Annotated in this window: 59 protein-coding genes and 2 riboswitches (2 of these 61 only partly in view); of the genes, 22 read left to right on the top strand and 37 right to left on the bottom strand. The window is 45.7% G+C overall.

Translation table 11 applies throughout. From position 1 onward, the window contains the following. From J4760_RS10430 to J4760_RS10470, 9 genes are all read right to left on the bottom strand, one after another. Nucleotides 1-684, bottom strand: the 5' portion of a protein-coding gene (locus tag J4760_RS10430) for a Gfo/Idh/MocA family protein (RefSeq protein ID WP_145287903.1). 348 nt of this gene lie to the left of the window's left edge; only the first 684 of its 1032 coding nucleotides appear in the window; it begins with the start codon at nucleotides 682-684; the stop codon falls past the left edge of the window. Nucleotides 685-693: 9 nt separating this feature from the next. Further along, entirely contained in the window at nucleotides 694-1725 is a 1032-nt protein-coding gene (locus tag J4760_RS10435) for a Gfo/Idh/MocA family protein (protein ID WP_237605767.1), read from the bottom strand. Beyond that, nucleotides 1719-2435: a ThuA domain-containing protein gene (locus J4760_RS10440; protein ID WP_237605646.1), complete on the bottom strand. Its 717-nt coding sequence runs from the start codon at nucleotides 2433-2435 to the stop codon at nucleotides 1719-1721. Before J4760_RS10440 ends, J4760_RS10435 begins: the two co-directional genes overlap by 7 nt. Next, a complete protein-coding gene (locus J4760_RS10445; protein ID WP_237605647.1) occupies nucleotides 2432-3451 on the bottom strand; it encodes a LacI family DNA-binding transcriptional regulator in 1020 nt (339 codons plus the stop codon). The genes J4760_RS10440 and J4760_RS10445 overlap by 4 nt, the downstream gene beginning before the upstream one ends. A gap of 19 nt (nucleotides 3452-3470) precedes the next feature. Beyond that, nucleotides 3471-4292, bottom strand: a complete 822-nt coding sequence (locus J4760_RS10450) for a carbohydrate ABC transporter permease (protein WP_145287899.1) — start codon at nucleotides 4290-4292, stop codon at nucleotides 3471-3473. Beyond that, nucleotides 4292-5158 carry a carbohydrate ABC transporter permease gene (locus tag J4760_RS10455; RefSeq protein ID WP_145287896.1) on the bottom strand — a complete coding sequence of 289 codons (867 nt, stop codon included), beginning with the start codon at nucleotides 5156-5158 and terminating at the stop codon, nucleotides 4292-4294. Before J4760_RS10455 ends, J4760_RS10450 begins: the two co-directional genes overlap by 1 nt. Before the next feature lie 57 nt (nucleotides 5159-5215). Then, entirely contained in the window at nucleotides 5216-6520 is a 1305-nt protein-coding gene (locus tag J4760_RS10460; protein ID WP_237605648.1) for an ABC transporter substrate-binding protein, read from the bottom strand. Between the two features lie 214 nt (nucleotides 6521-6734). Further along, nucleotides 6735-7781 carry a GTPase domain-containing protein gene (locus tag J4760_RS10465; protein ID WP_237605649.1) on the bottom strand — a complete coding sequence of 349 codons (1047 nt, stop codon included), beginning with the start codon at nucleotides 7779-7781 and terminating at the stop codon, nucleotides 6735-6737. After that, nucleotides 7778-8608, bottom strand: coding sequence for a DUF368 domain-containing protein (locus tag J4760_RS10470; RefSeq protein WP_237605650.1), 831 nt, complete (start codon nucleotides 8606-8608; stop codon nucleotides 7778-7780). The genes J4760_RS10465 and J4760_RS10470 overlap by 4 nt, the downstream gene beginning before the upstream one ends. 160 nt (nucleotides 8609-8768) lie before the next feature. Here J4760_RS10470 and J4760_RS13325 point away from each other — a divergent pair, with 160 nt between their 5' ends. The 3 genes from J4760_RS13325 to serA all read left to right on the top strand — a co-directional run bounded on the left by J4760_RS13325 (nucleotide 8769) and on the right by serA (nucleotide 12690). After that, on the top strand, nucleotides 8769-9845 hold the full coding sequence (locus J4760_RS13325) for an AAA family ATPase (protein WP_237605651.1): 1077 nt from the start codon (nucleotides 8769-8771) through the stop codon (nucleotides 9843-9845). Between the two features lie 117 nt (nucleotides 9846-9962). After that, nucleotides 9963-11105 carry a pyridoxal-phosphate-dependent aminotransferase family protein gene (locus J4760_RS10480; protein WP_237605652.1) on the top strand — a complete coding sequence of 381 codons (1143 nt, stop codon included), beginning with the start codon at nucleotides 9963-9965 and terminating at the stop codon, nucleotides 11103-11105. Next, the gene (gene serA / locus J4760_RS10485; RefSeq protein ID WP_237605653.1) at nucleotides 11098-12690 is read left to right on the top strand and encodes a phosphoglycerate dehydrogenase; all 1593 of its coding nucleotides are present in this window, start codon (nucleotides 11098-11100) and stop codon (nucleotides 12688-12690) included. The genes J4760_RS10480 and serA overlap by 8 nt, the downstream gene beginning before the upstream one ends. Nucleotides 12691-12708: 18 nt before the next feature. Here the strand turns inward: serA and J4760_RS10490 are convergent, their stop codons facing one another. Continuing rightward, complete coding sequence (locus J4760_RS10490) at nucleotides 12709-13818, bottom strand: HAD family hydrolase (protein ID WP_237605654.1); 1110 nt, start codon at nucleotides 13816-13818, stop codon at nucleotides 12709-12711. Nucleotides 13819-14178: 360 nt separating this feature from the next. Here J4760_RS10490 and J4760_RS10495 point away from each other — a divergent pair, with 360 nt between their 5' ends. Continuing rightward, nucleotides 14179-15846 (top strand): Na/Pi cotransporter family protein, encoded by a 1668-nt coding sequence (locus J4760_RS10495; protein WP_145287878.1) that lies wholly within the window; start codon nucleotides 14179-14181, stop codon nucleotides 15844-15846. Between the two features lie 32 nt (nucleotides 15847-15878). On the opposite strand, the gene J4760_RS10500 is transcribed toward J4760_RS10495, so the two are convergent. Beyond that, entirely contained in the window at nucleotides 15879-17063 is a 1185-nt protein-coding gene (locus J4760_RS10500) for an NAD(P)/FAD-dependent oxidoreductase (RefSeq protein ID WP_237605655.1), read from the bottom strand. A 121-nt stretch (nucleotides 17064-17184) separates the two neighbouring features. On the opposite strand from J4760_RS10500, the gene J4760_RS10505 reads away from it, so the two are divergent. The 3 genes from J4760_RS10505 to J4760_RS10515 are packed head-to-tail and all read left to right on the top strand — an operon-like array spanning nucleotide 17185 to nucleotide 20525. Next, the gene (locus tag J4760_RS10505; protein WP_237605656.1) at nucleotides 17185-18144 is read left to right on the top strand and encodes an AAA family ATPase; all 960 of its coding nucleotides are present in this window, start codon (nucleotides 17185-17187) and stop codon (nucleotides 18142-18144) included. Further along, entirely contained in the window at nucleotides 18134-19342 is a 1209-nt protein-coding gene (locus J4760_RS10510) for a DUF58 domain-containing protein (RefSeq protein WP_237605657.1), read from the top strand. The genes J4760_RS10505 and J4760_RS10510 overlap by 11 nt, the downstream gene beginning before the upstream one ends. Next, a complete protein-coding gene (locus J4760_RS10515) occupies nucleotides 19329-20525 on the top strand; it encodes a hypothetical protein (protein WP_237605658.1) in 1197 nt (398 codons plus the stop codon). Before J4760_RS10510 ends, J4760_RS10515 begins: the two co-directional genes overlap by 14 nt. Before the next feature lie 31 nt (nucleotides 20526-20556). Here the strand turns inward: J4760_RS10515 and glnA are convergent, their stop codons facing one another. From glnA to J4760_RS10530, 3 genes are all read right to left on the bottom strand, one after another. After that, nucleotides 20557-21891 carry a type I glutamate--ammonia ligase gene (glnA, locus tag J4760_RS10520; RefSeq protein WP_237605659.1) on the bottom strand — a complete coding sequence of 445 codons (1335 nt, stop codon included), beginning with the start codon at nucleotides 21889-21891 and terminating at the stop codon, nucleotides 20557-20559. Nucleotides 21892-21909: 18 nt separating this feature from the next. Beyond that, on the bottom strand, nucleotides 21910-22242 hold the full coding sequence (locus tag J4760_RS10525; protein ID WP_255695413.1) for a MerR family transcriptional regulator: 333 nt from the start codon (nucleotides 22240-22242) through the stop codon (nucleotides 21910-21912). Nucleotides 22243-22470: 228 nt separating this feature from the next. After that, nucleotides 22471-23811, bottom strand: coding sequence for a sodium-dependent transporter (locus J4760_RS10530; protein WP_237605661.1), 1341 nt, complete (start codon nucleotides 23809-23811; stop codon nucleotides 22471-22473). A gap of 291 nt (nucleotides 23812-24102) precedes the next feature. On the opposite strand from J4760_RS10530, the gene fdhD reads away from it, so the two are divergent. Continuing rightward, the gene (gene fdhD, locus J4760_RS10535) at nucleotides 24103-24870 is read left to right on the top strand and encodes a formate dehydrogenase accessory sulfurtransferase FdhD (protein ID WP_255695430.1); all 768 of its coding nucleotides are present in this window, start codon (nucleotides 24103-24105) and stop codon (nucleotides 24868-24870) included. Nucleotides 24871-25262: 392 nt separating this feature from the next. Here the strand turns inward: fdhD and J4760_RS10540 are convergent, their stop codons facing one another. The 3 genes from J4760_RS10540 to J4760_RS10550 all read right to left on the bottom strand — a co-directional run bounded on the left by J4760_RS10540 (nucleotide 25263) and on the right by J4760_RS10550 (nucleotide 26933). Further along, nucleotides 25263-26042, bottom strand: coding sequence for an N-acetylglucosaminidase (locus J4760_RS10540; protein WP_145287855.1), 780 nt, complete (start codon nucleotides 26040-26042; stop codon nucleotides 25263-25265). Between the two features lie 55 nt (nucleotides 26043-26097). After that, the gene (locus tag J4760_RS10545) at nucleotides 26098-26631 is read right to left on the bottom strand and encodes an NADPH-dependent FMN reductase (protein WP_237605663.1); all 534 of its coding nucleotides are present in this window, start codon (nucleotides 26629-26631) and stop codon (nucleotides 26098-26100) included. A gap of 119 nt (nucleotides 26632-26750) precedes the next feature. Beyond that, a complete protein-coding gene (locus J4760_RS10550) occupies nucleotides 26751-26933 on the bottom strand; it encodes a hypothetical protein (RefSeq protein WP_237605664.1) in 183 nt (60 codons plus the stop codon). Nucleotides 26934-27147: 214 nt separating this feature from the next. Here J4760_RS10550 and J4760_RS10555 point away from each other — a divergent pair, with 214 nt between their 5' ends. After that, nucleotides 27148-28512 carry an aldehyde dehydrogenase gene (locus J4760_RS10555; protein WP_237605665.1) on the top strand — a complete coding sequence of 455 codons (1365 nt, stop codon included), beginning with the start codon at nucleotides 27148-27150 and terminating at the stop codon, nucleotides 28510-28512. Between the two features lie 45 nt (nucleotides 28513-28557). Here the strand turns inward: J4760_RS10555 and J4760_RS10560 are convergent, their stop codons facing one another. The 3 genes from J4760_RS10560 to J4760_RS10570 are packed head-to-tail and all read right to left on the bottom strand — an operon-like array spanning nucleotide 28558 to nucleotide 32214. Further along, complete coding sequence (locus tag J4760_RS10560; protein WP_237605666.1) at nucleotides 28558-29442, bottom strand: SDR family oxidoreductase; 885 nt, start codon at nucleotides 29440-29442, stop codon at nucleotides 28558-28560. A 33-nt stretch (nucleotides 29443-29475) separates the two neighbouring features. Next, complete coding sequence (locus J4760_RS10565; protein ID WP_145287839.1) at nucleotides 29476-30846, bottom strand: MATE family efflux transporter; 1371 nt, start codon at nucleotides 30844-30846, stop codon at nucleotides 29476-29478. 57 nt (nucleotides 30847-30903) lie between these two features. Continuing rightward, nucleotides 30904-32214, bottom strand: a complete 1311-nt coding sequence (locus tag J4760_RS10570; protein ID WP_237605667.1) for a Na+/H+ antiporter family protein — start codon at nucleotides 32212-32214, stop codon at nucleotides 30904-30906. A 141-nt stretch (nucleotides 32215-32355) separates the two neighbouring features. On the opposite strand from J4760_RS10570, the gene J4760_RS10575 reads away from it, so the two are divergent. Beyond that, nucleotides 32356-32706: a YflT domain-containing protein gene (locus J4760_RS10575; protein WP_145287833.1), complete on the top strand. Its 351-nt coding sequence runs from the start codon at nucleotides 32356-32358 to the stop codon at nucleotides 32704-32706. Between the two features lie 28 nt (nucleotides 32707-32734). Here J4760_RS10575 and J4760_RS10580 read toward each other — a convergent pair whose 3' ends face one another. Further along, nucleotides 32735-33724 (bottom strand): YeiH family protein, encoded by a 990-nt coding sequence (locus J4760_RS10580; protein ID WP_237605668.1) that lies wholly within the window; start codon nucleotides 33722-33724, stop codon nucleotides 32735-32737. A 99-nt stretch (nucleotides 33725-33823) separates the two neighbouring features. On the opposite strand from J4760_RS10580, the gene J4760_RS10585 reads away from it, so the two are divergent. After that, on the top strand, nucleotides 33824-34714 hold the full coding sequence (locus J4760_RS10585) for a LysR family transcriptional regulator (RefSeq protein WP_145287828.1): 891 nt from the start codon (nucleotides 33824-33826) through the stop codon (nucleotides 34712-34714). Between the two features lie 5 nt (nucleotides 34715-34719). On the opposite strand, the gene J4760_RS10590 is transcribed toward J4760_RS10585, so the two are convergent. Together J4760_RS10590 and J4760_RS10595 are read right to left on the bottom strand one after the other, a co-directional pair. Then, on the bottom strand, nucleotides 34720-35034 hold the full coding sequence (locus tag J4760_RS10590; protein WP_304621259.1) for a DMT family transporter: 315 nt from the start codon (nucleotides 35032-35034) through the stop codon (nucleotides 34720-34722). Then, a complete protein-coding gene (locus tag J4760_RS10595) occupies nucleotides 35034-35372 on the bottom strand; it encodes a DMT family transporter (protein ID WP_237605670.1) in 339 nt (112 codons plus the stop codon). The genes J4760_RS10590 and J4760_RS10595 overlap by 1 nt, the downstream gene beginning before the upstream one ends. A 45-nt stretch (nucleotides 35373-35417) precedes the next feature. Next, a riboswitch (guanidine-I (ykkC/yxkD leader) is annotated at nucleotides 35418-35518 on the bottom strand. Between the two features lie 123 nt (nucleotides 35519-35641). On the opposite strand from J4760_RS10595, the gene J4760_RS10600 reads away from it, so the two are divergent. Next, nucleotides 35642-36175, top strand: a complete 534-nt coding sequence (locus tag J4760_RS10600; RefSeq protein WP_145287819.1) for a cysteine hydrolase family protein — start codon at nucleotides 35642-35644, stop codon at nucleotides 36173-36175. Between the two features lie 12 nt (nucleotides 36176-36187). Here J4760_RS10600 and J4760_RS10605 read toward each other — a convergent pair whose 3' ends face one another. Together J4760_RS10605 and J4760_RS10610 are read right to left on the bottom strand one after the other, a co-directional pair. After that, on the bottom strand, nucleotides 36188-37249 hold the full coding sequence (locus J4760_RS10605; RefSeq protein WP_237605671.1) for a YkvI family membrane protein: 1062 nt from the start codon (nucleotides 37247-37249) through the stop codon (nucleotides 36188-36190). A 122-nt stretch (nucleotides 37250-37371) separates the two neighbouring features. Next, complete coding sequence (locus J4760_RS10610; RefSeq protein ID WP_237605672.1) at nucleotides 37372-37623, bottom strand: hypothetical protein; 252 nt, start codon at nucleotides 37621-37623, stop codon at nucleotides 37372-37374. Between the two features lie 91 nt (nucleotides 37624-37714). Continuing rightward, nucleotides 37715-37811, top strand: a riboswitch (SAM riboswitch). A gap of 69 nt (nucleotides 37812-37880) precedes the next feature. On the opposite strand from J4760_RS10610, the gene J4760_RS10615 reads away from it, so the two are divergent. Together J4760_RS10615 and J4760_RS10620 are read left to right on the top strand one after the other, a co-directional pair. Next, nucleotides 37881-39158: an O-acetylhomoserine aminocarboxypropyltransferase/cysteine synthase family protein gene (locus J4760_RS10615; protein WP_237605673.1), complete on the top strand. Its 1278-nt coding sequence runs from the start codon at nucleotides 37881-37883 to the stop codon at nucleotides 39156-39158. Continuing rightward, nucleotides 39158-40072, top strand: coding sequence for a homoserine O-succinyltransferase (locus J4760_RS10620; protein ID WP_237605674.1), 915 nt, complete (start codon nucleotides 39158-39160; stop codon nucleotides 40070-40072). The genes J4760_RS10615 and J4760_RS10620 overlap by 1 nt, the downstream gene beginning before the upstream one ends. Nucleotides 40073-40098: 26 nt before the next feature. Here J4760_RS10620 and J4760_RS10625 read toward each other — a convergent pair whose 3' ends face one another. Both J4760_RS10625 and aroF read right to left on the bottom strand, forming a co-directional pair. Continuing rightward, nucleotides 40099-40392: a chorismate mutase gene (locus J4760_RS10625; RefSeq protein WP_145287805.1), complete on the bottom strand. Its 294-nt coding sequence runs from the start codon at nucleotides 40390-40392 to the stop codon at nucleotides 40099-40101. A gap of 16 nt (nucleotides 40393-40408) precedes the next feature. Continuing rightward, nucleotides 40409-41446, bottom strand: a complete 1038-nt coding sequence (gene aroF, locus J4760_RS10630) for a 3-deoxy-7-phosphoheptulonate synthase (protein ID WP_145287803.1) — start codon at nucleotides 41444-41446, stop codon at nucleotides 40409-40411. Nucleotides 41447-41856: 410 nt separating this feature from the next. Between aroF and J4760_RS10635 the strand changes: the two genes are divergently transcribed. Continuing rightward, on the top strand, nucleotides 41857-42723 hold the full coding sequence (locus J4760_RS10635) for a prephenate dehydrogenase (RefSeq protein WP_237605675.1): 867 nt from the start codon (nucleotides 41857-41859) through the stop codon (nucleotides 42721-42723). 45 nt (nucleotides 42724-42768) lie between these two features. On the opposite strand, the gene guaC is transcribed toward J4760_RS10635, so the two are convergent. Then, complete coding sequence (gene guaC / locus J4760_RS10640) at nucleotides 42769-43752, bottom strand: GMP reductase (RefSeq protein WP_255695414.1); 984 nt, start codon at nucleotides 43750-43752, stop codon at nucleotides 42769-42771. 219 nt (nucleotides 43753-43971) lie between these two features. Between guaC and argF the strand changes: the two genes are divergently transcribed. Genes argF through J4760_RS10655 form a run of 3 tightly spaced genes read left to right on the top strand, consistent with a single transcriptional unit; the run spans nucleotide 43972 to nucleotide 47027 of the window. Next, the gene (gene argF, locus J4760_RS10645) at nucleotides 43972-44991 is read left to right on the top strand and encodes an ornithine carbamoyltransferase (RefSeq protein ID WP_237605676.1); all 1020 of its coding nucleotides are present in this window, start codon (nucleotides 43972-43974) and stop codon (nucleotides 44989-44991) included. Nucleotides 44992-45051: 60 nt separating this feature from the next. Continuing rightward, nucleotides 45052-45639 (top strand): DsrE/DsrF/DrsH-like family protein, encoded by a 588-nt coding sequence (locus J4760_RS10650; protein ID WP_237605677.1) that lies wholly within the window; start codon nucleotides 45052-45054, stop codon nucleotides 45637-45639. A 26-nt stretch (nucleotides 45640-45665) separates the two neighbouring features. Then, the gene (locus tag J4760_RS10655; protein WP_237605678.1) at nucleotides 45666-47027 is read left to right on the top strand and encodes an MBL fold metallo-hydrolase; all 1362 of its coding nucleotides are present in this window, start codon (nucleotides 45666-45668) and stop codon (nucleotides 47025-47027) included. A gap of 72 nt (nucleotides 47028-47099) precedes the next feature. Here J4760_RS10655 and J4760_RS10660 read toward each other — a convergent pair whose 3' ends face one another. The 4 genes from J4760_RS10660 to J4760_RS10675 all read right to left on the bottom strand — a co-directional run bounded on the left by J4760_RS10660 (nucleotide 47100) and on the right by J4760_RS10675 (nucleotide 49983). Next, nucleotides 47100-47645, bottom strand: a complete 546-nt coding sequence (locus tag J4760_RS10660) for a redoxin domain-containing protein (RefSeq protein ID WP_237605679.1) — start codon at nucleotides 47643-47645, stop codon at nucleotides 47100-47102. After that, nucleotides 47638-48261 (bottom strand): hypothetical protein, encoded by a 624-nt coding sequence (locus tag J4760_RS10665; protein WP_237605680.1) that lies wholly within the window; start codon nucleotides 48259-48261, stop codon nucleotides 47638-47640. Before J4760_RS10665 ends, J4760_RS10660 begins: the two co-directional genes overlap by 8 nt. Nucleotides 48262-48351: 90 nt before the next feature. Then, entirely contained in the window at nucleotides 48352-49185 is an 834-nt protein-coding gene (locus J4760_RS10670; RefSeq protein WP_237605681.1) for an SDR family NAD(P)-dependent oxidoreductase, read from the bottom strand. Between the two features lie 30 nt (nucleotides 49186-49215). After that, nucleotides 49216-49983 (bottom strand): hypothetical protein, encoded by a 768-nt coding sequence (locus tag J4760_RS10675; RefSeq protein ID WP_237605682.1) that lies wholly within the window; start codon nucleotides 49981-49983, stop codon nucleotides 49216-49218. A gap of 569 nt (nucleotides 49984-50552) precedes the next feature. Here J4760_RS10675 and J4760_RS10680 point away from each other — a divergent pair. Together J4760_RS10680 and J4760_RS10685 are read left to right on the top strand one after the other, a co-directional pair. Further along, nucleotides 50553-51647: a PLP-dependent transferase gene (locus J4760_RS10680; RefSeq protein WP_145287781.1), complete on the top strand. Its 1095-nt coding sequence runs from the start codon at nucleotides 50553-50555 to the stop codon at nucleotides 51645-51647. Between the two features lie 76 nt (nucleotides 51648-51723). Beyond that, nucleotides 51724-51924 carry a PLP-dependent transferase gene (locus J4760_RS10685; protein WP_237605683.1) on the top strand — a complete coding sequence of 67 codons (201 nt, stop codon included), beginning with the start codon at nucleotides 51724-51726 and terminating at the stop codon, nucleotides 51922-51924. Nucleotides 51925-52198: 274 nt separating this feature from the next. On the opposite strand, the gene J4760_RS10690 is transcribed toward J4760_RS10685, so the two are convergent. Both J4760_RS10690 and proC read right to left on the bottom strand, forming a co-directional pair. Continuing rightward, complete coding sequence (locus J4760_RS10690) at nucleotides 52199-52468, bottom strand: glutaredoxin family protein (RefSeq protein WP_145287773.1); 270 nt, start codon at nucleotides 52466-52468, stop codon at nucleotides 52199-52201. 249 nt (nucleotides 52469-52717) lie between these two features. Next, entirely contained in the window at nucleotides 52718-53506 is a 789-nt protein-coding gene (gene proC, locus J4760_RS10695; RefSeq protein ID WP_237605684.1) for a pyrroline-5-carboxylate reductase, read from the bottom strand. 343 nt (nucleotides 53507-53849) lie between these two features. Between proC and J4760_RS10700 the strand changes: the two genes are divergently transcribed. Next, the gene (locus J4760_RS10700; RefSeq protein WP_237605685.1) at nucleotides 53850-54542 is read left to right on the top strand and encodes a DUF1048 domain-containing protein; all 693 of its coding nucleotides are present in this window, start codon (nucleotides 53850-53852) and stop codon (nucleotides 54540-54542) included. Between the two features lie 98 nt (nucleotides 54543-54640). Here J4760_RS10700 and mqo read toward each other — a convergent pair whose 3' ends face one another. Further along, nucleotides 54641-56149, bottom strand: coding sequence for a malate dehydrogenase (quinone) (gene mqo / locus J4760_RS10705; RefSeq protein ID WP_237605686.1), 1509 nt, complete (start codon nucleotides 56147-56149; stop codon nucleotides 54641-54643). A 255-nt stretch (nucleotides 56150-56404) separates the two neighbouring features. Between mqo and J4760_RS10710 the strand changes: the two genes are divergently transcribed. Next, a complete protein-coding gene (locus J4760_RS10710) occupies nucleotides 56405-56587 on the top strand; it encodes a hypothetical protein (protein ID WP_145287761.1) in 183 nt (60 codons plus the stop codon). Between the two features lie 20 nt (nucleotides 56588-56607). On the opposite strand, the gene J4760_RS10715 is transcribed toward J4760_RS10710, so the two are convergent. Beyond that, nucleotides 56608-56937, bottom strand: coding sequence for a hypothetical protein (locus J4760_RS10715; protein WP_145287758.1), 330 nt, complete (start codon nucleotides 56935-56937; stop codon nucleotides 56608-56610). A 73-nt stretch (nucleotides 56938-57010) separates the two neighbouring features. Beyond that, nucleotides 57011-57671 carry the 3' portion of an HAD family hydrolase gene (locus J4760_RS10720; RefSeq protein WP_145287755.1) on the bottom strand. It continues 5 nt past the right edge of the window, so only the last 661 of its 666 coding nucleotides appear in the window; its start codon lies beyond the right edge, outside the window; the stop codon is at nucleotides 57011-57013.

Raw genomic sequence — 57671 nt, forward strand, 5'->3', positions numbered from 1 at the left:
ATGGTCCTCCACTTCGAATGCATCACGATTGAACTGGCCCCATTCGTTGACTGTATTCGAACGGCTGAGATGGTTGTACGTCGCGCTCGATACTTCCACCGGTTTTACTTCACCCATCAGATACATTGCCAGATCGAGCAGGTGGCATCCATAATCGATCAGCGCACCACCACCTTGAAGCTCCTGATTGATGAACACACCCCAGCCGGGTACTTTTCGGCGCCTGAGCCCCTTGACCCGAACAACCAATGGTTCACCGATTGTTCCACGTTCAATCACTTTTTTGGCCGCAATCGCTTCCTTCATGAAGCGGTAGTGATAGGCGATGTGCAGTTTCACACCATTCTCCTCTTCGGCTTCAATCATCGCGTTGCATTCCTCTGTCGTCATCGCCATCGGCTTCTCGCAAAGCACATGCTTGCCGTGGTTCATGGCATCAATGGCGATGGGGGCGTGATATTTGTTCGGCGTGGAGACAACCACCGCATCCACGTAGGGATACATATCTTCAATTTCGGAAAACACTTCAGGGATGCCAAGTTCATTGGCCACCTTCATCGCGCGCTCCTGATTGATGTCCTGGACCGCCATGATCTCCACTTCGTCAAAAGTTCTGAAAGTGGGGATATGGCGACCGGTCGCTATTCCACCGACACCTATGAAACCTAGTCTGATTTTGGACATTTGCAACACCTATTCTTCAGTAATGATCTTATTTGTTCTATCCGATTCGAAAGCATTCAGTATGATTTCGACGGATTTTTTTGCGTCCTCCGCCGTTACAGGGACACGCTCGTCTTTGACAAGCGCATCGATGAACGCTTCCATAACAAAGGATTTCTTGCTCTGCCCTTCGTCGTCATTCGTCTGGATGCCGCCATAGTTTTCGCGGACCACTTCTCCTGTACTGCTGGTGAAAATAAACGAATGTTCCGGGTCATCGAGAAGATTGAGCACACCCTTGTCGCCATATATGACCGTCGAATTGTCCTCTTCCCCGTAGAACGCCCAGCTCGCCTGCAGCGTACCAATTACATTCGACTCTGTACGCAGGATGCATACCGCATTATCATCCACATCGGAGAATTCCTTTGCTTCCTTTGAAATGAACCCGCCGACATCGACGACCTCTTCATCGAGAATGTAACGGATCAGGTCCGCCTTGTGCACACCGAGATCACCCATGGCACCCATTACTGCCTGATCTTTTTTGAAGAACCAGCTGTCCTTCCCGTCGACACTCCAGCCTTCCGGGCCACCATGACCAAAAGCTGTTCGGAAAGAGTAGATTCTACCGAGTCTGCCTTCGGCTATATAGTCACGTGCCACCTGATGCTCCTTGATCAGCCGCTGGTTATGGCCGACCATCAGCTGCTTGCCTGATTTCTTTTCGGCCTCGATCATACGGTCCATCTCGTCCAGAGTGATACCCATCGGTTTCTCGCACAGTACATGCTTGCCCGCTTCAAGCGCTGCAATTGAAATTTCTGCATGCTTATAGTTCGGTGTACAGACACTGACTGCTTCTACGGACTCATCAGCCAACAGCTCGGTGTAATCCTCGTAGACTTTTCCCCCGTAGATTTCCTGCTGGGCTTCAGCGCGTTCTTTCACCAGATCGCAGAATGCGACCAGTTCCACATTTTCGAGTTTGCTATATTCGGCAATATGACGTTTGACTCCAATGCTGCCGCATCCGATAATACCAACCTTGATCATTATGATTTCTCCTTTATCTGTTCCAATGGTTCGTGGTTTCCGTAGAAATGCTTCTTGCCGCGGCCACTGCCTACCCAGTCGACACCATTTCTGATGACTGTCTGGACGTTTGCATCGTAGTATGTCGGATGGGTTTCATGTCCCGGGCGGAAGTAGAAGATCTTGCCGTTTCCACGCTTGAATGTACATGCACTTCTGAAGACTTCGCCGCCTTCGAACCAGCTGAGCATGATCAGTTCATCCGGAACCGGGATATCGAAGTGCTCGCCGTACATCTCTTCCTGCGGCAGCTCGAAATATTCTCCGAGTCCGTCCACAATCGGATGTGTTGGATCCACGACCCACAGACGCTCCTTCTCCTGTGCCTCGCGCCACTTGAGATCGCATGACGTCCCCATGAGCAGTTTGAATGGTTTTGAAAAGTGTGCGGAATGGAGAACGACCAGTCCCATGCCATCCCATACACGCTGCTGTACCTTCTCGGCGATCTCATCAGATACTTCATCATGGGCCTTATGGCCCCACCAGATGAGCACATCCGTATCATCCAGCACTTCGTCGGTCAGACCATGCTCAGGCTCGTCGAGTGTCGCAGTCGTCACTTCATGCCCCTCGAGGAAGCTTGCAATCTGGGCGTGGATGCCTTCCGGATATATATTGCCTACCTCTTCATTTTCCTTCTCGTGTCTGTATTCGTTCCAAACCGTCACTTTCATTCATCTTCCTCCTTATGTGTGGATTGCCGCTCTATGATGCGTGTCGGCACTGTGATGTCCTTCTTCGGCCTGTCCGGATTCCTTACCAGTGTGATGATCTCCTTGCCCGCTTCCCTGCCCAGCTCCTGCGGAAAAATATCCACTGTTGTCTGAGGAGGAGAAGCAAGCTTGGTCAGCAGCGAATCACTGAAAGTTGCGGTCGCAACATCTTCCGGAATGCGGATTCCCAACTGATAGAGATGGGAAATGATTCTGGAGTTCAGCACCCCATCCAAAGTCAGCAGGGCGTGCGGCCGGCTGCTGCTGAAAAGAGAGTCCAGCATGCGTCGGATTGAACCGTCTTCATTTTCACATTTGATTACACTGCCCGTTCCGGGCAGAGCAGATGCATCCATAGCTATTTCAAATCCTTTTATCCTGTCCTTCGCAACTGCGAAAATATCATTATCGACAACCATTACAATTTCACTATACCCTTTTTTGAGCAATAATTCAGTGATTGCAAATGCCGCCTGTACATTATCATTATCCACATAGGCTGCTTCACAGTTTTTAAATATATTTTTCCCTATGACCACGTAGGGAAAACGTGCTGCATGAAGGAAATCCGCTATCGGATCGTCTGCTTTGGAATAAAGAAGGATGAAACCGTCGACCTGTCTGGAACTGATCAGTTCTTTCACTTCCGCCAGCAGGTTCACATCGTCTGCTGCAGAAGTAGTGAGCGTGGAGAAGCCGTTTTCCTTGCACGTTTCGGAAACTCCAAGATTCACTTCAGAATAGAATGGATTGAGGTTCACCTCATGCATACCACTTTTGATGACCAGACCGATTGTATTCGCCTGGTTCGTCACCAGGTTCCGCGCCGAAATATTGGGCGCGTACCCGACCTCCTCCATTATTCTTCTGACTCTCTTTTTTGTAGTACTGCTGATGCCATCATGATCCTTCATCACTCTGGAAACAGTGGAAGGAGAAACCCCTGCAATCTTCGCTACATCTTTTATCGTCACCATTTTAAAATAACCCTCCCGGCTACTTCACTGCGCCATCCGATACCCCTTTGATGATATGCTTCTGAGCAATAAAGTAGCCGATGATGACGGGGATGATGGATATCGTCAGACCTGCAAGTGCAAGTGTCCACTGCTTTGTGTACTGTCCGAAGAATAGGAACAGTTTGAGCGGGATTGTTTCATCCCCCTGTCCAAGCACCAGACTCGGCAGTAGGAAATCGTTCCATATCCAGATGACATTCAGGATTGCCACTGTGATGCCGATCGGTCTCAAAAGTGGGAAGATGACATGCCAGAAAGTCTGCCATTTGGTTGCCCCGTCGATCTTCGCCGCTTCATCGAGAGAAATCGGTATGTTTTTCAGTGCACCATGATAGAGGAAAAGTGAAAGCCCCGAGCCGAAGCCGATATACATGAAGATCAGACCCCACTTGTTCAGACTCTGAAGCTCACTGAAAATCTTGACCAGCGGAATCATCACCGACTGGAATGGTATCAGCATGCTTGCTACAAAAAGGAAGAAGATCACTCCACTGACTTTGCTCTTGTTTCTTGATAGCGCATAGGCTGCCATAGCCGAAAAGAATACGATGCAGATGATGCTGAGTGAAGTGATCAGGAACGAATTGAAGAATGTTCTAAGAAAATCAAGCTCATTAAAGGCCTCCACAAAGTTCTGTACAATAGGTTCGCTCGGCGGTGCAAGTGTGTTTTCAAACAACTCCCTTTTCGTTTTGAAGGCATTGGCCAGCATAATATAGAAAGGGGAGAGCCACAGAAGTGCGAGCAGGATACCGATGATTTCGAGAACAACACGACCGGTCGTCTTTTTCTTCTTCATTACAGCTCCACCTCTTTTTTCTTATTATAATAGACCTGCGTGAGACTGAGGAGGGCAACAATGATGAAGAATATGACGGCCTTGGCCTGGGCAAGCCCCATGGTGTTCATGGCAAATGCCGTATCTACGATATCCATCGCAATCATTTTCGTCGTACCTCCAGGTCCGCCTCCTGTAAGAGAAAGGTTCTGGTCGTATATCTTGAATGCACCGGACAGCGTCAGGAACATGCTTACTGTAAACGCAGGAGCCACCAGCGGCATTACGACATTCTTCAATTTCTGCATATAACTTGCTCCGTCCATATCCGCTGCCTCAAGGAGTTCATCAGGTATGCTCTGCAGATAGGCGATATAGATGATCATGATATATCCGGCCATCTGCCACACATGCAGGATCACAAGTCCCCAGAAGCCCGTCGCCGGAGTTGCCAGCCACCCTTCCAGCATCTCAACCCCGAGTGCCTCGCCTATAGTATTGAAAATGTCCGTAAAGATGAACTGCCAGACAAAACCGAGTATCAGACCACCAATGAGGTTCGGCATGAAAAAGACAGTTCTCAGGAAGTTCTTCGACTTTATGTAGCTGGTCACAATCAGAGCCAGCGAAAAGCCGACGACGTTTATGATGATTACTGTAACAATGGCGTATTTGAAAGTGAACCAGAGTGCCCCGAGAAATGTCGGGTCGGAAAACAAACTCACGTAGTTGCCGAAACCTGTGAATACCGGCGTCTGTGCCATATCCCCGGACCATTCGGTCAAGGAATAGTAGATTCCCCAGACGAATGGGACGACTACAACAATCAAAAGCGCAGCCAGCACTGGGGCGATGAATACCCAGTACATGATATTTTTGGTCTTCATATTAACACCTCATTTAAGAAATAATGGAGCAATGCGATTGCTCCATTATCATCCCTATTATCTATTCTCTTCCCAGTATGCTTTGGAGTTTTCCACGACTTCTTCCCATGTAATGTCTCCGGAGATGTACTGCTGCACATTATTTCCGAATGTTTCTTCAGAGAAGCCGGTTGGATAGCCGAGGAATACCCAGCCGCTTGTATTGCCTTCTTCAGAATACTGGTATATCTCCTGGGACAGCGGATCTGTAATCTGGCTTGCATCATAGCCCTCATATGCCGGAATGAAGTTGAAGTCGTTGATTACTGCTTCCTTGCCTGCATCAGAAGTATACATCCAGTCCAGGAAGTCGACTGCTGCTTCCTGTACATTTTCTTCAGCACCGGAGTTCACGACCCAGTACTGTGGTACACCGACCGGCATTTTGGATTCTCCTGCTACAGGAATCGGAATGATGCCTGAGTTTTCCGCAACTTCAGGTGCGATCTGTTCGATGGATGGATATGCCCAGTTACCCTGCTGGATCATCGCCACTTTCTCCATGGAGTAGAGTGCTTCCACCTGCTGTGAATAGTCGAGACTCAGCACAGGCTGCTCGGAATATTCAACCTGCATATCAATATAGTTTTTAAGCTCTTCGGAAAGTTCAAACTCTACTGTGTCCGATTCAAAAGTTTCCTGGACGCTATTGTTGAACTCAGGTGCGAGGAAAGAACTGCTGGAGTGGTTTCCATAAACCCATCTCTCCTTGCCCGGGAATGCAAAGACAGCTTCTAGTCCAAGCTCTTCCTTCATGCCATCAAGCGTCTCAACTGCCGCCTGCAGATCTTCCATTGTTGTCAGGTCGTCCGGGTTGATACCTGCCTCTTCGAAGATGGACTTATTGTATATCAGCCCATAGCCTTCAAGGTTATATGGCAGACCATAGACCTGATCGTCAACAGTCACTGATTCGAGTGTGCCGTCAAGCGCTGCGTCTGCAGCTTCGGAATCTTCTATAGGTGCGATACGATCCTGGTGGTCTGCATAGTCCTGCGGACCGCCTATGTTGAAAATATCAGGTTCCTCACCAGATGCAATCTTTGATTTCAGAGTCGCACCATAGTCATTACCACCGCCGACAGTTTCCACGTTGATGGATACATTGGGGTTCTCTTCTTCATATTGTGCGACCAGACTCTCAAACTGATCTCTGAACTCCACTTTGAACTGGTAAAGGTCAATGGTCACTGATTCTCCTTCGCTTCCACCTTCCTCGGTCTCATCGGAAACTGCGCCCCCTGCATCGCCACTGTTGCCGCATGCGCCGAGCATCAGAATCAATGTGAAAAGAAAAGCGTAACTCCACTTGAATTTCTCCATTCATACATCCCCCTTTTTATGTAAGCGTTGTCATTCGCTTATAGATATGATTCTATATTCGAAATAATTTGAAGTCAACACTTTTTTGCAAACGATTGCATAAAATTTTTATTGCATTCATGGAAGAAGTAGAAACGGTTCCTGGGCCCTTCTACCCAAAGGGGCGGCCGAGCATGAAAAAAAGCGTTTCAGCTGCTGAGCTGAAACGCTCCTGTCATCGATGATGTTTGATGACTTCACGAGCAAAATCATTCATATCCCCAACGTATTCAAATGTCCCTTTCATCACAGGATAGATATTCTTTATCCCGATTTCTCCAAGTGATGAGGCGATGAAAGTGACTACATTCAGTTTGCGCATCTTGAAGATGGCACTGAATACCGAGGCAAGATGATTGATGTAGTCTCTGGGGTTCTTCATATCCTTGTCCGTGTTTTTCACCCGGTTGATGTATGTTGCTGCTCTCGGAATCTCCTGACCGATTTCGACACCGTCTTGTGCTGTCACCTGGTAATGCGATTCCGTCATCTCCTCGATGGACCGGTAGGCACGACTCAGGATGATGTCCTTGAAGCCTGGTGAAAGCAGCCTCGTTGCGAGTCCATTCATCTTTTTCGTAAGAAATTTTTCAATAAACTGTGCGCTTTGCACCCTTTCTTCAAAGCGTGCATCCTTTTTTTCAAAAATGCGGTCGAGCTGTGCGCGCAGCTCCGCAATGCCCGCGCCCTCTTTGACACTTGTAAAATAGTAGTGGAGCGGCTGGTCAATCTGCTTCTTGAAAGTGACATGCAACTCAGTATCCTTGTCATTCATCAGGATTTCCTGTGACCTTTTCCCTGAAACATCGACAAGCGTATCACTTTTGTTATAGACGAAAGTGATATGGATTCCTTTCTTCGCAAGGTACCTGATGGTCGCCTCATCCGCATCGCGGATTTTTGAGGAAAAGACATACAGTACATGCTTGATATCCGTTTTCGCAATCAGCTTCCTGTACTGTTTTGGTGAATATTCAGTTGTGCCAACACCCGGAAAATCAAGTATTCTGCCCCGTGCGCCATAAGGGTGCTCAGTTACTGTACGTGTGGCATCGGTCTGGGCCGATATATGGGAATCTGCATCTGCAAGCCTGTTCACCAGGGCACTCTTGCCTGCATCCACCTGGCCCAGTACAGCGACACGGTAATCGATTGTCGATTCTACATATTGATGATAGGCCATGATCAGTGGGTGGCGCTCCATATACTCACCTCGATTCATATTGTCTCTTTATTCCGTTTACCCATGAACCAGCTGATGATAAACCCGGCAATCGCAGCCACTGCCGTAAAGAACCAGGACAGGACCGTTTCCGGCAGACCTGGGTAGATGGCAAACACGGAGCCGATTACCAGACCCAGTATGAGCGCATAGGTCAGGTACGTATAGTGCACAAGCATGTACTGGATGATCCGGCTGGCCAGAAGCAGTCCAAGGACGATGCCGGCACCGACAGCGATCAGCACAGGCAGTATTTCCAGATTGAAAGCTTTGAGCTGATTCACGGAATAGATGACAATGCTGTAGGAACCGAGTATCAGCAGTACAAGAGAGCCTGATATGCCAGGCAGCAGCATGGTCATCGAAGCAAGGATGCCGCTGAAGAACATCTTGCCGAGAAGCGGCAGTGTGACTACCAGATCCTCAGGCGGGGTCTCATTTCCTCTGACCAGGCCGAGTGCAAAGAGCATGGTGACTGCGAGAAGCACCAGTATGTAATGCGGGGTGCGAAATTCCACTCTATAGTCGGAAACTCTGAGCATCATAGGGACCACACCAAGCACCAGCCCGATAAAGAACCAGTGGGTAGGGACTGTATGATGATCAAGCAGGTATTCTATCAGCGACGTGAGTGTCAGAATGGCAATGCCCATGCCAATGACCAGTGGCAGCAGGAAAAGGATTGCCTTTTTGTAGTGTTTTGTTACGATTCTGCTGATGGCTCCGAGAAACTCGTCATAGATGCCGAGCAGCAGCGCCATCGTTCCGCTGCTGACACCAGGAATCAGTTCACAGATGCCCATCAGAAAACCTTTGAATATATTCATCCATCTTATCATTCGGTACATACCTCGACTTTTCATTTTATACCATCTGATTGTAGCATATATCCGGCTGATAGTTGCCCATGTCATGCAACCGGATTTGATAAACCGCTTCTATACTGATATAACTGGTTTAACACTTAAATCGTTAGGAGATTGCACTGTGAGAGATCTAGGTATTTACTTCGGCACATTTGCACCTTGTCACGTTGGTCATTTTGAGCAGGTCATCCGTGCGAAACGGGAAAATAGGCATGCGTTCGTCATTGTCAGCGGATATGCGGGGGATCGTGGGAGCAACTATGGCATGATTTTGGACAACCGGGTCAAGGCGATGCGCCAGCTGCTTGGTCCGGACGACAATGTGACCGTCCTGAAGCTCGACGAAACACACATTCCAAGATATCCACATGGTTGGGAACCATGGCTCGAAATGCTTTCAGAAACAATCATGCATGAAAAGGATACGCTTCCTTTTGAAGTCGGAGCATTGACGTTCTATGTCGGAGAGGAGGAATACATTGAACCATTGCAGTATTTCTTCTCCAGAGTATATCCGGACATCGAGACAAAAGTCACCATGGTGGATCGCAAAATACTCGGTATCAGCGGTACGAGCATCCGAGAATCCCCCATACTCAACTGGGATTATGTCATGCGGCCCTTCAGAAGGTTCTTTGTTCAGAACGTTCTGGTCATCGGTGCCCCGGGGACGGGCCGGACATCGATGGTCCAGGATCTCGCCAGACGCTATTCCACCAGCTATTCCACAGAGTACGCAAAAACCTACTGCAAGGAGCAGCGCATTGCAGAAGACGAGCTGGATGTAAGGGACTTCCACGCCATAGGCATCGGCCAGTTTGAGAACAACAGGCATCACATCCACTCACCCGGTACACGAAAAGTCTTCTTCGCCGATACGGATGTCATGACTACCAAGGTCAGCATGAAAATGTATGCCGATGGGGAAGAATTCAACCGGCTCAAATCGGTCTTCGACTATTATATCCATCTGCAGAACTGGTCGCTGATCCTGGTGCTCCCCCCCGAAGCACCCCTTGATGAAACAGTCGCAAATACCGACTACCAGAATACCGTACACCAGATGATCATGGCAGAGCTGGAAGAGCAGAACCTGCTTCATATCACCCATACTCTGGATGGTACATCCTACAGGGACCGTTACCAGGAAGCACATAGGCGCGTTGATGAAATATTGATGGAAGGCAAAGATAACTGATGGAAACGCTTTAAATTGTAATTTTACAACTTAACCGATATTTTTTCCGTGTGTTTATGGAAAATACAGAAAAAACTGATATTATAGTGTACATCTATTCAATGGAGGCCGATACAAATGGAACCTAATCTGCTGCTTACACCTGGACCTACGCCAATTCCCCCGCAAGTGACACACGCCATGTCCGCCGGGATGATCGGGCACCGCTCTTCCGACTTCACTTCCCTGATGGAAGATGTACAATCCAATATCAGAACCCTGTTCGGAACGGACCATTCCGTTGCCATCCTCACCTCCAGTGGAACCAGTGCACTGGAAGCTTCAATGATCAACCTGATTGAGCCGGAAGATGCCATTGTCATCATTGTCAGCGGCGCATTCGGTGACCGTTTCAGAAGTATCGCAAAAACATATCCATATGAAGTACATACGTATGAAGTGCCGTGGGGCGAAGGATTGGATATTGAAGATTTCAAAGCTTTCCTCACCGGCAAAGCGGATATCAAAGCAGTATTCTCCCAAGCCTGTGAAACTTCTACAGCCGTAGTCCATCCGATAAATGAACTGGGGCAGCTGGTAAAAAGCTACAGTCCGGATACCTTGTTCGTAGTGGATGGTGTCAGTGCGGTCGGCGGCATGCAGTTCGACATGGAGGCGGACGCCATCGACTGCCTGGTGACAGGCAGTCAGAAGGCGCTCATGCTGCCGCCAGGACTTGCTTTCGTAGCAATGAATGAAACAGCACGTACACGTGCCGCCAACAACCCACTTTCAAGATTCTATCTGGATATCAACAAGTACTTCGACGCACTTGAAGCACACTCCACACCTTTCACTCCGGCCGTCTCCCTCATACAGGGGCTGGCGCAAGTGCTGTCACTCTACAAGGCGGAAGGGGTGGAGAAAGTATTTGAACGCCACTTGAGCATGCGCAACATGCTCCGAGCCGGACTCGAAGCATTGGACCTCGAGCTCTTTGTGGATGATGCATACGCCTCCCCGACCGTCACGGCTTTCAGATCCGATGAAGCAGAACTTGCACATATTAAAGATGCACTGAAGAAAAAGCATGGCATCACCATTGCCGGCGGACAGAAGCATCTCAAAGGGCAGATACTACGCATTGGACACATGGGCTACATGTTCCCAAAGGACATGCTGACCGTTCTTGCAGCGCTCGAGGCAATTTTAAGCGACTATCGCAATCAGCAGTACTATGGCAAAGCACTGGCTGCTGCACAGGAGGCATATTATGAATAAATTCAAAGTACTTGTTCTGGATCCGATCAGTGAAGATGGCATCAGGGAACTGCTCAATCATCCGAACTATGAGGTGGATATCAATACAGGCCTGACGGAAGCGGAAGTTCTGGAAATTGTAGGGGACTATCATGCACTGATTGTCAGAAGCCAGACGACCATCACCGAGGAAATCATCCAGCGTGCACGGCCACTTAAAGTCATTGCACGCGCAGGCGTTGGTGTCGACAATATCGACATCGATGCTGCGACAAAGTATGGCGTCATTGTAATCAATGCACCGGATGGCAACACGATTTCCGCCACCGAGCATACGCTGGCAATGATGCTGGCACTCACACGCCAGATACCTGCAGCCCACAAGCAGCTGTCGGAAGGTGTATGGGATCGTAAAGCCTACAAAGGGACAGAGATGTACGGAAAGACACTCGGCATCATCGGCGTCGGTAAAATCGGCTTCGGTGTTGCACGCCGCGCCCGGAGTTTCGGTATGAGAATCGTCGCTTTCGACCCCTACCTTTCTGATGAAAAAGCTCAGGAGGCGGACATAGTAAAAATGGAAATTGATGAAATTGCCAGGAATGCGGACTTTGTAACTGTTCACACACCACTGACTCCACAGACAAAAGGCATTGTGGGCAAGGAATTTTTCGATAAGGCAAAACCGGGACTCAAAATTGTCAATGTCGCACGTGGTGGCATCATTGAGGAATCAGCACTGCTTGAAGCACTGGATGCAGGCAAGATCGGTGGCGCTGCGCTCGATGTGTTTGAAAATGAACCTCCGACCAATCAGAAACTTCTCGGCCATCCCCAGATTGTTGTTACACCACACCTTGGCGCATCGACTATTGAGGCACAGGAAAAAGTGGCAGTCAGCGTTTCCCGGGAAATAATCGATATACTTGAAAACAATGTAATCATTCATGCTGTAAATGCCCCGAGGATGAATGAAAACATCAATGAAGAACTTAAGCCCTATATCAATATTGCAACCCACATGGGCAAGGTGGCGATCCAGCTGATGAACCGGCCACCATCCGAGATCAAGCTCAAGTATCACGGAGAACTCGCACTCGATGACACCAGCATTCTGACACGCTCGTTCGTGGCAAACATGCTGAGGCCGCACCTCGGGGAAAACGTCAATATCATCAACGCCCTATACCTGCTGCAGGAGCAGGGCGTAACGTACAAGGTGGAAAAGCAAGGCAAGACACACGGCTATAATAATTATCTGGAAGCGGAACTGATCAATAATGACGAAACACTGACTGTTGGTGCAAGCGTCTTGAACGGCTACGGTGAGCGGATTGTAAAAATAAACGGATTCCAGGTTGATATCAAACCGACGAAGCATCTGCTCTTCATCAATCATGTCGACCGTCCCGGAATCATCGGGGAGATGGGATATACACTGGGCAAGTACAGCATCAACATCGCATCCATGCAGCTCGGACGAAGAGATGAAGGCGGCGAAGCGATGCTTTCCTTGAGGCTCGACCAGACTGTAGGCAAAGAAGCATTGGAAGAACTGATAAAAATCGAGGGCTTCCACCGGGTCAAACAGGTCAATCTTTCATGATGCAAAAAAGCCATCACTTCAAGAGTGATGGCTTTTTAATATGATCTCTTCCACTCCAAGGACAGTGTCGACCATGTGCTCCACGCCCAGAGCTTCGAACCTTGGAATGATTGCATGCCCAGTCAATCCTGTCAGTGTTGCGATGAACTCCGATCCGATCGACTCTGCACAATAGTAGTCGGCTACAGAATCTCCTATGATGAATATCAGATCGTCCGATATGTTGTTCTGATCCACTGCATCTTTGAAGCGATTGACATCATGAGCATACAGGCTCCAGAGATAGCTGTATGGATGGGGTTTCGCAAGCGAGACTTCCACCTCATCCACTGCTTCAGCAGCAAGCACCTCGGAAGCGGTGGATATCCTATTATCACGGAATATATCCGTCAGTCTTTCCTGCTGGAAAGGGATGAGCGTCTCCTGTCTCGGCCGGCCGGTAGCAACACCAATTTCAACACCCGCCTCAAGCAGCCGGTTCAGCATGCCTCTGATATCCTCGGGGTCCACAATCCACTCTTCATCATGAATAAAACCCGGCTTGTCCGCCTCCTCAGGTTCAATACCTGTGGATGTCTTTACATCTCTGCTGCCCAGGTACCATTCCTGGTATTTGTACTGCCCTATTCTCCATATCGGTCCTGACATCTCAAACGCTTGAGCGTCCTCGATGCCAAGGTTCCTTCTGGCATACGCCATGAGTGCATCATAGATGGTATCTTTAGTATAGTCGTCCGCTTTCAGGAAATCGACGACTTTGGCATAGTTCGCCTTCTGCAGGCCAAGCATTTCTCCGACACTATGAATGTCAGCGATATCCACATTTTCAACATTGAGCTTTGCATCTTTCATCAACTCGATATATACAATTGAAAATGTAACAAAAAGCATATCCCAGTTTGAATTCAAACCCATCTGTTTGAACCGGTCGAGCACCTCATCATTGCTGAATGTTTCAGCTCTTATTTCATTTATTTCCTTATCGCTGTAATCGGTGCGGAACTGATATGTATCCAGATTCAAATATCTCGGACTATACAGAAGCTCATGCACTGCCAGTGCAGATACATCAAAACATCTTTCCTCACTCAGAAAAACACCATCCACATCAAATAGTACGACCGTCACTATCTTGTCCTCCCCATCCATATTAAATTATAATCTTAATTTTCTCATATCATATGGCGAATGTCGATGACGCTTTATATGAATAAAATTCTATTGAAATACTATGAATTTCAAATAGTAATTTTACACTATTTATATATTGAATCATGCACGTCAGAGGACAAATCGAGACAAAATTACAAAACCATCGAGAAAACGTTTTACCTCAAATATATAATTTTAACCCGGGTTAATTTTTTTATTCTGGTGCATTTTGATAAGTTTAGCACTATAATGTAAGTCGTAATATGAATGGTTAATATTGCGTAAAGATCATTAATATAATGTTAAGGTATTCATTACCTAGGTGGAGGAATATTTATGGAACTCAGTCCGATGGAAGTCATTTTTCTATTTCTTGGCGGACTTGGTATTTTTCTTTATGGTTTAAAACAAATGGGGGACGGATTACAGGCAGTAGCAGGAGACCGCCTGCGTGAAGTACTGAATCGTATGACTTCCAATCCCATAAAGGGGATAATTGCAGGGATCATCGTCACTATCCTCATTCAGAGCAGTTCAGGAACGACAGTCATAACCATTGGGCTTGTTTCCGCCGGATTCATGACCCTGCGCCAATCCATCGGCGTGATCATGGGGGCGAACATCGGAACCACAGTCACTGCTTTCATCATCGGTCTGAAGATCGGTGACTATGCACTACCGATACTGGCACTCGGTGCCTTCATGATCTTCTTTATGAATCAAAGTCCAAAGTTCAATAATATAGGACGTGTACTATTTGGATTCGGGGCACTCTTCTATGGGCTTGATCTGATGGGTCAAGGTGTCAAACCACTGGCCGACCTGCCAAGCTTTGGTGATCTGATGCTCAGCATGTCCAACAATTCCTTCCTCGGACTCGTGGTTGGTACTTTACTGACGGTTGTTGTCCAAAGTTCAAGTGCAACGATTGCCATACTGCAAGGATTCTACTCCAATGACCTTTTGGACTTGAATGCAGCACTACCGATTCTTCTTGGTGATAACCTTGGTACTACCATTACAGCCGTTCTCGCAGCACTTGTCGGTTCGATTGCTGCCAAGAGAGCCGCCGCTGTCCATGTCATCTTCAACGTCATCGGCGCAGTGATATTCATGATCATCATGCCATTTTTTGTGCAACTGATTTCATATTTGAGAAATGTTCTGGAACTCAATCCCGAAATGACAATCGCCTTTGCCCATGGTTTCTTCAACGTATCCAATACACTTATACAACTGCCATTCATTGCGGTTCTTGCGTGGATTGTAACACGAATTGTACCCGGTAAGGATTTTTCCGAGGACTACAAACCGAATCATCTCGACCCTCTGCTGCTCAGACAATCTCCTGGTCTTGCACTGCAAGGCGCGCAGAAGGAAGTCAAAAACCTCGGTAACCTTACATTGAGCATTCTTGAAGATACACAGGAATTCAGTAAAACTGAAAATCCGAAACTGTACAAGCAGATCAAGGAGAAAGTAAATGTCGTCGATACATTGCAGGACAGCTTAAGATCCTATCTCATCGACGCATCGAAGCATGATATATCTGCCGAAGACGCGGAAAGGCAGTCCACGCTGCTTGAAGTATCGCGCATCTTCTACAAGGTCAGCGGACAGATTGATGAATTTGCCGAGCTCTATAACCGCAAGCATCGTGAAAATATCGACTTATCAGAACCTGCCCAGGAGGGACTTGATGATCTGTTCGACCACGTGTACAAGTCATTCAAGAAGTCGATAGATTCTCTTGATATCTATAGTCCTCAAGATCTGGAAGAAGTCATCAGACTGAGCCAAAAGTCGTATAAAATAGAAAACAAACTGAGAAAACAGCATGTAAAGCGCCTGAACAAAGGCATCTGTTCCACCGATGGAGGATTGCTCTATGTCGACCTCATCAGTACTTTGGAACGTATCGGCTATAATGCCAGAAACATTTCCGAAACAAACTTGAGCGATGAAGACGAAGATCTCGCTGAAGAATTTACAATATATGAGTAAGCAAAAGAGCTGGGCCAATGGCCCAGCTCTTTTTATACTTTCCCTTTCAATAACGCATACCAGTACATGATAGGCAGCATATTCTTCTTGAACTGGTAGAACAGCCACTTGTCGTCCGACTGGTTGAGAAACGTTGATTCTTCAGGCATATGATTATAATCGAACTCAGCGAGTATCAGATGGCCATATTCTGTTGCTATCGGGCATGCTGTCTTACCATCATACTTATGGGACGGTGCTTTATCATCCATCCGTTCCAGCAGATTCTTGACCAGAATCGGCATCTGCTCCTTGACTGCACTGCCCATCTTGAATGTCGGCAGACTGGAGGCATCCCCCAGTGAAAACACGGTCGTATAGGTGTTATGCATCATGGTGTGGCGATCCACGCTCACCCATCCTTCCGGGTCAAGCAGTCCGGAATCTTCAAGTACTGAAGGCCCGTGCATCGGCGGCGTGATGATCAGCATTTCAAAAGGAATAACATGAAGTTCGCCCGTCCCAAGGTCTTTGAAGACTGCTTCCTTATGCTCTCCTCTGACTTCGACGAGCTCCTGTTCCAGTTTGTAGTCTATCCCCTTTTCATCCAGTTGTGCCGTCAGGTTGTCACTGTACTTCTTGACTGGAAAAATCTCATTGCTGCCACTTCGAAAGACAAGATTGACATCCAGGTCATGATCCTTCACATATTCATCCATGGTAAAGAGCGAGTTTTCGGCTGAAACGCCCCCTTTTATTTTGGACTGCGGTTTGGTCACAACAATATTACCTGCCTTCACGTTCTGCAGTGTGTCATAAGTGTAATTGACCAGATCATATATATAGTTGGTACAGACGCCATTCTTTCCGAGCGATTCCCTCGCACCTTCAATTGCATCATAATCCAGTTCGATGCCGAGAGCCACTACAAGAAAATCGTATTTGACAATGCGGTTCCCGGCTTTTACTTCCCTTTTGACAGGATCGACATGTCTGACTGCTTCCTGGAGCCACCTGGCGCCTTTAGGCATCACCTTGCTCATCGGTTTCCGTGTGGATTCAAGCTTCATTTCTCCACTGCCGACGAGTGGCCAGCCCGGCTGGAAATAGTGATGGTCCTGAGGTTCTATGATCAATATGTCATTTGCCAGTTTTTTATCTTCACTCAGCATACGGTTTGCTGTGGAAATGCCAGCAGTGCCTCCGCCAAGTATAATCAGTCGATAATGCTGTTTCATGCTTTCCGCCTCCTCCGTTTTAGTTATCTTTCCCCTTTAGTCATAAGTTTATTCAATAAACCTATGGCAATGTTTTCCTTTTTTTATTAACATGTAGTTAAATGAAAAGGTGGGGAAAATTTTGAATATTGAAAACCATTTGGAAGATTTCAAGAATGAAATAAGAAAAGTGATCGTCGGACAGGATGAGGTACTGGATTTGATTTTCATCAGTATCATCAAAAAAGGGCATATTCTTTTTGAAAGTGTACCGGGTACAGGCAAGACGACATTATCAAAAGCATTGGCCAGAACTATTGGCGGCTCTTTCAACAGAATCCAGTTCACACCGGATCTGCTGCCGACGGATATTACCGGCTTGAATATGTATAACCCAAAAACACATGATTTTGAACTGCAGATCGGTCCCATAGATACCAATGTACTGCTGGCAGATGAAATCAACCGGGCAACACCACGCACCCAGTCTGCCCTGCTCGAAGTCATGGAGGAACGGCAGATTACAATAGACGGAAAGAGAATCGAAATCGCCGACCCGTTCATTGTTCTGGCTACACAGAACCCAATAGAATCGACCCAGGGAACATTCAGCCTGCCTGAAGCACAGATGGATCGTTTTCTGATGCGTATCGACCTCGGGTATCCATCACGCAGGGAAGAACTGGATATGATGACTTTACATAGTGATGCCAGCGCTGCAAAAGCCGTACAGCCTGTTTTCAGTGAAGCATTGCTTGCAAAGCTTCAAATCAGAGTTGCAAATATCACAGTCGACCCGTCCATTAGGGAATATATGCTCGACATCATCGAAGAGACCCGGCACCACGAACACGTAGATGTCGGTGTATCGCCACGCGGTACATTGGCTTTGATGCATGCTGCACAAGGCGTCGCCATGATTCGGGGTAGAGACTATGTAACGCCGGACGATATAAAATATATCGCACCGTACGTCCTCCCTCACCGGCTGGTATTGAGCCTTGAAGGACTGACCCTGTCGGATCAGAATACCGTCCTGAAAGCCATTCTTGACGATGTTGAAGTTCCGGTCGAATATGGGGTATCGCCGGATGCACTATAGAACCGAATACCGCCCTTCAAAATCAATGGCATTCTTTACAGGTGCAGTGCTCATCCTCCTTATAATGAATATATTGTATAGTGTCGATCTCAATCCATTGCTGGTGCTCGCTCTTGGCTTTTTCATGTCCTTTTTCGTACTGGATCTTATCTATGAGAAGACCGTACCCCGAAAGCTCGTAGCTACCATACGCAATAAGGACATCAGATTATTCAAAGGACAGGAGAATGTACTCGAAATAGAGATCAGAAACGAGGGCTGGATGCCAATCCTCAATGCCGCTTTCAGACTGACAGCCGGCGATGATATCCAGTTTGAGAAAGATATCTCTCTAAAAACAAGATACCAGACTGAAACAATCGCTTCTTTTACAGTCATGCCGAAAAGCAGCACCATCCTGAAAGTGCCGTTCAAAGCCAGAAAACGTGGAGTCAGCAAGATCATCAGGACAGACATCGAAGTACCTAGAATTTTTGGATTCGGTTCTCTTTTCCTTGTCCAGTCCGGAAGATCCTCGCATGAAATAATGGTCTATCCTGAACAGCTGCATACACCGCCGTTTGATATGAGAAATAAAATGATACAAGGTCTCTTCATCCAGAGAAAGGCAATGTTCAATGATCCAATGCTGACAGTCGGTACAAGGGACTATCATCAGAGAGACAGCATGAGGGACGTCCATTGGAAAGCCAGTGCAAAAACTGGAGAACTCAAGACCCGGATCTATGAGAAGACGACACACCTTTCATGGATGATTGCAATCAATTTGAGATCTGAAAAGAATTATGCGCCTCCGGCGAATATTGAAGCGGTCATTGAGAATATCACCTATCTTACCAGTCGCGCTGCTGAACTGCAGATACCGTACAGTGTGTTTACCAATCTGTCATCCTTCGACTCCAACACCTTCCTCAGCCGCGTTGAAGGCAGCGGTGGACTTCATTATAGAAGCACACTGGAAGTACTTTCACGTATCAATACTTTGTCTTTTACATTAAGCTTCGATCGTCTTCTGAAACACCTATATCTGCATGAAGCGCTGCCTTCCCACCTGCTCTTCACGGGCGGAACCGACCCGGCAATTGAGGAATTACTCATGTATTTCCAAGCAAAAGGTGTGGAGATTTTCCAGGTAGAGGAGTCAGGTGTGCAGCCTTACAATGCGTATAGAAGGAGTGGCAGCCGTGTCCCAATCTAAATATTATTTCTCCTTTTTCCATGCATACGCGACGAACATGTTTCTACTGTATTTCGTAGTACTATTCATCAATACACATAATGGCAAGACATCTTCCATCCTGTCTTTCATTCTGCTCGTTATTGCCATACTGCTCTGCGGCTGGTGCGTCGTCCACTATTTCAGGCTGCGGTATATTTATATATTGCTGCCGATCATACTTGCAACCGCCCTGATGCTCGATTTTCATTGGCTGTCGGCGCTACTGGTCAGCTATTTGCCGATACTGCGCATGGAATATCTGTATGATGATCTGGAAGCGACCATGGCAGACTTATCGATCATCATTACATTCCTTCTGCTTATTGCTGTATCCGTCTTCCAGACAGAGGCGACTTCAGAGTATATGATGCTTTATCATATTCTGCTCATCACCCAGATACTGTTCTATTTTGTCGGGAGAATAACCTATCTGCTATTTGACAACGCCTACTCATGGAGGCGGAGGTCAATCATATTCCTCGCTTGTTTTTCAGTATTTATAACGCTTGGCGTTGCACTGTCGTTTGCCTACAGGTATGCTGTTTTCGCTGCCCAGTACATCGTCTTTCTACTGCTCAGCGTTACCGTTTTTATATTGCGTCCATTTTTCAGTTTTCTGGAAACTGTCGAACTTGAAATGCCTGATCTCCCAGACAGTGAAACAACCGAGCGGCAAGGAGAGGAACAGACGGAAATAATTCAGGAAGAGTCACTATCCTCCAATTTCCCATTCGACTCCATCTTGATGATTCTGCTGGTCCTACTGCTCGGTGCAGGGCTTTACTACTACTATAGGAAAAGGAGCCAGCCTTCTGAAAAGCACAAGGCTGCAGGGAACAACTCCCGATTCAATACAGTAGACACCATCAGAAAGGAAAAGAGCAGAAAAGCAGAAGTACCCCACAACAAAGTTCGTAAACTCTATTTCGAATTTGAAAGATGGCTCGCTTCAAAAGGAATGGGGAGATATCGTAATGAGACAATAGACGAATGGATCGGTCGTTGCCAGCTGCAGGATATCATTGAGTCAAGTACTCTCGAAACATATCGGCGAACCCGCTATATGAGCAAAGAAGTCCCGAACGATGAATACAAGGTCTATAGGCAGACGATCGAAACAATGAAAAAGGAAATCATAAACGATATAAAAAAGCGGCGATGAGATACTTACCTCATCGCCGCCTGCTTATATACTAGTATTGGTTCAAGTACTGTTTGAGCTCCCATTCGGAAACTTGTGAACGGTACATGTCCCACTCGACACTCTTATTGCCATTGAACTGCTTGTAGATGTGCTCACCCAGGGCGTCTCTGATGACTCTATCTTCTCGGAGCGCTTTAAGTGCTGTATAGAGTGTTGAAGGCAGGTCTTCTACGCCGACCGCTTCTCTTTCTTCTCTGGACATTTCGTAGATATTTTCATTTACCGGTTCAGGCAGATCCGATTTATTTTTGATACCTTCAAGACCAGCCTTAAGAATGACAGCAAGTGCCAGGTAAGGGTTTGCTGACGGATCGACAGATCTTACTTCCGCACGTGTAGACATCCCACGGGAGGAAGGGATACGCATCAATGGTGAACGGTTTCTGCCACTCCATGCAATGTAGCTTGGCGCTTCGTAACCAGGCACAAGACGCTTATAGGAGTTGACCAGCGGGTTGCAGATTGCAGTGAATCCGCGGGCGTGCTTGAGTATACCAGCCATGAAGTATCTCATATCCTGACTCAGGCCGAAGTCGTCATTCTCATCGTAGAATGCATTTTCCTTGCCTTTGAACAGGGAAACGTTGAAGTGCATGCCGTTACCGTTCAGGCCGAACAGTGGTTTCGGCATGAATGTCGCATGCAGGTTGTGCTTACGGGCAACTGTTTTGACAACAAGCTTGAATGTCTGGATGTTGTCACACGCAGTAATTGCATCTGCATATTTAAAGTCGATTTCATGCTGTCCTGGAGCAACTTCGTGGTGGGAAGCTTCGATTTCAAAGCCCATGTCTTCAAGTTCCAGCACGATGTCCCTACGGCAGTTTTCACCAAGGTCCGTCGGTGCAAGGTCGAAGTATCCACCCTGGTCATTCAGTTCAGTTGTCGGCTGTCCTTTTTCATCCAGCTTGAAGAGGAAAAATTCCGGTTCAGGTCCGAGGTTGAATGCGGAATAGCCCATGTCTTCCATTTCTTTAAGTATACGCTTCAGGTTCGCTCTCGGGTCACCATCAAACGGCTGTCCATCAACATTGTAGATATCACAGATAAGTCTCGCTACTTTGCCTTTACCGGCTGTCCATGGGAAGATGGACCAGGTGTTCAGGTCCGGGACCAGATACATATCGGATTCTTCGATGCGGACAAAACCTTCGATTGAAGAGCCATCAAACATCATTTCTCCATCCAATGCTTTATTCAGCTGGCTGATCGGCACTTCAACGTTCTTGATTGTACCAAGGATGTCGGTAAACTGCAGGCGGAGGTATCTTACGTTTTCTTCTTCTGCAATGCGGATGATATCTTCTCTAGTAAATTCGCTCATTGTACACGCTCCTGTAAATTATTGAAAAAATCTAGATAGGTCGCCGCGGTTGAGCAGCGGTTTGCGGTAATCATTATGCTTCAGCACTTCAGGTGTATCAATTCTCTTAGGTTCATTAAGGATTTCCCCTATACGTTTCATGGTAAACCCTTTTTCCATATAATCCTGGATGGTCAGAAGAAGATCCAGGTCATTCATGGAAAAAATACGGTGATTACCCGGCGTTCTTTCAGGAGTGACAAGAGACAGGGATTCATAATATCTTATTTGCCGTGCCGTCAGGCCAGTCAGTTTCATCGCTGATGACATCGGAAAAATCGGGGTATTACGTCTCATCTGATCTCTATCCAAAATGATCACCTCTAATCATATTCATAATATTAGCACAAAGTATTCTGAAAATCTAATCAATGTTAGATTTTCTAACATAACATGTAATGTATTAAAAATCCCTTGCTGTCGGGCATTTCATGCACCTCAGCAAGGGATTTCTACAACCATATAGAATTTTTATGAATATTTTTGTAAACTTTTTTGGCTTCTGCTCCAAATTTGATGTCGAATGCAGATTAAAAACCATTAGCCGAAGATGCTTACTGCAAACACAATCAATATGACAACAGGAAGTACAAATCTCAGCATTATGAGCCAGAATCTATACAATCCATACATCTTGCTGTTTTCATCTACGGTAAGCTGGTGCATCACTACACGCTTGTCCACGATATAGCCGACAAAGAGAGTGGATATGAGTGCGCCGATAGGCAGCATGATGTTGGATACAAGGAAATCCACATTATCGAATATGGATCTTCCGAATATGATGACATCGCTCAGTACACCGTATGAAAGTGCGGAAGGAATGCCTGCCAGGAATACGAAGAAGCCGAAAATGTAGGCCATTCTGCCACGCTTGTCCTCATTACCTTTAATGGCATTGGCTACATTGATCTCAATCATTGAAATCGAAGACGTCAAAGTTGCAAACAGGAACGCACCAAGGAATAGAATATAAAACAGCATGCCGAGCGGTATTTCACCAAACACTTGTGGCAGTACAATGAACACAAGCCCCGGTCCTTCAGCCGCTTCAACACCAAGGGAAGCGATTGCCGGGAAGATGGCAAGACCCGCCATGATTGAAATGACAATGTTCATGATGACGATGGACAGCGACGACTGGGTCAGATTATGTTCTTCCCCCAGATAGGATGAATAGGTGATCATCGTCGTCGCACCAATGCTCAGAGCAAAGAAAGACTGGCCGAGTGCATAGAGCAGTGCTGTAGAGTCGATTGCACCGATATCCGGCGTCAGGAAGAACGCGATGCCTTCCATCGCGCCGGGCAGTGTAACGGAACGGATGATGACAATCAGAAAGAGTACAAACAGGAGCGGCATCATGATTTTTGATGCACGTTCCAATCCCTTCTGTACACCCTGGGCCACGATGAATGCCGTCAGCAGGATGAATATCCCCTGGGCAATAACGGCATAGAGTGGATTTGCAATAATATTTTCAAAAGCAGCGCCGTAGTTGTCGATCTGTACGAGACTGAATGCCTCTCCGAAAGCAACTACCAGATAAATCAGTATCCAGCCGCCAATTACACTATAGAAGGACAGCAGCAGGAAGACACCTATATTTCCAAGCCAACCGAATACTCTGTAGACCTTTTTGCCTCCCAGATATTCGAAGCCTTCAATGGGATTTCTCTGGCTGGCCCTTCCGATTACAAATTCAGACAGTAGAAGCGGCATACCTATAAATAGAGTCATTAACAGGAATACAAGAAGAAACGCGCCGCCGCCATGTTCTGCTGTCATATAAGGAAAACGCCATAGTGCGCCGAGTCCGATTGCCGAACCGGCCGCAGCCAGTACAAAGCCGAGTTTGGACCCCCATCTTACGTTGTTCATAAACTAACCTCACTTCGATAATTTATTCATTCTTTATAGAGTTCCTAATATATTAGCATACCTGTCACGACCTTGAATACACCGCATTGCAAATTACGTATGAATAAAAGGGCAATTTACGAATAAATGCCACCTTGAGTTGCAGTACGGGGGCTTCACTATGTCTGGATGATTCCAATCATCTTCCATCCATCTAATGAGTCGGTTCTATTGCATTGCAACCGGTAATCGCTTTCAATATAATGATTAAAAGGAGGGAATGCAGTGAAACCGACATCCAAAAGGAAAGTTATGCATTACAGCAGCAACCAGATGACGGAAATCGAAGATGCTGTAGCTGAAGAGTTCCCCCTCACCATCTATTTGAACGAAGTGGAATTTGCAACGCTGGTATGCTCGCCTGAACATCTCGAAGAACTGGTCATCGGCTTCCTTGCCTCCGAAGGTGTAATCAGGCGGTTCAACGATATAGAGAAAATGAATATGGATGAACGTGGCGGCTTCTGTCATATTCGTCTGGACAGGCGTGTTTCCACAGACCATTTCACCTATTCCAAACGCGTCATCGGATCATGCTGCGGAAAGAGCCGACAGTTCTATTTCCAGAATGATGCAGATACTGCGAAAGTATCCATGTCAAAAAGCACACTTACTCCCACCCAGTGCATTCAGCTGATAGAGAAAATGCAGCAGCGCAGTACGGTTTTTAAAGAAACCGGCGGCATACATAACGCGAGCATGGGTACAGCGGACGGACTTGTTGTTCACAGAGGAGATATCGGCAGGCACAACGCCCTTGATAAACTATATGGATATTGTCTCACGAACCATATTACTGTACGCGACAAAGTGCTCGTATTCAGTGGGCGCATCTCTTCAGAAGTACTGGCAAAAGCTGCAAAAATTGGAGTAGGCATTGTCCTGAGCAAATCCGCTCCGACGAACCTTGCAATCAAAATGGCGGATGACCTGAATATTACGACCGTCGGTTTCATCCGAGGGGGTTCATTCAATATATACAGCCATTCCTGGCGTATAGAAAAAGATTCCGGCAACTAGGCTGGAATCTTCGAGCAGTTTGAAAAACAATAGACAACCACAAACGTTACAAGATCATCGAAGGTTATTTTCTCTAATCGTCAGTGGCGTTTCGGATCTGGAGTTTGTTGTTTAGGGATTGGCTCATGCTGGACGCGTTTGAAGCAGCTACAGATGGAGATCAAGCCGTCCCCTGGCAGACTGGATCCGTTCCAGTGTGTACGGAGGGGTGGCTTTTTGTGCTGTTTTCATCATATTTGTTTGGAGATGGGCGAGCGGGGATGAGGTTGGCCCTGCAACTTGCCATGGCGACGCCCGCGATGGTGAGTTGGCACCATCACCACACTCCCCTCAATCCCATCACCAAAAAAAGACTGCAGACATGTCATTCTACAATGACTTTGTCTAAAGCCCTATTGATAGTATTCAGTTATGAACTGGCCCGCCTTTTCATCAATGCGTGCATAGTGGGACTCGAGGATATGTCCGATTTTTATCGCCCATTCTATATCCGTTGCATAGAGATGTGTCCCTGGCTGCTGAGGGTTCCAGCGCATTGCATATAAGGTCTGCTGCTGGTTATCCAGGTAATTTTTACGGATGAATGCGGCACCGCCAAGTATCGCCGCTTCAGGACTCGACCAGCCGGCTTCTGCTGCGTAGCTCGAACCTTCCTCAACGGCCTCGCGGTCGAATGCACCGATGCCAAAGAAATTATAGTAGGTCGTTCCATCCACTTCGATGCCTCGAGCGAGCTGGGATTTTCCATTGCCTGTTTCAATCTGTGCATGACTGATCAGATACAGTACATTAACCCCATGCTTCGACTGTGCTTCAAGAAAAGCCTCTTCCATCCCTTCGAGTATCCCCTTACCCTCGAGCAGGGCGGCAATCTCCCGAGAATCAGCATCCACCCTCTCAGTCAGATCGAGAAACTGGAATTCTGTAGGACTGCCGTCAACAGCCATCGCTTCCCTGACTCTCTCCTCCTTGGCGGTCAGCATGCTGCCATCTTTCAATTCGAGATCCGTTGTATCATTCTGAAGATGATGTCCGACTGCCTCCTCGAAACTGGCAACAGGTGTACTTCCTTTGAATACTTCCGTTTCAGATACAAGAAATGCCAGGAAAAACACGAGCATTACAACGAGCAGTATGAAAATCGGTATATTTTCTTTCGTCCTTTTATCCATCCATGTGTCCTCACCTGTTCAGATTGGGTCATACATTAAAAAAGCATCTGATACATCAGATGCTTACCGTCTCTGCATGGGATTGGCGAACCAGCCCATCAATCATAACACCGAGGCGTCCGGTCAATTCATCATTGGTAAGCACGCGTCCTTCGTCCGTACGTTCAAAATCTGCATCACATGTACAGACCTGGATTGGCAGTACCATCGCATGCAGACCGCGCATCACCATTCTGAGCTGGGTCAGGGGATCGGAGTTTCTCATCCCACCGCTATTGCAGTATAGGCCCACGGGTTTCATTTCAAATTCATCCATGGACAGGTGATCCAATGCGTTTTTCAATAGTCCAGAAAAAGAAGTATGGTAGTTCGGCGTCCCTATTATAATGGCATCCGCCTTTTCAGCAAGACGCTTCAATGTTTCGACATCATCCGTCTTGCCCTGACCGAAAACAGGCACATCGTACTCCCTGAGATCGACATGGGTGACAGTATGCTCAGGCTGCTCTACGAGCGACTCGATCACTCGGGCAACCGCATGGGTATGGGAGCCCGGGAAAGCACTTCCCGATAGTATTAGCAGATTCATTGGAAAAGCTCCTTTATACGTGTATATGTATAATATGTTACCATCTGACCCATCCAAATTAAACCGCCTAAAGTTGTATTAACATAAAAAGAAACCGGCTTGAACAAGCCGATTTCTTTTTAATTCATCAATTTATCGTTCAGTATTCTCAGCTTAGCTACCGTTTCATTGTCTAGTTCAGCGACATCTACTTTTTTGTCTATGATGGATTGTGCCAGTTCAGTGGAGATATCCACAGCTCTGCTTATCTGATAAGCAGTCAGCTTTTCAGTCATCAATTCAAAATTAACACCAGTGTCCATATGTTCACCTTCCTCGATCAATCATGCAATTAATTGATCCACTGCCAATTATATCACACGTACAGCATTAAACAATGAATGCACATCACATATTTACAATTATTTTATTATAACAATCATCATTCATCCACCGTTCCATCTATAAATTGCCATTTTCCAAGCAGGCTGACATAAAATCAGTTTGGGCGGGTACATGTAGATAAGACAAGGAGTGATGAAAATGTATGAATCATTATTCAATAGACAGAAGCAGTTTTACCAGTCGGGCAGAACAAAAACGCTCTCTTTCAGGATAGAGGCACTCAAGCAGCTGAAAAGAAGCATCCGGTATTATGAATCTGCATTACTTGATGCAATGGAGAAAGATTTCAATAAAGGCAGAGCAGAAGCCTACCTGACGGAAATCGGCTATGTATACAATGAAATCAACTATACTATGAAACACCTTGAGAAGTGGGCAGAAACGAAAAAAGTGAAGACTCCTGCGACCCATATCGGCTCCACTTCAAAAATCTACAAGGAACCTTATGGTGTCACGTTGATCATTGCACCATGGAACTACCCGTTCAATCTGACTGTTGCACCTCTGATTGGTGCCATCAGTGCAGGAAACACAGCCATACTCAAGCCTTCTGAGCATACACCCACAGTTGCAGGAGTCATCAGCAATATCATGACATTGGCATTTCCAGAGAAATATGTTGCTTCAGTCGAAGGGGGTATCGAAACAAACCAGAGTCTTCTAAGCCTGCCATTCAACTATATATTCTATACCGGCAGCTCCCATGTCGGCAGAATTGTCATGGAAAGTGCTGCCAGACATCTTACACCTGTCACACTTGAGCTCGGTGGGAAATCCCCGGCAATCGTGACGAAGCATGCCGATGTTAAACTTGCCGCGAAGCGTATTGTATGGGGAAAATTCTTGAACGCCGGGCAGACATGTGTGGCACCTGATTTCGTCTATGCCGATGCAAAAATCAAAAAGAAGCTCATCCACCATATGAAATACTATACAGAGAAATTCTATGCTGAAGCTTTCAAAACGGGAACGTATATGAACATCGTCAACCAGAATCATTTTGAACGTCTGAGAGGATTGATCCAGGGCAACGTCGTGTACGGTGGAACAACGCGACCAGCCACTCTGACAATAGAACCGACCATCATCGACGACGTCGATTTCGGCCATGATGCCATGCAGGAGGAAGTGTTCGGTCCAATACTTCCTGTTCTTCAATTCGAATCCCTGGATAAGGCAATACTCGATATCAGAGATCTGCCCGACCCGCTCGCCCTATATGTATTCACTGACAGGAAATCAGAAGCCAAAAAGGTCATCCGTTCCATCCCATTCGGCGGTGGTGCTGTAAATGACACCGTCTTCCATCTTGTAAATCCACACCTTCCATTTGGCGGGCGCGGCAACAGTGGCATGGGAAAATATCATGGCAGATACTCTTTCGATACTTTTACACATGAAAAAAGCATTCTCCATCAGACAACATGCATCGATTTCCCATTCAGGTACCCTGATTCAAAGCTTCTTGGCAAAGCCATCAAATATCTATGGAAATAGAAATAAAGCCCATCGCCAAAGCGATGGGCTTTATTTCAGCTGTTTCTAGTTGATCGGCATACCGCCTGTGATCCCATATATCTGACCTGTAATATAGCTTGCGCTTTCTGATGCCAGCAGGACATATGTGTCTGCCAGTTCAACAGGCTGGCCTGCACGGCCAAGTGGTGTCGTCTGGCCGAATTCAGGAATACTCTCTGTAGGCTGACCACCTGAAATTTGAAGTGCTGTCCATATAGGACCTGGCGCCACACCGTTCACACGGATGCCTTTCTCACCAAGCTGCTGAGCCATGGAGATGATGAATGATCTCTGGGCACTTTTAGTCATTGCATAGTCAGCCAGAATATCTGACGGGCTGAAACCTTGGATGGATGTGGTGATGATGACACTGCCACCTGACGGAAGGTGTTCAAGTGCTTCCTGCAACATCCATACATTGGAGAATACATTGATGGTGAACGTATCTTTCAGCTGTTCTGTACTGATGTCTCTGACATCCTTCTGATACTGCTGCATTCCTGCGTTCATTACAAGTATATCAAGTCCATCCATTGCCTTCGCTGCATCATGGACAAGGTTTCTCGCGAAATCTTCGTCTCTCAGATCACCTGGCAGCAGTACAGCTTTTCTGCCTTCTGCTTCAATGACGGATTTGACTTCCTGTGCATCGGATTCCTCATCCGACAGATAGTTGATGGCTACATCCGCACCTTCTTTGGCATACGCGATTGCTGCTGCCCGTCCGATACCGGAGTCGCCCCCTGTAACCAGGGCCTTTCTGCCTTCAAGTCTGCTGGATCCTGTGTAGGATTTCTCGCCACAGTCCGGTACCGGCTCCATCTTGTTCTGGAGACCTGGATAGGGCTGCTCCTGCTTCTCGAATTTATCCTCATAAAACATATGCTTCGGATTGTTCAATTCAGTCATTTTAATGCTCCTTTCTTTTTCACTACAACCTATTTATTGCGCGTTTCCAGGAACATTAAACATGTTTTTCTTTTCAATATGCTTCAATCTGATATAGAATCCGATTGCAGCACAAGTCAGACCGATTGAAATACCGATCCAGAAACCGTATACCTCGAGAGATGTATAGGCTGATAGAAGATAGCCTGTTACAAGTCCCACAAGCCAATAGGAGATGATGGCAATGACGGAAGGAAAGACAACGTCCTTATACCCGCGCAGAATCCCCTGGAATGTTGCCTGCAGTGCATCGGAAAACTGATAGATGATGGCAAAAAGGAATAAAGGCACAGTAATCGCCACCACTTGCGGATCATCCGTGTACAGGTAGGATATCCGTTCCCTGAAGGCAAACAGAATGAGCGAGGCAGCTCCTACAAGTGCCAGGCTTGATAGGACACCCATTATTTTATAACGTCTGGCATCATCGTACCGCCCGCCCCCAGCGCTGAAACCGATGACGATGGTCATCGCCATGGAGATGCTCAGTGGCAGCATGAAGAGCATTGTTGTAAAGTTGAGCACGACCTGATTGGCTGCTATGACGTTCGTTGTGAACATGACACCAATCAGCAGGGTCATCAGCGAAAAGATGCTTGTTTCGACAAAAACAAGGATGCCAATCGGTATACCTACCGCCAGGTGATGACGGATGGTTGATAGCGAAGGAGCCGAAAACCGTCTGAATATGCTGAAGGGCTGCAGCGCATCCACTTTCACAACCATCAGGACAATAAAGAAGAAGATGAGCCAGTAGGTGATGGCAGTAGCGACGCCCGCGCCGATCCCCCCCAGTTCAGGAAAACCGAAATTACCGAATATCAGTGTGTAATTGAAGAAAATATTCAAGGGCAGCGACGTTGCTATAACGTATAGTGATATTCTTGTCAGCCCCTGTGCATCAATGAAATTTCGGAGTACATTGAAGAGGAATAACGGCAATATACCGCAAGATAGTCCTGTAAGATAATAGAAGGCGACGTGGTGGACTGCCGGGTCCAGGTTCATGATACCGAGTACACTATCCAAAAATAGTACACCGAACAGCAGAACAAAGAGTGTCAGTACAAAAGTGACATATATCGCTTGATTGACATTATGGTTCACCTTATCCTTCTGTCCCGCACCAAGCAGCTGTGCAACAATCGCCGTCACTGCGAGCAGAATACCATTGATTCCTGTGGACACGGGCGCCCAAAGACTTGAGCCAATGGCGACACCTGCCAGGTCATCGACTCCAGCTCTGCCAGACATCATCGTATCTATCATATTCATCGAATATAAGAGAACCTGTGTTGTCATGATCGGCCATAGGATACCGACGAATTGCTTGTACATTTCTTTTATGGAATCAGTATGATACATATTTTCACCTTTTCTCCAAGTCATGGTTTCCATTGATGGTATACACTATAACCCTTTTTATAAGATCAACCCTGCAAAAAAACCGGCAATCAGGACGGGTATATTCAAAAATATGAAGGTTGGCACACAAGTATCCCATATATGGTCATGCTGACCATCTGCACTCAGTCCAGCCGTCGGACCAAGTGTGGAGTCGGATGCTGGAGAACCCGCGTCTCCCAGCGCCCCTGCAGTTCCGATGATGGCAATGATTGCGGGTATGGACAATTCCAGCTCCATACCCATCGGAATGAAGATGCTCGCGATAATGGGTATGGTGGCGAACGAGGAGCCGATACCCATTGTAACGATCAGCCCGACCAGCAGCATTGAACCGACAATCAGAACTTTTTGTCCTGAAAGCGTCTCTGCGATACCGTCGACCAGCGGACCAACATGTCCTGTTTCCGAAATCACAGCAGCAAAGCCGTTGGCAGCAAGCATTACAATACCGATATATGCCATCACCCTGATACCATCAACCAGCTCATTATCCAGCCTGCTCCACTTGAATTGAAAGGAAAGAAAGAAGACCATGATACCGGCCAACGCGCCGAATATCATTGAATCAGTGAGAATTTGTACACCGAAAGTGGCAGCAATGGCGACCAGAGCAATCGCTATTGTCTTCATACTTGCCTCCGTCTCGTTTGCAGAACCGAAAGTTTTCGTCTCATAAATACGTTGCTTCCTATAGTACACCAATGCCAGAATCAGCCCGACAACGAATCCGCTGGCAGGTAGGACCAGAGCGGGGGCTACTTGGCCAAAGGCGATGTCTGTTCCTGCCGATTCAAAACCTGAAACGATGGTATTCTGGAATATCTGTCCGAATCCGATTGGAAACAATACATATGGAAAAGTGAGACCGAAAGTCAGTACTACTGCAATCAATCTTCGATCAAAACCCAGTTCGTTCATCAAACTGAGCAGTGGTGGAATCAGAATCGGAATAAATGCAATATGTATCGGAATAAGGTTCTGGCTCATTATGGAAATGGCAAGCAGTGCAGCAATGATGGAGACTTTTGCGATGATTCTTGCTTTTTTGGACTGTTCCTTTTTCAAAGTCCTGATGATGAATGTCACTAGAACCTCTGTAATGCCACTGTAGGCAATCAGAGCTGCGAAACCTCCAAGAAGTGCATAGCTGAGGGCGATTTCAGCTCCTCCTGTAATCCCTTCAGTAAAGACACCGATTACTTCGCCGTATCCCATGCCTGCAACCAGACCACCGGCGAGTGCACCGATGAATAGTGCAAGTACCACGTTCAGTCTGAGCAGACTGAGTACAATCATTATAAGTACAGCTATAACTACTGCATTCATTCCGTACCCTCCTCATTAAAATTTTACAATATTGCTATACTAAATACTTTGACTGTGTTTGTCAATATGACCATGTTTAATATGGTTGTAATGGGGAAACCAATATAATGTAATGCTAATCAATTCAGGAGGGATTTTAACATGAAACCATTCATCAAGCCATACACGAATGATGAGACACTTCAGGACGATATTAAAAAATTGACATCAAAAGACATCAGTGCAGATGATATTTATGTCATCTCTCATGACGATGACCGTACTGAAAGAATTACTAAAAATGCAGGAGTCAACACGATTGGCGTAAGCGAGTCAGGTGTCGCTGATACCGTCAAATCGACATTCGAAAAACAGGGTGATACACTTCGCAAACAACTTCAGAATGTCGGCTTCTCTGAAACAGAAGCAGAAAATTATGAGAGTGATATGGACGAAGGTAAAGTATTCCTGATTGTCACAAACAATGAAAATGTAGGCCAGCATCTGGCATAGAAATAGAGCCGCTCCCATGGGAGCGGCTCTATTTTATCTGATACACCAGAACAGACAGTAGAATGGAAATTATGAGTATCAGAACAAATGGCTTCAGTGTACGTCCTGCCATATCTTTTATGCTGATATTCAAGCCAAGCGCAATCATCGCCATTGTCAGCAGCAATGTAGTCAACTGGGAAATATAATCCATAATCTGAGCTGGTATTTCAATATAATCTCCTATTACATAACTGTTCAATAGACTCATCAGTATAAAACCAACCAGGAAGTAGGGAAAAGCCACTTTGGCGCCTCCTGTCCTGCTCTCCTTGCGACGCATATACCAGATGAAAATAAGGCAGAGTGGCACAAGCAGGAAAACCCTTGAAAGTTTGGCCAGGAGCGCGAAGCCCAGCGCTTCTTCGCCGGCGGGTTCAGCGGCAAGAGCAACATGCGCCAGTTCATGAAGACTCAGGCCCGACCAGATGCCGTATGCCACATCTTCGATCGGCACATAAGGTCGGATCAAAAGATATACAACTGAAAATATAGTACCGAGAAGTGCAATGATTCCTACACTGACAGCGGTATCTTCATCCTTGGCCTTGATGATGGGGGCGACTGCTGCGATTGCAGCAGCACCGCATACTCCTGTGCCGACTCCAAGGAGCATGGACAAGGTCATATCAGCCTTGAACAGTTTCGCCAGAGCATATGACATGAGTATTGCAAATGCAATGACAACCGAAGATTTCAGCAACAGGGGAAGCCCTTCGCTGAATACAACATTTATATTCAATTTCAATCCATATAGTACAATGGCTGCACGCAGAAGTATTTTGGCTGAGAATTGTATCCCTGCCTTGAGTTTATAGGGATAGCCGAAAAGCTGCCTATAGATGAAGGCGAGAGTAATTGCTGTAGCCAGAGGCCCAATATAATTGAAGACCGGTAGGCGGGCAATGCCAAAACTGATGATTGCGATAAGCAGCGTAAAAATCATACCGTACCAGAACTGTAATCGATTAGATTCCATGAGATACCCCTCCCCCTATTATGATAGAAGGGATTACTATATAAGTGAAATAGTATATTATAATATTAATCATAACCCACCACTTATGGAGGTCGTCCTTTGATCAATCAAATCATGAAAGTGTTCGTTGCTGTAGTTGAAGAAGAAAGTTTTACAAAAGCAGCTCAAAGACTGCATATGACCCAGCCCGCAGTATCGGGCTATATCAGACAGCTTGAGGAGGAACTCGATATCACACTGATCGAGCGCTCAACTCGAGGGGTCCGACTGAATGCAGCCGGGGATATCTACTATCATCATGCCAAAGAAATGATGACACTTGAATCCCGGATGCAGCACCTGATTCTTGATCTGCAGGAAGAAACGAAAGGTCCTGTTAAGATAGGCGCCAGCTATACGTACGGTGAATATATACTGCCGACCATGCTTGCAGCGCTTGTTGAAAAGCATCCAAAAATCGTACCTGAAGTGCATATAAGCAATTCAGCAACCATAATGAATGATATCAGATCCGCCACACTCGATATTGGCATCATTGAAGACGAAATCCAGGGCGCCAAAGTCAATATGACGCGTCTCCTGAAAGACGAGATGCATGTGATTGGCGAGGCGGGATTTCCCGACCATCCAACCCACCGGTCACTGAGAGAAGCAACCTGGCTGATACGCGAAGAAGGGTCGGGAACAAGAAGCTATCAGGAACAGGCATTCAGTCATCTTGATATCCAACCCAAAACAATCACTTTGAGCAGTACACAAGCTATTAAAAATGCTGTAGCAAGCGGTATGGGACTATCACTATTATCAAAACACACCATTAATCATGAGCTTGAAACCGGCCGTCTGAAGCGCATCGAATACAACAACGTTGCACTCGACAGGCATTTTTATCTGCTCACACCGGATGTCCGGTACCATTCGACCAGCACACTTGCACTGCTCGATATGTTCAACAGCATGGCTATCGAACACCACGAAGTTTTCCGATAGCCATGCTACGAGATCAGCTTCAGACCGACGACTGCACAAATGATGAGAAGAATGAAGAATACCCGCTTCCAGTCTTTTGATTCCCCAAAGAAGACCATGCCGAGGAGTGCACCGCCGGAAGCGCCGATACCGGTCCATACTGCATAGGCAGTTCCCATCGGCAAAACCTCAAGTGCCACCGCCAGGAATGAAAAGGACAGTCCGAAGCACACCAGCAGCAAAAATAGAGAAAATAAAGATTTATCTCTATGGAGCTTATTGATTGAAAGCACACCACATACTTCAAAGAGACCCGCCAGAACAAGTGATAGCCATGCCATCATGAAGCCCCCTCTTCTGTTTTTTCATCAGTCACCATTTTCAGGCCAGCGACTCCGATGAGTATCAGAGAAATCAATAGAATTTTAAGGGGTACGAACGGTGCATTAAAAAGAATGATTTCGGAAAGTACTGTTCCGAATGCACCCAGACCTACAAAAACAGCATATACTGTGCCCACCGGTAAATACTTGCCAGCGTTGATCATCAGATAGAAGCTGAGGAATATGGCTAGCAGAGTAGGAATCCACTGATACCATTCTGCTGCATGGGTAAGACCGATCACCCACCCGACTTCAAACACACTGGCGATTACAACTTTCAACCATTGGGTTTTCATAAAAAAGCCTCCTTTAATCTAAAAAGCCTGGGAGAGAATATTATTCTCTCCCAGGCTTTTATCCCTCCGTGTCATGAATGCACTTCATGCGCCATCTCTCGGACCAGGCCCATTACGCGAATGGCGGAACCCTAGATGACCTTCATATCAGATTAAGGATATCATAACCAAAGTTCTTCAGGATTTCAAACGAAACGGTATGAAATCTCATCAATCGGGTATTCATAGAGTATGAATTACATGTAAATAAAATATGAGGAGTGAACGACATGCTCATTGCTATAGACCTTCAGAATGATATTTTCGATAAAGATGGTTCAGGCTATGCTGAATCCACAGAAGCAGTACGCGATGGTATCGAATCGCGCATCCAGGAAGCCATAGAAGAGAATGAACCGATCATCTATACACAGAACTTCTATCCAGAATTCGAACAGGAGTCCCGTAGTCTGGAAAGCATCCGTTTTGATGAAGCAATTTTCCCCCAGTTCCGCGAACTTCTTGAAACACATGGTGACAAGTATGAAAAGACATTCTATGGCATCCCTCCTGAGGAAGCGAGGAAAATCCAAAAGAACTATGGAGATGATGTGGAAACCAATCGGAAAATCGAGTTCATAGGCGCAGAGACCAATGTATGCGTACTTGCCAATATCATGATCATCCAGAATATTTTCCCACAGGCTGATATCACCCTCAACAAGGACCTCGTAGCCAGCACCAGTAGAGAGCTGGGCGAGAAAACAATTGATGTCCTATCCAATATGAATGTATTCATTATCGGGAATAATGAACAGCAATAAAAAATCACCTCATTAATGAGGTGATTTTTTTCCTATAACCAGCCTTAACCATTTGATGAACATGGCGATACCGAGCAGCAGTCCGACATATCCCATTACCGGATAGACCGTGCCGACCAGATCCGCAAAACCCGCAAAGCTCAATATATAACCAAGTATAAGCGATACTGGCAGCATTATTTTATAACGCCGGCTGCCAGGACGGCTGAATCGGTTCAGAAATGGATAGAGCATGCCTACCGCCGTATTGTATATGACAAGCAGCATCGCTATTGAAAGCAGAAGTCCAAGTACCGGATGGATTTCATCTGCCAGAAGCAGCATCGGCAGCTCCACATCATTCACTTCATTCATACGTGCCAGCAGACCATTATTGATCAGGAACATGAGCAGGATGATGACGACACTGCCGATGATGCCACCCCATCCCGCCACTTTTCTCGAATCGGAACGTGAACCCATCATGGTCAGGAAACTGAAAGCGACAGCAATAGTAAAACCGCTGTATGTAATGGCGTCCCACCACCATGGTCCCAGCGGTGTTGCTTCAGGCTCGGCATACTGGTCAGCTTCACCAAAAGGTACAGCTGGACTCATAAAATTAATGAAAGCAATGATGACCACAATCGCCAGCAGATAAGGGGTGATGGCTCCCAGCGCCAGTACAATACGGTTGAAATCGAGGTTCAGTGTAATATAGACGGCAATGATTAATATCAGTGAACCCACCCATGGTGCCACACCGAAGCTTTCGTAGAATGTGGATCCGGCACCTGCGAACATGATGACAGCTACACCATAAAGAAAGAATGCAAGGACGACATCAACGATGCGTCCAAAAATATTCCCGAACATGCTCAGAAGCGAGTCGACATGCGACTCTGCTTTAATATCAAATCCTACATCCGCCGTCCATTTTCCTGTAAACAGTACCAATAGCCCCGACAGCAATATGGCAAAGATGCTCATCGTTCCATTATTTGTGAAAAACTGCAGTATTTCCTGCCCCGTGGAGAAACCCGCACCGACGACTACACCGGTGTAGGCAAATCCTATCTTGAGGGCCCGCCTCATATTGGCCACCTTGAATCACTCCAAAATATCTTGAAATTTATTTACCAGAACAACTTCATACTATACATGTGCCACCATGTTGGCAATTGGCAAAAACCGCATAATACCTCCAGCCTCGAATTCTACTCAAGACTCCCTTCCACACGATCATATATGTATTCCGCTTCATGATGCTCAAGACCATAATCATGCATGATGGCATCGATGATCTGCACTCTCGTCAAACCTTCTCTACTGTACTTCATGATACCATCGCGCATTTCTTCCATATGGTCATGGGCGCTTATTCTATCCTTGGTCCGCTTCAACTGGTAGCGGCTGCCGATGAACAGCATCAGTGCGAGCACCATCAGGATGATGATCAGAATATCCACTGGACCACTCCTTTGCTGAAAGTAGCTCAAATTTTAAAATTATTTGACAAATTCACTCCTTCTATAGTAACATAGTTTCTAATTAAATAATTGCTTATCCAGAGTGGTGGAGGGAATGGCCCTGCGAAGCCCGGCAACCTTTTCAGTAAGGTGCTAAATCCAACAGGTAACAACCTGAAAGATGAGTTGACGCGAGAGTCTCCCTTAATCTTTGGGTAGGCTCTTTTTTTATTAATCTATACTTGGAGGAATGTAAAATGGCAGAAGATCACCGTTTCGAAACAAAACAGCTGCATGCTGGACAGGAAGTGGATGCTACTACGAACTCCCGAGCGCTCCCGATCTATCAGACGACATCCTATGTCTTCGATGACACCAAACATGCTGCAGAACTATTCGGTCTGCAGGATGTCGGCAATATATATACACGCATCATGAATCCAACTACAGCAGCGCTCGAAACCCGGGTAGCTGAACTTGAAGGTGGTGTAGCGGGCCTTGGTGTGGCTTCGGGTATGGCAGCCATCACCTATGCAATCCAGGCTGTAGCGAATAGTGGAGACCACATCGTTTCAACAACGAGCCTATATGGTGGTACACATACGCTGTTCACACATACCTTCAAGAAGTTCGGCATCGAAACTTCTCTTGTAGACACTAAAAATCCTGAAGATGTTTCACGTGAAATCAAAGATAATACGAAAGCCATTTTCATTGAAACCATCGGCAACCCGGAAGGAAACGTAGAAGATATACAAGCACTTGCCGATATTGCAGAGAAAAATGGCATTCCGCTGATTGTCGATAACACTTTTGCGACACCTTACCTGTGCAGGCCGATTGAACATGGGGCACATGTAGTGGTCCACTCGGCGACCAAGTTTCTTGGCGGACACGGTACCTCGATCGGTGGCGTAATTGTAGATGGCGGCAACTTCAATTGGGATAATGGCAAATTCCCCGGTCTGACCGAACCGGATGAATCCTATCATGGACTGGTTTTCACAGAAGCATTCGGTCCGGCGGCCTACGCATTCAAAATAAGAACGACGCTTCTCAGGGATACAGGGGCAGCACTGTCACCTTTCAATGCGTTTCTGCTGACACAAGGAATCGAAACGCTTTCCCTCCGCATGGAGAGACACGTGGAAAATGCAGAAAAAGTGGCTGCATTCCTCGAGAGCCACGATAAGGTGGAGTGGGTCGACTATGCGGGACTTGAGTCGAACAGATACTATGCACTCAAAGAAAAATATCTTCCGAAAGGCGCATCCTCCATATTCACCTTCGGTGTGAAAGGCGGCTATGAAGCCGGAAAGACTTTTATCGAATCTCTGGAGCTCTTCTCACTGCTCGCCAATGTGGGAGACGCCAAATCGCTTGTCATCCACCCTGCTTCCACAACGCACTCGCAGCTGAGTGAAGAGCAGCAGCTTACGGGTGGTGTGAAGCCGGAGACCATCCGACTGTCCGTTGGTCTTGAGCACATTGATGATATTCTGGATGATCTCAGGAAAGGGCTGGATGCAATCTAATGCCTATTAAAATTATAGAAGGTCTCCCTGTCAGGGAGCGTCTTCAGAAGGAAAATGTATACACCATAGAAGCGAAGCGGGCGCATACGCAGGATATACGTCCGCTCCGCATACTCATTTTAAATCTTATGCCTAAGAAGGAAGAGACCGAGCTTCATCTGTTGAGGCTGCTTGGAAACTCTCCATTACAGGTGGATATAGACTTTATGTACATGACTACACATCAAAGCAGGAACACGCCGACCAGCCACCTGCAAAAGTACTATCACACTCTGGACGAAGTGCACGACAGGCGTTATGATGGGATGATTGTCACGGGTGCACCTGTCGAAACATTGGACTTTGAACAGGTGAACTATATAGAAGAACTGCGTGAGATCGTCGAGTGGTCCGAGACACATGTGTTTTCCAGGTTTTTCATATGCTGGGGAGCGCAGTTTGCACTGAACCACTATTTCGGCATAGAGAAATCACTGCTCCCAAGCAAACTGTTCGGCATCTTCGACTACGACAATCTGATGCCGACCCATCCATTGATGAGAGGATTCGATGATACGTACCACGTACCTCAATCCCGACATACACAGGTGGACAGGATAGGCATCAAAAATGTCGAGACGATTGATATACTGTCGTCACATCCTACATTCGGACCGGATATACTATGTACTAAAGACCAGCGCAATCTGTTCATATTCGGTCATCTGGAGTATGAACGCAATACACTAAAAAACGAATACGACAGGGATTGCGAGGCCGGCCATGAAATTGCATTGCCCCATAACTACTTCCCGGAAGATGATCCTTCTGCTGATCCCGTGTTCAACTGGAAAAGCCATGGACATCTGCTGTTTGGCAACTGGATCAACGAAACATACCAGAACACCTATTATGATCTGTCGGAACTAGAATAGCCTGCGATATTATCGCAGGCTATTTCTTATATCTTATGGGAGACATTATAATTTTTTAAGTTTTCATGCTGTCGTTTTTTGGAGAGTGCCATGAGATGCCTGAAAAATGAGTCCGCATAGATCTCCAGACTTTGATCCTGCAGTCTTTCTACATTTCTACAAACGACTTGCTCTTCACGTGCTTCGTCAAATACCGGAATATTGTTCATCATTTTATATTCGGCAATATTCTCCGCAATCTGCATCCGTGCTTCAAACAGCGCAATAAGCTCTGCATCCAGTTCATCAATTCTGTGCCTCAATTTTTCATGTGTATTCATGGCCACCCCTCCTTATCTACTGCTGTACGATCTGTTTGCCGGTAGCAGTCTTCTTCTCGATATCAAGCAGCATGTTGATCGTCTGCATCAGTTCACCGAATTCATCCGGCGTCAGACACTGCTGACCATCGCTCCATGCATTTTCAGGTTCTTCATGTACTTCGATCTGCAGTCCGTTTGCCCCTGCCATCACAGCTGCCTTGGCCATGGATGGAATCAGATGTCTTACACCTGCAGCGTGGCTCGGGTCAACAACGATTGGAAGGTGGGACTCTTTCTGGATCACCGGCACTGCCTGGATATCCAGTGTATTTCTGGTTGCAGTCTCGAAAGTGCGGATACCACGCTCACAGAAGATGACGTTATCGTTTCCACCAGCCATGACGTATTCTGCAGACATCAACCATTCCTTCATTGTGGCCGACATGCCACGCTTCAATAGAACAGGCTTGTCCGTCTGTCCGATTGCCTTCAGCAGGTCGAAGTTCTGCATATTGCGCGCACCGACCTGGATGACATCCACCATCTCGACGAAATCATCGATGTAGTCTGTGGACATCAGTTCCGAAACAATCGGCAATCCTGTTTCCTCTTTGACTACGTTAAGGATGCGAAGACCTTCGAGTCCAAGGCCCTGGAAAGCGTATGGCGACGTTCTCGGCTTGAATGCGCCACCTCTGAATGTATTCGCACCTGCCGCTTTAAGCTTTTTGCCAAGTGCGACCATATCATCTTCATTTTCGACTGAACAAGGGCCTGCACATACCATGAAGTTCTCGGCACCTACTTTGACACCATCGATGTCTATTACGCTATCATCCTCATGAAACTGTCTATTTGCTTTCTTATATGGCGCTTGGATACGATGAACCCCCTCGACAATCCTGTATTTTGCGAAATCATTTTCCGTAACAACCGATGTATCACCAATCAGACCGATCACTGTCCGGTTCTTGCCGTCCGAGCGGTTGACTCCAAAACCTGCTCCCTCGATATTATTGACCAGTTCCTGAATTTCCTGTTCCTTGGCATCGTGCGCAACATGAATAATCATAATAAAACCTCCCAGTATATTTGTAAAAATAAAACCGCCACCTATTATATAAATAAGTGGCGGTAGTTTGAATAAAATGATATACCGAGCTCTAGCCACTTATTTATATAAATGGCTAGACATCACAAAATGCTTTAGCCATCACTGATACAAACAGAATTTGTTTTACGTTTGTACGCAATGATGATGGGTACAAACGGTATCAAAAATAGCTAAAGTAAAATCGATTATGTTGTTGTTGTCTGGTAAGTAACATATAATCGCCTCTTTTGAGATGTGTTGAAAGTCATTATAGACCCCTTATATGGCTTTGTCAATACAGAATTGTCAGAAAATCAGAAAATATGCGTTTGCTTTAAAAAACCAATATGTTTATACTACTCTAATATAATGAACGTGGAGGTAGAGTCATGAATATTACCATAGTTGGCCTTGGGAACATAGGTGGGTCGTTTGCCATGTCCTTGAAGGAGAACGCAGCAGAACACGATGTCTATGCGATTGATGTCGATAGCAATGCGTTGCGAAACGCTGAACAGGATGGCATCATTATCAAGGGATATACAGAACCCGAAGAAATATTGCCCAAGACTGATCTGATCATCTTCGCAGTCTACCCTCTCATTATGAAATCGCTGGTTGAAAAATATGGACCCTACCTGAAGGATGATGCTGTGCTGACTGATGTAACCGGTGTGAAGCGATCCATCATCGGACAGATTGAGCCCATTCTGCCGGAGCATGCAGATTTCATCTTTGGACATCCTATGGCCGGCAGGGAAAACAGAGGATTGAAATATGCGAGTGGCGAAGTGTTCAAAGGCGCAAACTATCTCTTTACGCTGACTGATAGAAACAAGGAATCGAACGTCCGGATGCTGTCTTCACTGGTCGAACGGATGGGCTTTAAAAATATTTCTGCAGTGAGCCCTGAGTTCCATGATGATGTCATCGGCTTCACGAGTCAGCTGACCCACGTCATTGCCCTCTCGCTCATAAACAGTGATGATGTAGAAAGAAGGACGAAGCAGTATACTGGTGACAGCTACAGGGATCTGACACGTATTACAAACATCAACGAGAACCTCTGGCCCGAACTGTTCATCATGAATAAGGACTATCTGCTCAATCATATCGACCGGTTCAAATCCCAGATGGATCTGCTCAAAGATGCCATTGAAGCAGAGGATATCGATACCATGAAGGAAATGATGGTCGAAGCGAGACGCAGGTATCATGATCTGCATGACCTGGAACTTCCCGAATCAAATGAATAGTGTACATAAAAAGAGCTCTTCACTTCTGTGAAGGGCTCTTTGCTTCTAATATACTTTATCTCCATTGAAGATTGAATTCTTGACCATGACGTAGTCGACAGTACGGATTGCTTCCAATGTACTTCCCCCTGCGTATGAAATGGAGGATTGCAGATCTTGTTCCATTTCATTGAGCGTATCGTTGAGTGGTCCTTTGTAGTCCACGAACATCTTCTTGCCTTCGACGTTCTTCTTCTCGCCTTTTTGGAATTCGGAAGCGGAACCGAAGTACTCCTTGTACTTCCTACCGTCACGTTCGACCGTTTCCCCCGGTGACTCCTCATGTCCTGCAAATAGTGAACCGATCATGACCATCGATGCACCGAAGCGGACTGATTTCGCGATGTCTCCGTGCGTTCTGATGCCACCATCCGCAATGATCGGCTTCGTTGCGGCTTTTGAACACCATCTGAGTGCCGCCAACTGCCAGCCGCCTGTACCGAATCCTGTTTTTATTTTCGTAATGCAGACTTTACCTGGGCCAATGCCGACCTTGGTTGCGTCCGCACCAGCGTGCTCCAGTTCACGGACCGCTTCAGGTGTACCGACGTTCCCTGCAATCAGAAATGTTTCAGGGAGCTGCTCCTTGATATACTGGATCATTCTGATGACGCTGTTGGAGTGTCCATGGGCGATATCGATCGTAATATAGTCAGGCACAAGTGCCTCCTCTTTCAATTCATCTACAAAAGCAAATTCTTCTTCTTTTACACCGACACTGATGGAAGCAATCAGATTTTTGTCTTTCATCGATCTGATGAAGTCCATGCGTGTTTCCGGCTGGAAGCGGTGCATGATGTAGAAGTAGCCTTCCTCAGCCAGTTTCAGGGCGATTGTGTCATCGATGATCGTCTGCATGTTTGCAGGTACTACAGGCAGTCTGAATGTATGTTTACCGAGAGTGACGGAAGTATCGCATTCTGCTCGGCTGTCCACTATGCATTTATTCGGAATTAACTGGATATCTTCGTAGTCAAATACATTTTCCATTATAAATTCTCCTTAAAATACGAATATTATTGTAACTGGTTAATTAATAAGTTCGCCATTCGGTAGTTTATGACATTTGAGGTCCAAAGTCAAGAGCATTGGATGCATCAGCTGAAAAATTAAGTTTTATAAATTTTTATGCATTATTTTAAATATTTATTTGATAATTATATATAAACATGTATAATTATGATTAATCAATTTTAGGGAGATGATGGTTTGGGCGCTGCTAGACAATTAAACCTGATCAATTTCTATGGCAAGAATTATCTAAAGGAATATGACTTCAATAAGCATCAGCTTGAAACACTGATAAACCTTGCAGAGGATCTCAAAACTAAAGAGAAGCACGGCATTCCTCACCGCTACATGAGCGGCAAACATATAGCGCTGATTTTTGAGAAGCAGTCCACACGTACACGCTCTGCTTTCACTGTAGCTGCAAGCAAGCTTGGTGCAAGCGTCGAATATTTAAGTAAAAATGATATGCAGCTCGGTGCCAAGGAATCCGTTGAAGATACTGCTAAAGTACTCGGTTCGATGTTCGATGGCATTGCATACAGAGGATTTGGACAGGAGACGGTAGAAGCACTCGGCGAATTCGCAGGTGTACCCGTCTGGAATGCACTGACGAATGAATGGCATCCGACTCAGATGCTTGCTGATTTTCTGACCATCAAGGAGTATCTCGGCACTTATCATGGCAAAACGGTCACCTTTGTTGGGGATGGCAGGAACAATGTTGCACATTCTCTGCTCGTCACAGGTGCCATCCTTGGTGTAAACATCAATATCGTTGCACCCGAGTCGCTGCAGCCGACACTGTCGGTCCAGAAGCTTGCCATGGATCTGCAGCACCAGTCGGGCAGCAAGTCCCTGATCACCTCAAATGTTGAAAAAGGGATCAAAGGCAGTGACGTCATCTATACGGATGTCTGGTGTTCGATGGGCGAGGAAGATGCACTTGAAGAACGTTATACTCTGCTTCATCCATATCAGGTGAATCAGGAGCTGGTAGATATGACCGGAAAAGACACACTCTTTCTCCATTGCCTGCCTGCTATACATGATACAACGACCGATGTCGGTCAGCTGGCTTATGAAAAGTTCGGTGTCGATGGTCTTGAAGTGACAGATGAAGTTTTCAGAAGCAGCTACTCCAGAGTATTCGAACAGGCTGAGAACCGCATGCACACAATCAAAGCACTGCTTGCTGCTACATGCGGCGATGTCCATTAGAAGAGCGACTATGACAGTCGCTTTTTTGTTGTTCATAATATACCTGCCGGGGTATTTGATATGTATTATAAGACTTTCTATAATGTCATTATATTAAAAGGTAAAGTCGTTGTTGCACTTCAGAAGAATGCACCACAGGCCAAGGCGAACATTGATGGCCATCAGGTCGTCGAAACGAAGGATGGAGCTACACTGGTCGTTTTCAGTGGTGACCTTGATAAGGCGCTTGCTTCTTTTGTCATTGCGACCGGGGCAAGAAGCATGGGGAAAGAAGTGACGATGTTCTTCACATTCTGGGGACTCAATATTATTAAAGATCCGAACGCCCCCAGGAAGAATAAAAAGGGTCTCGATAAAGTGTTCAGCATGATGATGCCAAAGTCCGCATCCAAACTGCCGATCTCCAAGATGAATATGTTCGGTATGGGATCCAGAATGATCCAGTACGTGATGAAGAATAAAAAGGTGGATGCCGTTACCGAAATGATCGAAAAGGCAGACAAGCTCGGTATCAAGATGATTGCCTGTACAATGAGCATGGACGTGATGTCTATAGACACAGATGAACTGCTCCCTCATGTAAACTTGGGAGGGGTTGGCACTTACCTTGGAGACGCTGAAAATGGTAATCTGAACTTGTTCATATAAATAATTGATAAAGGAGTGCATTACAAGTGTTTTTTAAACAATTCTACGATCAGAAGCTTTCCCAAACTTCATATATGGTTGCCTGTCAGAAAACAAAAGAGGCGATTATCATTGACCCTAAACGTGTTCTTGATGAATACGCAGATGTTGCAGAGTCACAAGGCTTCAATATTACGCAGGCGACGGAAACGCATATCCATGCAGACTTTGCATCCGGTCTAAGAGATGCCAACAGGCGTTTTGATGCCAAACTGTATGTATCTGATGAGGGTGATGAAAATTGGAAGTACAGCAATATGCCTGAAGAGACCGAATATCTTAAGGATGGAGATGTCATCAAGGTCGGCAGTGTTGAGCTTGAAGTCATCCATACACCGGGACATACTCCTGAAAGCGTCTCATTCGTCCTTACCGATCGCGGTGCAGGCAGCGTTGAGCCGATGGGCATGTTCACTGGAGACTTTCTATTTGTAGGTGACATCGGTCGTCCGGATCTGCTTGAAGAAGCAGCAAACATGGAAGGTACGACTGAAGAAGGTGCCGATGCCATGTTTGATTCTCTGAAAAAACTTGGTGCCTACCCGGGCTTCATGCAAGTATGGCCAGGCCACGGTGCAGGCAGTGCATGCGGCAAGTCACTCGGCGCAGTACCCCTTTCAACATTGGGATATGAACGGAAAAACAACTGGGTGTTCAAATATGAAGACAAGGAAGCTTTCATTCAGGAGCTGACAAGTGATCAGCCGGAACCACCAAGCTACTTTGCCCAGATGAAAAAGGTCAACAGGGACGGCTTACCCGAGTTCAAATTGAAAGCGGTTGAAGTCGGCACTCCCGAAACACTTCCAGGTCAGATATTTGATCTGAGAAGCAAAGAGGATTTCAAGAAAGGATTCAAAAGAGGCGCCATAAATGTACCCTACAACAGCAAGTTTCTTCAATTTGCCGGATGGTACATTGATTATGATGCACCAATGACAGTGATTGCCCATCCTGAAGACAGCAAAGTATTACAGGAAGAGCTGGCTTCCATAGGATTTGATGATCTGCAGCTGATCGTTCCTCTGGAAGAGGCAGATAAATACTATGATGATGCCTATGATAATATTTCACCTGAATCGCTTGTGCAGGATCGTGACACTAGAAATATTCTGGATGTAAGATCCACTTCCGAATACAAATCAGGAAATCTCGACAATGCCCATCATATCCACTTCGGTCACCTGGACGATAAGGAATTGCCTTTTGGCAAAGAGGAGACAGTATACGTACATTGCCAATCCGGGGTCCGCTCCGCAATTGCAATGAGTGTGCTCAAAGCGCGTGGATTTGAAAATGTAGTCAATATTGAAAATGGCTATATCGGTATTAAAAAAGCTATGAACTGATTAGCGTTTACTACTATTCATATCGATACCATAAACATAAAGACATCCGGTTCAGATCTGAACTGGATGTCTTTATTTCATTTGATCAAATGTACTGTCAATCGACTGCTCTGTCATCGGACCTGTAAACTTGAACCTTATATAACCTTCCGAATCAATAAAGTATGAAGTAGGAACAGATCTGACCTGATATGTATCAGTGACCAATCCTTCCTCATCCAGCAATACAGGAAAATTCAGATCATAATCCTCATGGAAATCCAATATATCCTGCATGCTGCTCTCCTGGTGCGTCATATTGACAGCAAGGATTTCATAATCATTATGCATCTCGTAATAATTGACCATATGAGGCATTTCAGCTTTACATGGTGGACACCATGAAGCCCAGAAGTTCAGCATCACCGGCTGATTCACATCACTTAGACTGACCGCTTCACCGCTCGTCGAAGATAGTGTGAAGTCCGGCGCTCTAGATTCAATATCAAGTCCCGTTTCAGGATTGGACTCAAGTGCTTCGCTCGTCGCCACGCCACCTGAAAATGATTGATATAAAGCGACTGCAACTGCCCCCGTCAATATCGTTATGATGACTGCATGTCTGATGAATCTATTCATCTTCGGTATCCTTTGAAGTGACGGCTATCAGATAGATCAAGCTGAGTAGGATCCACCACTGTATAATGCTCAAGGTGAGCATCTCAATACCGCTGTATACAAAGAAACGAGCAATCAAATGCATAATGAGTATCGCTACGGTTACTGCGAATATCACTCTGAAGCGACGCCATAGGAAGTAGATTGATATGAGTGCAGCGAGCGTTATAACGGCAAGAGCAGTATAATGCCACTGCATAAGGGATCTGATTTCCAGTATGCCATAGAAAGCAAGAAAAGAGACTGAAAAAATGCAGAATGCCTCTACATAGAATAATCCTTTCGATACGTAGAATAGATAGATGAACGCTATCACCATACCAATCAGAAGACCGGGTGCACCCCCGTCAAAGTATAGTACACCCAATGGATTATTAATGAATTCCGTCCAGCTGAATACGATGTATGTAAGTTTATAGACTAAAAATAGTATGATGAGTCCATTGGTCCATCTATTGAACAGTTCACGCTTCTCATCAGAATCCCATAGCATCAGATAGCTGACAATCAATGAAAGTAATATTGCCATGTAGATAGAAGGTAGCGAAAAATTCCCGATTGTAAAAGTTTCAAACATGCTATCATTCCAATTCAAATAAATTTAATAATACTTATAATGATGACATGTATATCCACTCGATGAAAGCTTCCTGCTTCTTGAAAATGACTACGGATGCTGGCGCATTCTTCTGATCACCTGCTTTACGACTGAATCATACAATACCGGCGGCAGAACTTTGCTTGCAAAGTTCAGCGCTAAAGAACCCGAAGTCGTACGATAGACCGGTTTTACCCGCTGATCAGTCAGAGCCTTCACCATGATATCCCTTGTCCGCTCAACACCAGGCGCCCGATCAAATGCACTCAGCATGAAAGCCTTCACTTGTTCCATCTGGCCATGGTAATCCGACCCTTCAACCGCCATATAGTTCTCATCCATAGCTACCTGGCCGAAAGCAGTCTTGACGATGCCCGGTTCCACCATGACCACTTCAATTCCCAGACCTTGCACTTCCTGCCTTAGAGCTGTACCGATTGCCCTGATACTATGCTTTGTCGCAGCATAGTATCCCATGCCGGCACTTGAAACATGTGCCGCTGAAGAGCTGGTGACCACTATGCGTCCTGCCCCCTGCTGACGCATGGCCGGCAGCACATTGCGTATCGTCTCCACCGCACCGAAGACGTTGACTTCAAACTGGCGTCTGACTGCATTCTCGGGAACTTCCTCGATTGCGCCGTACACACCAAAACCAGCATTTACCAGAACTGCATCAATCGTGCCGAACGCATCTTGAATGGAAGAGCGCACCTCCGCCACCTGATCACTTTTTGTAACATCCACCGGGAAGGCGTGCGCCCCCTGCCTGACAAGTATATCGAGCAGGTGGGCCCTTCTGGCACTCACACAGATGATATGTTCAGTCTCTTTTAATAGTTTCATGGCCACTGCCATACCGAATCCACTTGATGCACCTGTAATCCATATCACTTTCGGCATATTAAAACCCCAGTCCTGTAAAAATGGCGCCTACTTCTTGAACATGCTGAACAGCTTGCTGAAGTATCCTCCTTTTTCTTCAGTATCCTGCTTTGAGGATTCATCAGCCTGTGTTTCTTCTTCCTTCCGATCATCTTCCTGTTCCTGATCGGCATAGCTGTTCATATCAATATTGGATGCTTTACCTGATTGATTTTCCGATTCATGTGCCGCCGTCTCATCCTCAGTTTCATCTTCAGTCGCGACCTCTGCAGGCATCGGCTCTTCATACGCTGCATCTTCATAGGTGCTATCGGCAGAACCATTTGAAGTGATGGCATCTGAACGCTGCGCCTCATCACCACTGCCACTATACTGCAGAGAAAGCGTCTGGGAATACTTCCCGTACTCATCAAGCTTCTCGACAAGCCTATGTACATTATCCTTAAGCTCCCTGTTTTCCTGCTGCATTGTCTCAAGCTTATCCATAACAACACCGAGCATATGGTTTATATCGTTATTAGTAACGCTTGCAGGTGTGTTTTGAGACTTTTCGGTAACGATATTCGGCACTTTTTCTATGATTTCATCGGCCGCAGTTTCCAACGTATATCCAGGTTGTTTTGCAAGCCTGATGAATTCCTTCATCACTGCCACGTCCCCTTGTGAGAACAGTCTTCTATTATGTTCATCTTTGGCGACTTCGTAGTTTCTATCTTCCAGCAACCTTACATATTTACGGACATTCTGATCCGATAGTTCAACCTTATCCTTCATCTGAGCCGTTGTATAATACACTGTCTGGTTCATTTCTTTCATAATTGATCCTTCTCCCATAAATATAGTTACCATTATTATAACATTATATTCATTGCTGTCCATGATATACTTTTATGCACCATTTTTTATTTCATACTGCATTGATATCGATGGTGCTATATGCGTTATAGAATAGAATAAATACTTACATATAAGTATTTCTGATGATATTTAAGCGTTATTTAATAAAGTTTCATCGTATTGTGATAGAGATGAAATATTTGATTGTGCTAAAGCCATGTCCGCTCTCCATATCGACATGACCAGTAATGTTTTCCATCATATTCCTACTATCTACAAGCATCAGACAATGAGATTGACTTTGTCGCAATAAATTTGTATATTGGTCTAAATAAATAATTTAATATAGGCGATGATAGCTTGAGTTTTCACTGAATAGATAAAAGCATTTCAGGTTTACAGAAACTCAGCATTACATACTGGATGAAGTGTAAGCTGTAATGAATCCACCATAGGTGGCATGTCATGGGTTTTGGCTTTCGTCCTTCCGGCAGACAAATTCTGCGGATGGATGGAAGCTTTTTATTTACACATTAAGGAGGAACACTATGGAAACGAAATTAGCACAGATTGGGATGTCAAAAGATATTACGGGAGCGACAACGAGCCCGATATATACAGCAAGTGCCTATAAGCACGAGAAGCTCGGCATGTCGACCGGATTCGACTACACAAGAACCAAAAATCCGACACGGTCACACTTTGAAGAAGCTTTTGCAGACCTGGAACAGGGCAGCCATGCTTTTGCTACATCGAGTGGCATGGCAGCAATACAGCTCGTATGCAACCTGTTCAAACCTGGAGACGAAGTGCTGGTCAGTTTTGATCTCTATGGGGGCACATTCAGGATATTTGAATTTTATGAAGAGCAATATGGCATCAAGTTCATCTACGTCGATTTTGATGATATTGAAGATGTTAAAACACATATGAATGCCGCTACAAAAGCTTTCTTCATTGAACCGATTACAAATCCGTCAATGATTGAAGTTGCACTTGCACCAATCTACAGACTGGCCAGAGAACGTGACATCATGACAATCATCGATAATACATTCCTGACCCCCTTCTACTACAAGCCGCTTGCTGAAGGTGCAGATATCGTCCTTCACTCGGCTACAAAGTACATCGGCGGTCATAATGATGTACTTGCCGGTGTAGTGACAGTAAAGGATGAAGCGCTCGGCAATACACTATCGATGCACCATAACATGATTGGTGCCACTCTCTCACCTTTCGACGGCTATCTGCTGCTGAGAGGACTGAAGACATTGCATCTGAGGATGGAAAGATCGACCGAAAATGCACAAGCACTCTCCGAGTATTTTTCAGATCATGAAGCAATTGACGAGGTGCTCTATTCGGGACGTACCGGCATGATGAGTCTGAGACTGCATGAAGACTACGACGTCGGCGCGCTGCTTGAGAATATGGAAGTATGTACTTTTGCAGAGAGCCTGGGCGGTACTGAGACTTTCGTCACTTTCCCGTTCACTCAGACACATGCCGACATGCCGGATGACGAAAGAATCAAACGCGGCATAGACGAGCAGCTGATCAGACTGTCAGTAGGTATAGAGAATATTGAAGACATTAAAATAGATTTAATACAGGCGCTTGCCAAAGCGAAGAGAGGCGCATAAGATGCGCTATTCCAAAGAGGCCGATATGATCATCGATAGCAGACTCCGTCCGAGTCTCGATTCGTAAGAGGGATACTTGTACGTCCGCCACGCAAAGCCGAATACGGAAAAGCTCGAAGAAAAACTTGCCGGACTGGAGCATGGCAAGTTCGCATTTGCTTTCAACTCCGGCATTACTGCAATCAGTGCTGCACTTATGACGGTTCCACCCGGCGGCTATATCATAATGCCGTGTGATATGTATGGCGATATGTACCCGCTTGTAAAACGGCACTGAAGCACTTTGGATGCAGTTTGCTTCTATAGGCCAGAGCAATATCGATAACGTTGCAGAAGACAGAGTTTATCTGAAAAAAGGAATTACAGATGACCTCTTCAGGCTCTCTGTCGGCATTCTAGATGTTTCTAGATCTGATATCCAGTCTAGAACATGGTTTAAAAAATATATAGGCGTTGCGACTGTCTGCTCAACCGAGGGACAGTCGTTTTTTATGCATTATTTTCAGTTTCCAACAAACACTGGGCTATAGGTCATCAATGAGTCGGTTCGGCTAGTTTGACATTCTATAGTGCCTGAGTGTCTTCTCAAGCTTGGATATGCCCATTCCTGTAACAGCATCGAACCTTTTACCGAAACCGATCTCCACCACCGGCACATGATCCACGTCATATTTGATCAGAAGCACTTCCCTTAATGCCTCATTCCCCGTAACGTCTATAGTTCTAAACTCGAAACCGTTCTCCGTCAAGTAGCGCTTCACTTCTTCACAATACGGACAGTCCTGTTCTTCCCAGACGACAACGTTCACTTTTTTATTCATTCGGATTCTCCTTTTCTATTCATATTCTTATATGCATGCCATTCTTCATGTTGAGCAGTCGGACCAATGCGTTATATCGGCAATATATACCCAGATTCCGAAGAACAGCAATATCAGCAGATGATTCAAAGTCCAGGGCCTGCACCAATATGAAGACTCGGTGATTAGTAACATATTATAATGATATGATTTAAAAAAGTAAATAGTATCTTTTAGGAGAAAACGTAAAATAGCAGAACTAAAGTTCTGCTATTTGCCGTTTGCATTATTTATCGCTTTCATCGCCTGGATGATACTATTCCTGAAGCCTTGATTCTCAAGTTCCATTACACCTTGTATTGTAGAACCACCTGAAGTGGTGATCTGATCCTTCAGAACTGCTGGATGGGCCTCTGTTTCCAATACGAGTCTACCAGCGCCTATAATTGCCTGAGCAGCAAGCTTGTAGGCCTGCTGACGTGGAAAACCGACGCTGACTGCCTGATCTGCCATAGCTTCGATCATAAGGAAGCCATAGGTTGGAGAAGAGCCCGTGAGTGCAGGTGTGTATTTCATCAAAGATTCCTCTACCCAGGCTACTGTTCCGACTCTACTGAATATATCATCAGTCAACTGCCGGTCTGTCTCTGAGAGGTGATCATTTGCAGACATGATCATTACACCTTCCTGTACTGATACGGCAATGTTAGGCATATTGCGAATAATTTTTCTATCCGGTAATATCGTTTCCATTTCGGAGATGGTGACGCCTGCGGCAATGGAAATATGAACTGAATCTTTTCTTGTATGCTCCTTGACTTCACTGAATACGCCCAGTATCTGATCGGAACTGACTCCATTGACGATGATGTCGCATTCAGACAGTCTGCTATAGTCCGTGCTGACTTCCACTCCTTTGTCTGCACTGAATTTCTCAAGTTTGTTCAGATTTCTGCCTGTAACAAGGATGTTCTGCTGCATTTCGGAATCTTTCAGCAGTCCCTTCACGATGTGATTGACCATTTTACCTGCACCGATGAATCCCAGTTTATACTTCATAGATCAGCCTCCTCGGTTTTACTGAATATCTTAGCATGTATTGCTGCACAACTGTTTATGATTTGTATAAAACTTTCCAAATGATATAATAATCCTCAAATGAACGCGTTAATTCTACATTATTTCAGAAAGGGCTGTAACCATGAATGTTTTCTTCATCCTGTTTCTCATCACACCCATACTTGCGTTTATAAGTATATTTCTGATCACCGACAGCCTTGTCAGCGCCATTATAGCACTACTCATCATCGACGTTATTTTTACCACTCTCTTCATAATCCGAAGACGGAGGAACACTCATTAGCCCTCAGGCATCATACTACATGAAAGAAGGGGTTTAAGAATGACGAAAACAGAAAAAGATTTCCGTAAGCAGAATTACAGGCTGCGCGAAAAATTGGATCCACGCTATAAGAGAGCATATGAAGAGATTCAGACATATGTCCGGGTAAACACTATTGCTCGAGACCAGGAAACAGAAGTAGCGGTCCATGCATTGCTGAAGCAGATCATACAGGCACAGAGGGAAGGCAAGAGTATGGAAGCAGTGACTGGAGAAGATCATAAGGCTTTTGCAGAGGATCTTATCAAGGAACTTCCGAAGAGGAATGTATTGAAGTTTGCTGGTATTCTTGCTGTAATACTTGTAGGACTGAATCTCATATTCGACTATACGATTGAAATGCTCTTCCGGCTGATTGACAGTGCGCCTTTCACAACCACTATGAGAATACCATCATTCATCATGGAGATGATCATCACTGCCGGGTTCGGAATGGCCTTCATATATCTCATATTCTATGTGTATCGTCAGATCGCTTTCAGACGGTGGTCATTCTGGAAGGAATATGGGTTGTATCTTCTCGTAGGTGTCGGCCTTTTTCTACTTTATCTCATCCTCAACTATATTGTATCCACCATCGATACAGGTCCTTCCTTTGAAGTGAATATGTTTTTACTTATATTGCTGGGCATAGTGCTGATAGTAGCTGGAATCATGGTTTTCATCAGAAGAAATAACGCTTACCGTTACTAAATTTCATAACGCATGGCGTTATATAAAAGTTCGTTCAGCTTTATGTACAATGTATTGATATGAAAAATCCTGCAATGATCTCCATTGCAGGATTTTTTTCAACTGAGCAGAGCGCCTTCTTCCTGTGGTTTCAGGTTAAGCCTTTTCGATACTGTCTCATATATCTCTTTGAACTTATCGGGCTGTTCTGAGAGATTGATGCCATAGGAAGGAATCATTTCTTTGATCTTATCTTCCCATTCATGAAATTCCTGAGGGAAGCATCGCTTCATGACATCGAGCATGACATCGACGGAAACGGAGGCACCTGGAGAGGCACCGAGCAGGGCAGCAACGGAACCATCTTCAGAAGTAATGACTTCCGTACCGAACTGAAGCGTACCTTTTCCCCCTTTTTCAGTGTCCTTGATGACCTGGACACGCTGGCCGGCCACTACAATATCCCAATCTTCACTCTGCGCGGAAGGAATGAACGCTCTTAGATCATTCATCTTCTCTTCATTCGACTGCATCACCTGCTGGATGAGGTACTTTGTCAGTCCCATTTCTTTTGCACCAGCAGAAAGCATGGTGAACATGTTATTCGGTTTAACAGAACCGAACAGGTCAAAGTATGAGCCGGTCTTAAGGAATTTTGGTGAAAATCCGGCAAATGGTCCAAACAACAGTGATTTCTTTCCGTCAATGTACCGTGTATCCAAGTGAGGCACAGACATTGGTGGGGCGCCGACCTTGGCTTTGCCATACACTTTTGCATTATGCTTTTCTACAATTTCAGGATTCTGGCAGACCATGAACATACCGCTCACAGGAAATCCGCCAATCTTTTTTGATTCGGGTATATCTGTCTTTTGAAGCAGGGGTAGACTGCCGCCGCCTGCGCCGATGAAGATGAACCTGGATGTATGATATTCAATACCGCCTGTCTTCAAATCCTTGACTTTGACTTGCCAGCCGCCGCCTTCAGTCCTTCGGATGTCTTCCACCTCGTGGCCGAGATTAAGCGATACCCCTTTGTCTTCAAGCAGTGAAAACAGCTTGCGTGTCAGATTTCCAAAATTGATATCCGTACCAGTTTCAATACGTGTCGCAGCAATCGGTTCTTCAGTCTGCCGATTCTGCATCATCAAAGGAATCCATTCTTTCAGCGTCTCAATATCATCAGTGAATTCCATGCCTTCGAATAAAGGATTTTCAGTTAGCGCTTCCACACGTCTCTGTAGAAAATCGACATTCCTCTCTCCTTCTACGAAACTGAGATGCGGCACAGGCATGATGAAATCCTCCGGTTTCTCGATCATGCCTTTTTCGACAAGATGAGACCAGAACTGCTTGGATAGCTGAAATTGTTCATTGATGCGGATTGCTTTCGTAATATCCAATGAACCATCCGTCTTTTCCGGTGTATAGTTCAGCTCGCATAAGGCAGAGTGACCCGTTCCTGCATTATTCCAGGCGTCCGAGCTTTCCTGTGCCGGTGCTTCGAGCTTTTCAAATACTTCAATGTTCCATTCTGGCTTGACTTCCTTAAGGAGCGTTCCCAGCGTAGCGCTCATGATTCCGCTCCCAATAAGAATGACGTCGGTGTTATTCATTACATTTTTCATAGTAACTTCAAGACTCCTTATCAAAATTCAAATATATGGATGCCCCCAGTCAAGTGATCATAAATATGCCAGGTGCATCCTGATCCATTGATACTGCCATCCATTCATGAGATGGTATATAATGAATAATCAGTTGTAAAACTATTGGTTATTATCTGTTAATTATACTCTTTTTTATTTATATGTAAAAGGGTTTCAAGACTGTATCCTATACATGAGCCAAAGTATTTTATCACCAATCCGAAGGAGTTCTTTATGAAGCATATTTCCATGTTCATCATCGCCCCGATACTGCTCTTCCTTTTCCTGATTCTGATTACAGACCCCGCAAATGCACTGGGAGGCGTCTTCATATACATGCTGGTCATGCTTGCCAGCCATCTATATGATAGATACAGGATCAAAAAGTCAAACCAAGAAAAAAACTCCGGAAAATAGCTTTCCGGAGTCTTTCTCAATCACTTTACTTTTTCGTTTACATATTCGATGAATTCATCAATGTCACCTTGTACAATATCAATCATCGCCACTTTCCCCATACCCTGGGGGAACTCGATGAACAGCGTATTGTTTTCAATGACCGCCTGCTGTATATCCTGGTAGCTGAAGACGCGCCTGTATGGCTCGCCACTCATATCCACGTTCATAATGACACGCTCATTTGTAGTAATATAAGCACCTTTGAAGTGGGTTTGACCCCCCACCTTGTAGATGATGGTCCCTTCGATTGCCGGACCCAGTTTTTCCGTTGGATATAATTCATTTGTGTCTATATCAATCAAACTCATGCTATCACACTCCATTCACCAGATTTGCCATCCTATCGTATCATGCCCTCATGCCTGGTGACCAATATTCAACCTAGTCGGTATGGATACGCCACTGGTTTCTGGCAGCGATGGCCTTGAGCCTTTCATCAGGCTTCACTGCTACTGGGCGTCCTACCAGCTCAAGCATCTTCAGATCGGTATAGCTATCGCTATATGCCTCGCTGTTCTTCCAATCCACCTGCTTGTCTGCAAAGTGACGCCTGATGATGTCGATCTTGCGATCGGCATAGACACGTTCAAAACGCGATTTATAATCAAGTTTTTCTCCCTTATAACTTATTTCTGAACCGATGATGCAGTCTATATCAAATCCTTTGAATACTGCTTCAAGCAAGGGGATGAAAGCACCTGATATCAGCATTATATAATAGTTGTCCTGTTTCAGCTGCTTCATCTTTCCGATCAGAGGCGCCCTCAGATCTTCAATCATTTCACCAGCAACTTCCCTGAAGAAAGACTCGATTTCACTTCGTGTGTTCTTCTTGAAGGAGAGGAGATAGTATTCCATCGCTTTACTCTGCATCTTCGGTTTATTGATCATCTTCATTTTGTATGCAAAATAGACGGGTGCAAACCTGCGTATGAAACGGCTGTAGTTTCTCTTATATCTGGGATGGCGCTTCAGACGCTCCATCAGGACATTAAATGTTTCATATGGGTACAAGGTGCCGTCAAAATCAAACAAAGCCACT

This window comes from Salinicoccus sp. ID82-1, assembly GCF_021991715.1.
GTDB classification, from domain to species: Bacteria; Bacillota; Bacilli; order Staphylococcales; family Salinicoccaceae; genus Salinicoccus; species Salinicoccus cyprini.

Excerpts from the sequence above, each read along its gene's own strand:
- J4760_RS10440 (WP_237605646.1), bottom strand. The coding sequence starts at position 2,435 with ATGAAAGTGACGGTTTGGAACGAATACAGACACGAGAAGGAAAATGAA.
- J4760_RS10445 (WP_237605647.1), bottom strand. The coding sequence starts at position 3,451 with ATGGTGACGATAAAAGATGTAGCGAAGATTGCAGGGGTTTCTCCTTCC.
- J4760_RS10450 (WP_145287899.1), bottom strand. The coding sequence starts at position 4,292 with ATGAAGAAGAAAAAGACGACCGGTCGTGTTGTTCTCGAAATCATCGGT.
- J4760_RS10455 (WP_145287896.1), bottom strand. The coding sequence starts at position 5,158 with ATGAAGACCAAAAATATCATGTACTGGGTATTCATCGCCCCAGTGCTG.
- J4760_RS10460 (WP_237605648.1), bottom strand. The coding sequence starts at position 6,520 with ATGGAGAAATTCAAGTGGAGTTACGCTTTTCTTTTCACATTGATTCTG.
- J4760_RS10465 (WP_237605649.1), bottom strand. The coding sequence starts at position 7,781 with ATGAATCGAGGTGAGTATATGGAGCGCCACCCACTGATCATGGCCTAT.
- J4760_RS10470 (WP_237605650.1), bottom strand. The coding sequence starts at position 8,608 with ATGAATATATTCAAAGGTTTTCTGATGGGCATCTGTGAACTGATTCCT.
- J4760_RS10480 (WP_237605652.1), top strand. The coding sequence starts at position 9,963 with ATGGAACCTAATCTGCTGCTTACACCTGGACCTACGCCAATTCCCCCG.
- serA (WP_237605653.1), top strand. The coding sequence starts at position 11,098 with ATGAATAAATTCAAAGTACTTGTTCTGGATCCGATCAGTGAAGATGGC.
- J4760_RS10495 (WP_145287878.1), top strand. The coding sequence starts at position 14,179 with ATGGAACTCAGTCCGATGGAAGTCATTTTTCTATTTCTTGGCGGACTT.
- J4760_RS10500 (WP_237605655.1), bottom strand. The coding sequence starts at position 17,063 with ATGAAACAGCATTATCGACTGATTATACTTGGCGGAGGCACTGCTGGC.
- J4760_RS10510 (WP_237605657.1), top strand. The coding sequence starts at position 18,134 with ATGCACTATAGAACCGAATACCGCCCTTCAAAATCAATGGCATTCTTT.
- glnA (WP_237605659.1), bottom strand. The coding sequence starts at position 21,891 with ATGAGCGAATTTACTAGAGAAGATATCATCCGCATTGCAGAAGAAGAA.
- J4760_RS10530 (WP_237605661.1), bottom strand. The coding sequence starts at position 23,811 with ATGAACAACGTAAGATGGGGGTCCAAACTCGGCTTTGTACTGGCTGCG.
- fdhD (WP_255695430.1), top strand. The coding sequence starts at position 24,103 with ATGCATTACAGCAGCAACCAGATGACGGAAATCGAAGATGCTGTAGCT.
- J4760_RS10540 (WP_145287855.1), bottom strand. The coding sequence starts at position 26,042 with ATGGATAAAAGGACGAAAGAAAATATACCGATTTTCATACTGCTCGTT.
- J4760_RS10545 (WP_237605663.1), bottom strand. The coding sequence starts at position 26,631 with ATGAATCTGCTAATACTATCGGGAAGTGCTTTCCCGGGCTCCCATACC.
- J4760_RS10550 (WP_237605664.1), bottom strand. The coding sequence starts at position 26,933 with ATGGACACTGGTGTTAATTTTGAATTGATGACTGAAAAGCTGACTGCT.
- J4760_RS10555 (WP_237605665.1), top strand. The coding sequence starts at position 27,148 with ATGAAAATGTATGAATCATTATTCAATAGACAGAAGCAGTTTTACCAG.
- J4760_RS10560 (WP_237605666.1), bottom strand. The coding sequence starts at position 29,442 with ATGACTGAATTGAACAATCCGAAGCATATGTTTTATGAGGATAAATTC.
- J4760_RS10565 (WP_145287839.1), bottom strand. The coding sequence starts at position 30,846 with ATGTATCATACTGATTCCATAAAAGAAATGTACAAGCAATTCGTCGGT.
- J4760_RS10570 (WP_237605667.1), bottom strand. The coding sequence starts at position 32,214 with ATGAATGCAGTAGTTATAGCTGTACTTATAATGATTGTACTCAGTCTG.
- J4760_RS10575 (WP_145287833.1), top strand. The coding sequence starts at position 32,356 with ATGAAACCATTCATCAAGCCATACACGAATGATGAGACACTTCAGGAC.
- J4760_RS10580 (WP_237605668.1), bottom strand. The coding sequence starts at position 33,724 with ATGGAATCTAATCGATTACAGTTCTGGTACGGTATGATTTTTACGCTG.
- J4760_RS10590 (WP_304621259.1), bottom strand. The coding sequence starts at position 35,034 with ATGGCATGGCTATCACTTGTTCTGGCGGGTCTCTTTGAAGTATGTGGT.
- J4760_RS10595 (WP_237605670.1), bottom strand. The coding sequence starts at position 35,372 with ATGAAAACCCAATGGTTGAAAGTTGTAATCGCCAGTGTGTTTGAAGTC.
- J4760_RS10600 (WP_145287819.1), top strand. The coding sequence starts at position 35,642 with ATGCTCATTGCTATAGACCTTCAGAATGATATTTTCGATAAAGATGGT.
- J4760_RS10605 (WP_237605671.1), bottom strand. The coding sequence starts at position 37,249 with ATGAGGCGGGCCCTCAAGATAGGATTTGCCTACACCGGTGTAGTCGTC.
- J4760_RS10615 (WP_237605673.1), top strand. The coding sequence starts at position 37,881 with ATGGCAGAAGATCACCGTTTCGAAACAAAACAGCTGCATGCTGGACAG.
- J4760_RS10620 (WP_237605674.1), top strand. The coding sequence starts at position 39,158 with ATGCCTATTAAAATTATAGAAGGTCTCCCTGTCAGGGAGCGTCTTCAG.
- J4760_RS10625 (WP_145287805.1), bottom strand. The coding sequence starts at position 40,392 with ATGAATACACATGAAAAATTGAGGCACAGAATTGATGAACTGGATGCA.
- aroF (WP_145287803.1), bottom strand. The coding sequence starts at position 41,446 with ATGATTATTCATGTTGCGCACGATGCCAAGGAACAGGAAATTCAGGAA.
- J4760_RS10635 (WP_237605675.1), top strand. The coding sequence starts at position 41,857 with ATGAATATTACCATAGTTGGCCTTGGGAACATAGGTGGGTCGTTTGCC.
- guaC (WP_255695414.1), bottom strand. The coding sequence starts at position 43,752 with ATGGAAAATGTATTTGACTACGAAGATATCCAGTTAATTCCGAATAAA.
- J4760_RS10650 (WP_237605677.1), top strand. The coding sequence starts at position 45,052 with ATGTATTATAAGACTTTCTATAATGTCATTATATTAAAAGGTAAAGTC.
- J4760_RS10660 (WP_237605679.1), bottom strand. The coding sequence starts at position 47,645 with ATGAATAGATTCATCAGACATGCAGTCATCATAACGATATTGACGGGG.
- J4760_RS10665 (WP_237605680.1), bottom strand. The coding sequence starts at position 48,261 with ATGTTTGAAACTTTTACAATCGGGAATTTTTCGCTACCTTCTATCTAC.
- J4760_RS10670 (WP_237605681.1), bottom strand. The coding sequence starts at position 49,185 with ATGCCGAAAGTGATATGGATTACAGGTGCATCAAGTGGATTCGGTATG.
- J4760_RS10675 (WP_237605682.1), bottom strand. The coding sequence starts at position 49,983 with ATGAAAGAAATGAACCAGACAGTGTATTATACAACGGCTCAGATGAAG.
- J4760_RS10680 (WP_145287781.1), top strand. The coding sequence starts at position 50,553 with ATGGAAACGAAATTAGCACAGATTGGGATGTCAAAAGATATTACGGGA.
- J4760_RS10690 (WP_145287773.1), bottom strand. The coding sequence starts at position 52,468 with ATGAATAAAAAAGTGAACGTTGTCGTCTGGGAAGAACAGGACTGTCCG.
- proC (WP_237605684.1), bottom strand. The coding sequence starts at position 53,506 with ATGAAGTATAAACTGGGATTCATCGGTGCAGGTAAAATGGTCAATCAC.
- J4760_RS10700 (WP_237605685.1), top strand. The coding sequence starts at position 53,850 with ATGACGAAAACAGAAAAAGATTTCCGTAAGCAGAATTACAGGCTGCGC.
- mqo (WP_237605686.1), bottom strand. The coding sequence starts at position 56,149 with ATGAAAAATGTAATGAATAACACCGACGTCATTCTTATTGGGAGCGGA.
- J4760_RS10710 (WP_145287761.1), top strand. The coding sequence starts at position 56,405 with ATGAAGCATATTTCCATGTTCATCATCGCCCCGATACTGCTCTTCCTT.
- J4760_RS10715 (WP_145287758.1), bottom strand. The coding sequence starts at position 56,937 with ATGAGTTTGATTGATATAGACACAAATGAATTATATCCAACGGAAAAA.